Source organism: Acidovorax radicis N35 (genome assembly GCF_000204195.1).
GTDB classification, from domain to species: domain Bacteria; phylum Pseudomonadota; class Gammaproteobacteria; order Burkholderiales; family Burkholderiaceae_C; genus Acidovorax; species Acidovorax radicis.
On record NZ_AFBG01000019.1, the window covers coordinates 574341 to 630631 of the forward strand.

General features: G+C 62.2%; 57 protein-coding genes (2 of these 57 cut by a window edge). 7 read left to right on the plus strand and 50 right to left on the minus strand.

Going from position 1 to position 56291, the window contains the following annotated elements:
• The 31 genes from ARADN35_RS0112380 to ARADN35_RS0112530 all read right to left on the minus strand — a co-directional run.
• A protein-coding gene (locus ARADN35_RS0112380) for a lytic transglycosylase domain-containing protein (RefSeq protein ID WP_029413976.1) crosses the window boundary here: on the minus strand, positions 1–363 show its 5' portion. Its footprint begins 261 nt before the window's first position; the window shows 363 of its 624 coding nt (coding positions 1–363); its start codon is at positions 361–363; the stop codon falls past the left edge of the window.
• 77 nt (positions 364–440) lie between these two features.
• Positions 441–1136, minus strand: a complete 696-nt coding sequence (locus tag ARADN35_RS26280; RefSeq protein ID WP_244265895.1) for an acyltransferase — start codon at positions 1134–1136, stop codon at positions 441–443.
• Positions 1088–2125, minus strand: a complete 1038-nt coding sequence (locus ARADN35_RS0112390; protein WP_010462554.1) for a class I SAM-dependent methyltransferase — start codon at positions 2123–2125, stop codon at positions 1088–1090. The genes ARADN35_RS26280 and ARADN35_RS0112390 overlap by 49 nt, the downstream gene beginning before the upstream one ends.
• Positions 2122–3024, minus strand: coding sequence for a lysophospholipid acyltransferase family protein (locus tag ARADN35_RS0112395; RefSeq protein WP_010462555.1), 903 nt, complete (start codon positions 3022–3024; stop codon positions 2122–2124). The genes ARADN35_RS0112390 and ARADN35_RS0112395 overlap by 4 nt, the downstream gene beginning before the upstream one ends.
• Positions 3021–4244 carry an ABC transporter ATP-binding protein gene (locus ARADN35_RS0112400; protein ID WP_010462557.1) on the minus strand — a complete coding sequence of 408 codons (1224 nt, stop codon included), beginning with the start codon at positions 4242–4244 and terminating at the stop codon, positions 3021–3023. The genes ARADN35_RS0112395 and ARADN35_RS0112400 overlap by 4 nt, the downstream gene beginning before the upstream one ends.
• Positions 4245–4248: 4 nt before the next feature.
• Positions 4249–4986: an ABC transporter permease gene (locus tag ARADN35_RS0112405; protein ID WP_010462559.1), complete on the minus strand. Its 738-nt coding sequence runs from the start codon at positions 4984–4986 to the stop codon at positions 4249–4251.
• An 83-nt stretch (positions 4987–5069) separates the two neighbouring features.
• Positions 5070–5990 (minus strand): NAD-dependent epimerase/dehydratase family protein, encoded by a 921-nt coding sequence (locus tag ARADN35_RS0112410; RefSeq protein ID WP_010462561.1) that lies wholly within the window; start codon positions 5988–5990, stop codon positions 5070–5072.
• Positions 5990–7213 (minus strand): glycosyltransferase family 4 protein, encoded by a 1224-nt coding sequence (locus ARADN35_RS0112415; RefSeq protein ID WP_010462563.1) that lies wholly within the window; start codon positions 7211–7213, stop codon positions 5990–5992. Before ARADN35_RS0112415 ends, ARADN35_RS0112410 begins: the two co-directional genes overlap by 1 nt.
• A 2-nt stretch (positions 7214–7215) precedes the next feature.
• Entirely contained in the window at positions 7216–8172 is a 957-nt protein-coding gene (locus ARADN35_RS0112420) for a glycosyltransferase family 2 protein (protein WP_244265897.1), read from the minus strand.
• A 182-nt stretch (positions 8173–8354) separates the two neighbouring features.
• Positions 8355–9257, minus strand: coding sequence for a peptidylprolyl isomerase (locus ARADN35_RS26285; RefSeq protein ID WP_050812503.1), 903 nt, complete (start codon positions 9255–9257; stop codon positions 8355–8357).
• Between the two features lie 30 nt (positions 9258–9287).
• Positions 9288–10394 (minus strand): FG-GAP repeat domain-containing protein, encoded by a 1107-nt coding sequence (locus ARADN35_RS27935; RefSeq protein ID WP_139019194.1) that lies wholly within the window; start codon positions 10392–10394, stop codon positions 9288–9290.
• Positions 10395–10520: 126 nt separating this feature from the next.
• Positions 10521–11477 (minus strand): hypothetical protein, encoded by a 957-nt coding sequence (locus ARADN35_RS0112435; protein WP_010462571.1) that lies wholly within the window; start codon positions 11475–11477, stop codon positions 10521–10523.
• Positions 11478–11649: 172 nt separating this feature from the next.
• Positions 11650–12102: a hypothetical protein gene (locus ARADN35_RS0112440; RefSeq protein ID WP_010462573.1), complete on the minus strand. Its 453-nt coding sequence runs from the start codon at positions 12100–12102 to the stop codon at positions 11650–11652.
• Between the two features lie 74 nt (positions 12103–12176).
• The gene (gspD, locus tag ARADN35_RS0112445; RefSeq protein WP_010462575.1) at positions 12177–14558 is read right to left on the minus strand and encodes a type II secretion system secretin GspD; all 2382 of its coding nucleotides are present in this window, start codon (positions 14556–14558) and stop codon (positions 12177–12179) included.
• Between the two features lie 36 nt (positions 14559–14594).
• Positions 14595–15098 (minus strand): hypothetical protein, encoded by a 504-nt coding sequence (locus tag ARADN35_RS28380; protein ID WP_181147537.1) that lies wholly within the window; start codon positions 15096–15098, stop codon positions 14595–14597.
• On the minus strand, positions 15095–15649 hold the full coding sequence (locus ARADN35_RS0112455; protein ID WP_010462579.1) for a GspMb/PilO family protein: 555 nt from the start codon (positions 15647–15649) through the stop codon (positions 15095–15097). Before ARADN35_RS0112455 ends, ARADN35_RS28380 begins: the two co-directional genes overlap by 4 nt.
• Positions 15646–16479, minus strand: coding sequence for a PilN domain-containing protein (locus ARADN35_RS0112460; RefSeq protein ID WP_244265898.1), 834 nt, complete (start codon positions 16477–16479; stop codon positions 15646–15648). The genes ARADN35_RS0112455 and ARADN35_RS0112460 overlap by 4 nt, the downstream gene beginning before the upstream one ends.
• Before the next feature lie 164 nt (positions 16480–16643).
• Entirely contained in the window at positions 16644–17561 is a 918-nt protein-coding gene (locus ARADN35_RS0112465; protein ID WP_010462584.1) for a type II secretion system minor pseudopilin, read from the minus strand.
• Positions 17558–18169, minus strand: coding sequence for a prepilin-type N-terminal cleavage/methylation domain-containing protein (locus ARADN35_RS0112470; protein WP_010462586.1), 612 nt, complete (start codon positions 18167–18169; stop codon positions 17558–17560). The genes ARADN35_RS0112465 and ARADN35_RS0112470 overlap by 4 nt, the downstream gene beginning before the upstream one ends.
• Complete coding sequence (locus tag ARADN35_RS0112475; RefSeq protein WP_029413981.1) at positions 18166–18558, minus strand: type IV pilus modification PilV family protein; 393 nt, start codon at positions 18556–18558, stop codon at positions 18166–18168. Before ARADN35_RS0112475 ends, ARADN35_RS0112470 begins: the two co-directional genes overlap by 4 nt.
• A 56-nt stretch (positions 18559–18614) precedes the next feature.
• The gene (locus ARADN35_RS26290) at positions 18615–19109 is read right to left on the minus strand and encodes a pilus assembly FimT family protein (RefSeq protein ID WP_035197001.1); all 495 of its coding nucleotides are present in this window, start codon (positions 19107–19109) and stop codon (positions 18615–18617) included.
• 51 nt (positions 19110–19160) lie between these two features.
• Positions 19161–19604, minus strand: coding sequence for a type II secretion system major pseudopilin GspG (gene gspG, locus ARADN35_RS0112485; RefSeq protein WP_035196999.1), 444 nt, complete (start codon positions 19602–19604; stop codon positions 19161–19163).
• Between the two features lie 26 nt (positions 19605–19630).
• The gene (locus ARADN35_RS0112490; RefSeq protein WP_010462594.1) at positions 19631–20839 is read right to left on the minus strand and encodes a type II secretion system F family protein; all 1209 of its coding nucleotides are present in this window, start codon (positions 20837–20839) and stop codon (positions 19631–19633) included.
• Positions 20832–22550, minus strand: a complete 1719-nt coding sequence (locus tag ARADN35_RS0112495) for a GspE/PulE family protein (protein ID WP_010462596.1) — start codon at positions 22548–22550, stop codon at positions 20832–20834. Before ARADN35_RS0112495 ends, ARADN35_RS0112490 begins: the two co-directional genes overlap by 8 nt.
• A 71-nt stretch (positions 22551–22621) precedes the next feature.
• Positions 22622–23560 (minus strand): glycosyltransferase family 2 protein, encoded by a 939-nt coding sequence (locus ARADN35_RS26295; RefSeq protein ID WP_100199426.1) that lies wholly within the window; start codon positions 23558–23560, stop codon positions 22622–22624.
• Between the two features lie 68 nt (positions 23561–23628).
• Complete coding sequence (locus ARADN35_RS0112505; RefSeq protein WP_050812504.1) at positions 23629–24819, minus strand: DUF1972 domain-containing protein; 1191 nt, start codon at positions 24817–24819, stop codon at positions 23629–23631.
• Positions 24816–25361 (minus strand): dTDP-4-dehydrorhamnose 3,5-epimerase, encoded by a 546-nt coding sequence (rfbC, locus tag ARADN35_RS0112510; protein ID WP_010462603.1) that lies wholly within the window; start codon positions 25359–25361, stop codon positions 24816–24818. The genes ARADN35_RS0112505 and rfbC overlap by 4 nt, the downstream gene beginning before the upstream one ends.
• A gap of 7 nt (positions 25362–25368) precedes the next feature.
• Entirely contained in the window at positions 25369–26253 is an 885-nt protein-coding gene (gene rfbA, locus ARADN35_RS0112515) for a glucose-1-phosphate thymidylyltransferase RfbA (protein WP_010462605.1), read from the minus strand.
• A 14-nt stretch (positions 26254–26267) separates the two neighbouring features.
• Positions 26268–27158, minus strand: a complete 891-nt coding sequence (gene rfbD, locus ARADN35_RS0112520) for a dTDP-4-dehydrorhamnose reductase (protein WP_010462606.1) — start codon at positions 27156–27158, stop codon at positions 26268–26270.
• Positions 27155–28243: a dTDP-glucose 4,6-dehydratase gene (gene rfbB, locus ARADN35_RS0112525; RefSeq protein ID WP_010462608.1), complete on the minus strand. Its 1089-nt coding sequence runs from the start codon at positions 28241–28243 to the stop codon at positions 27155–27157. Before rfbB ends, rfbD begins: the two co-directional genes overlap by 4 nt.
• 111 nt (positions 28244–28354) lie before the next feature.
• On the minus strand, positions 28355–30340 hold the full coding sequence (locus ARADN35_RS0112530) for an SDR family oxidoreductase (protein WP_010462610.1): 1986 nt from the start codon (positions 30338–30340) through the stop codon (positions 28355–28357).
• Positions 30341–30567: 227 nt separating this feature from the next.
• Here ARADN35_RS0112530 and ARADN35_RS0112535 point away from each other — a divergent pair, with 227 nt between their 5' ends.
• Positions 30568–31152: a phasin family protein gene (locus tag ARADN35_RS0112535; protein ID WP_010462612.1), complete on the plus strand. Its 585-nt coding sequence runs from the start codon at positions 30568–30570 to the stop codon at positions 31150–31152.
• A 186-nt stretch (positions 31153–31338) separates the two neighbouring features.
• The gene (locus ARADN35_RS0112540; RefSeq protein ID WP_010462614.1) at positions 31339–31674 is read left to right on the plus strand and encodes a hypothetical protein; all 336 of its coding nucleotides are present in this window, start codon (positions 31339–31341) and stop codon (positions 31672–31674) included.
• Between the two features lie 20 nt (positions 31675–31694).
• Here ARADN35_RS0112540 and ARADN35_RS26300 read toward each other — a convergent pair whose 3' ends face one another.
• Both ARADN35_RS26300 and ARADN35_RS0112550 read right to left on the minus strand, forming a co-directional pair.
• Positions 31695–33611: a sensor histidine kinase gene (locus tag ARADN35_RS26300; RefSeq protein ID WP_010462616.1), complete on the minus strand. Its 1917-nt coding sequence runs from the start codon at positions 33609–33611 to the stop codon at positions 31695–31697.
• Positions 33577–34278 carry a response regulator gene (locus ARADN35_RS0112550; RefSeq protein WP_010462618.1) on the minus strand — a complete coding sequence of 234 codons (702 nt, stop codon included), beginning with the start codon at positions 34276–34278 and terminating at the stop codon, positions 33577–33579. Before ARADN35_RS0112550 ends, ARADN35_RS26300 begins: the two co-directional genes overlap by 35 nt.
• A gap of 181 nt (positions 34279–34459) precedes the next feature.
• Here ARADN35_RS0112550 and ARADN35_RS0112555 point away from each other — a divergent pair, with 181 nt between their 5' ends.
• Together ARADN35_RS0112555 and ARADN35_RS0112560 are read left to right on the plus strand one after the other, a co-directional pair.
• Complete coding sequence (locus ARADN35_RS0112555; RefSeq protein ID WP_010462619.1) at positions 34460–35122, plus strand: TetR/AcrR family transcriptional regulator; 663 nt, start codon at positions 34460–34462, stop codon at positions 35120–35122.
• Positions 35123–35182: 60 nt separating this feature from the next.
• Positions 35183–35959, plus strand: a complete 777-nt coding sequence (locus tag ARADN35_RS0112560) for a tetratricopeptide repeat protein (RefSeq protein ID WP_010462621.1) — start codon at positions 35183–35185, stop codon at positions 35957–35959.
• Between the two features lie 207 nt (positions 35960–36166).
• Here the strand turns inward: ARADN35_RS0112560 and ARADN35_RS0112565 are convergent, their stop codons facing one another.
• On the minus strand, positions 36167–36934 hold the full coding sequence (locus tag ARADN35_RS0112565) for a type III pantothenate kinase (protein ID WP_010462623.1): 768 nt from the start codon (positions 36932–36934) through the stop codon (positions 36167–36169).
• Between the two features lie 180 nt (positions 36935–37114).
• Here ARADN35_RS0112565 and lysM point away from each other — a divergent pair, with 180 nt between their 5' ends.
• The gene (lysM, locus tag ARADN35_RS0112570) at positions 37115–37600 is read left to right on the plus strand and encodes a peptidoglycan-binding protein LysM (RefSeq protein WP_010462625.1); all 486 of its coding nucleotides are present in this window, start codon (positions 37115–37117) and stop codon (positions 37598–37600) included.
• Positions 37601–37821: 221 nt separating this feature from the next.
• Here the strand turns inward: lysM and ARADN35_RS0112575 are convergent, their stop codons facing one another.
• From ARADN35_RS0112575 to ARADN35_RS0112605, 7 genes are all read right to left on the minus strand, one after another.
• On the minus strand, positions 37822–38238 hold the full coding sequence (locus ARADN35_RS0112575; protein WP_010462627.1) for a rhodanese-like domain-containing protein: 417 nt from the start codon (positions 38236–38238) through the stop codon (positions 37822–37824).
• 13 nt (positions 38239–38251) lie between these two features.
• A complete protein-coding gene (locus ARADN35_RS0112580) occupies positions 38252–39226 on the minus strand; it encodes a M48 family metallopeptidase (protein ID WP_010462629.1) in 975 nt (324 codons plus the stop codon).
• Positions 39227–39236: 10 nt separating this feature from the next.
• Positions 39237–40022 carry a lysophospholipid acyltransferase family protein gene (locus ARADN35_RS0112585; protein WP_029413983.1) on the minus strand — a complete coding sequence of 262 codons (786 nt, stop codon included), beginning with the start codon at positions 40020–40022 and terminating at the stop codon, positions 39237–39239.
• Positions 40023–40087: 65 nt separating this feature from the next.
• Positions 40088–40699, minus strand: a complete 612-nt coding sequence (gene gmhB / locus ARADN35_RS0112590) for a D-glycero-beta-D-manno-heptose 1,7-bisphosphate 7-phosphatase (RefSeq protein WP_010462633.1) — start codon at positions 40697–40699, stop codon at positions 40088–40090.
• Positions 40700–40751: 52 nt separating this feature from the next.
• Positions 40752–42893, minus strand: a complete 2142-nt coding sequence (glyS, locus tag ARADN35_RS0112595; RefSeq protein ID WP_010462635.1) for a glycine--tRNA ligase subunit beta — start codon at positions 42891–42893, stop codon at positions 40752–40754.
• 11 nt (positions 42894–42904) lie between these two features.
• A complete protein-coding gene (glyQ, locus tag ARADN35_RS0112600) occupies positions 42905–43810 on the minus strand; it encodes a glycine--tRNA ligase subunit alpha (protein WP_010462637.1) in 906 nt (301 codons plus the stop codon).
• Between the two features lie 453 nt (positions 43811–44263).
• Positions 44264–45340 carry an asparaginase gene (locus ARADN35_RS0112605; protein ID WP_010462639.1) on the minus strand — a complete coding sequence of 359 codons (1077 nt, stop codon included), beginning with the start codon at positions 45338–45340 and terminating at the stop codon, positions 44264–44266.
• A 211-nt stretch (positions 45341–45551) separates the two neighbouring features.
• Between ARADN35_RS0112605 and ARADN35_RS0112610 the strand changes: the two genes are divergently transcribed.
• Positions 45552–46469 carry a LysR family transcriptional regulator gene (locus ARADN35_RS0112610; RefSeq protein WP_010462640.1) on the plus strand — a complete coding sequence of 306 codons (918 nt, stop codon included), beginning with the start codon at positions 45552–45554 and terminating at the stop codon, positions 46467–46469.
• A 160-nt stretch (positions 46470–46629) separates the two neighbouring features.
• Here ARADN35_RS0112610 and fabB read toward each other — a convergent pair whose 3' ends face one another.
• The 9 genes from fabB to ARADN35_RS0112655 all read right to left on the minus strand — a co-directional run bounded on the left by fabB (position 46630) and on the right by ARADN35_RS0112655 (position 55744).
• Complete coding sequence (fabB, locus tag ARADN35_RS0112615; protein WP_010462642.1) at positions 46630–47853, minus strand: beta-ketoacyl-ACP synthase I; 1224 nt, start codon at positions 47851–47853, stop codon at positions 46630–46632.
• A complete protein-coding gene (gene fabA, locus ARADN35_RS0112620; protein ID WP_008907199.1) occupies positions 47850–48371 on the minus strand; it encodes a 3-hydroxyacyl-[acyl-carrier-protein] dehydratase FabA in 522 nt (173 codons plus the stop codon). The genes fabB and fabA overlap by 4 nt, the downstream gene beginning before the upstream one ends.
• A gap of 160 nt (positions 48372–48531) precedes the next feature.
• Positions 48532–50136, minus strand: coding sequence for an apolipoprotein N-acyltransferase (gene lnt / locus ARADN35_RS0112625; RefSeq protein ID WP_010462650.1), 1605 nt, complete (start codon positions 50134–50136; stop codon positions 48532–48534).
• Entirely contained in the window at positions 50136–51020 is an 885-nt protein-coding gene (locus tag ARADN35_RS0112630; protein WP_010462651.1) for an HlyC/CorC family transporter, read from the minus strand. Before ARADN35_RS0112630 ends, lnt begins: the two co-directional genes overlap by 1 nt.
• Before the next feature lie 384 nt (positions 51021–51404).
• Positions 51405–52142 carry a GNAT family N-acetyltransferase gene (locus ARADN35_RS0112635; RefSeq protein ID WP_010462653.1) on the minus strand — a complete coding sequence of 246 codons (738 nt, stop codon included), beginning with the start codon at positions 52140–52142 and terminating at the stop codon, positions 51405–51407.
• Between the two features lie 310 nt (positions 52143–52452).
• A complete protein-coding gene (locus ARADN35_RS0112640; RefSeq protein WP_010462654.1) occupies positions 52453–53325 on the minus strand; it encodes a hypothetical protein in 873 nt (290 codons plus the stop codon).
• Positions 53325–54176 (minus strand): hypothetical protein, encoded by an 852-nt coding sequence (locus ARADN35_RS0112645; protein ID WP_010462656.1) that lies wholly within the window; start codon positions 54174–54176, stop codon positions 53325–53327. The genes ARADN35_RS0112640 and ARADN35_RS0112645 overlap by 1 nt, the downstream gene beginning before the upstream one ends.
• Complete coding sequence (locus ARADN35_RS0112650; RefSeq protein ID WP_035197118.1) at positions 54173–55042, minus strand: ATP-binding cassette domain-containing protein; 870 nt, start codon at positions 55040–55042, stop codon at positions 54173–54175. The genes ARADN35_RS0112645 and ARADN35_RS0112650 overlap by 4 nt, the downstream gene beginning before the upstream one ends.
• Before the next feature lie 219 nt (positions 55043–55261).
• Positions 55262–55744 carry an Lrp/AsnC family transcriptional regulator gene (locus ARADN35_RS0112655; RefSeq protein WP_010462660.1) on the minus strand — a complete coding sequence of 161 codons (483 nt, stop codon included), beginning with the start codon at positions 55742–55744 and terminating at the stop codon, positions 55262–55264.
• A 164-nt stretch (positions 55745–55908) separates the two neighbouring features.
• On the opposite strand from ARADN35_RS0112655, the gene ARADN35_RS0112660 reads away from it, so the two are divergent.
• Positions 55909–56291, plus strand: partial view of an esterase/lipase family protein gene (locus ARADN35_RS0112660; protein WP_010462662.1) — the 5' portion only. Its footprint extends 559 nt past the window's final position; 383 of the gene's 942 nt are visible here — the first part of the coding sequence; it begins with the start codon at positions 55909–55911; its stop codon lies beyond the right edge, outside the window.

Consider the following 56291-nt stretch of genomic DNA (forward strand, 5'->3'; position numbering starts at 1 on the left):
CGTTGCGGGCATGACCTGCATCAGCCCCAGTGCACCTTTGCGCGAAACGGCCTTTACATTGAAAGCCGACTCTGCGGCGGCAACGGCAATCACAAAGGCTGGGTCTAGCGACTGCGCCACTGCCGCTGCTTCCAGGTGCTGCTTGACGTCGTCGTAGCCCGAAAACTGCAGTGCAGAAGGACCACGATCCTTGCCCTTCATCACCGAAGCAGGTTGCACACGGTTGAGCCAGATCACGCCCCGCGATGCAGCGGAAGGGGGCACATTGCCGATGTGGGTCACGCCGTCCCCATCTACAAACTCCCACACTTGGTCGGCCCAAGAGGACGACAGCAGTCCCAACAGCAAGAAAACCGAAAGCACGGCGCTGCGTAGGCTTGGCGCTTCACGAAACAGGCGCCCAGCCCCTTCAACCACCTGGTAAAACACACTTTTTGTTGTCATTTGATCTCGCGTTCTTGGCGAAAGAAACGTTTCAGTTCAGCACCGGCCCGTTGCAGCCAGGGGGTGGGTGTCTCCGCTACGGGCCATGCATCCCCCTTCCTGGAACGGATCAGCCGAGCGGGCATGCCTGCTGCCACCATCCCTGCTGGCACGTTCTGCCGCACCAGCGCCCCCGCTGCCACCACGGCCCCCCGGCCAATGGTGACACCCTCCAGGACAATGGCACCCGCACCTATCCATGCACCATCTTCTACAACGATTTTTGCCCGGGTGATACGGTTGCGCGCAATGACAGAATCACCTTCATCGATGGCGTGGCCTGCAGACAGCAGCTTGGCATGGGGACCAATCAGAACATCATCGCCAATCTCCAGACCACCCTCACCAGACAGATACCCACCCACGTTGACGATGGTGCGGGCGCCAATGTGGATCCCCACGCAGGGGTCTGCCTCCACATCCCCCAGCACCAGCCGTGTCTGGGCATAGATGCTGACGCCGTCGGCCAGGCACAACACATCGGCACGTTGCCCAAACCGCATGATGGAAACGGACGGGTCGATCCGGCAATCAACACCCATTCGGTCCACACCTGCGTGTGACGTAGCGAAATCTGGAATTCCCAGCAGCATGTCCGTCGCGCTCAATGGCTGTAATGCGAACCCATGAGCCTGCGCCAACGGCTGCGCCAAGCACGATCAGTCAGCTCAACCGTCCTGGCCTGCAACTCTATTCGCGTCTTTGCTAGCTCCGACTCCACCGCGGCCTTTTCGGAACGCAGCGAGCCCACATCTGTTCGCAATTCATTAATTTCTTCCTGGAGTTTTGTAATGTCTTGCTGGAGTTTAGAAATGATGTCCTTGGCTTCCGCAAAGGCCTTTTGATGCTCCAGTAACGAAGCTCGTTCGCGTTGGTGCAGCACCGTGAGGGCCTGCAACTCACCGCGCAAGCTGTCCGCCATGCCCCGAGCCTCTTTCAGCTCCCACGTTGGGGTAGCCACAGAAGGCGTGACCACCACCATCCACTGGTAGACGTCAAAGTCCTGCCACCCAGCCAGCAACGCCTGACGCTGATCGCCCGACAGGGCGCTCCAGTACCCGGCGAATTCGCTGCACTCAACGGGTACCCTGTTGGCCTCCCATACCCGGGGAGCCCATCCGCAGTCCAGCAACACCTTTTCGATGCTGCGTTTGGTAAAAAACCGGACATGGGTCCTGTCCAGTTGACCCTTGTCAGAATAGTCAAAGATGCCGCTACGCATTGAAGCCAGCACCCCAGCATAGGCGATGTTGGGAACGGAAATCAGCAGACAACCCATGGGAGCGACAAATTCGCTCAACCGTTGCAATACGTCTTCCGGTTTTCTGAGGTGCTCCAGCACATCACAGGCCATCACCGTATCAAACTGCCGACCCTTGACCGCATCCAGCCAGTCCGCCCCATCCAGGTTTCCGGAGATGATCTCCACATCCAATGTCTTGAGCACTTCCAGTGCCTCGGGGTCGTTTTCCACCACCGTGACCCGATGGCCTCGCGCCAGCAAAACCCGGGTCATGGCGCCAGGCCCCGGCCCAAGCTCGAGCACCGAGCCTCCGCCGGAAGGTACGCGGCGCAGCAAGCGGGCAGCCCATTCCTCGCCGTCCGGGTCGAATGCGTAGTCGTATCGCTCAATATTGGTCATGGATTTCCCTCCGCCTTTGGCCCCGGTTCCGGTTGCCACATCTGATCCCACAGCCCCCACTGCCACCAAGCCCAGGGTCGGGCCTGCACATCCTGTTCAAGCCGCTGAATGACTTTATCCATCGCCTCCCTGGGATCTTCAGGCAATGGTTCCACGGCAACCTCCAGGTGGTCAGGGCGCCGCGAATAAGTCACAGCATGCAGCAACGGCACGCCCGTGGATTGCGCCAAGCGCTCAATGCCAGTGGGCAGGTTCAGTCGCCCGCCCAGAAAAGGACTACCGCGCAGACGGCCAAACTCAGGCCGCCATGCATCCGCCAGAATGACCCACCCTTGTCCCGCCCGCAGGCTTTCATGCACCGGGCGTAGCCCTTCACTGGTGGTATGCCATTTCCCGCCGGTCACCTCGGTATAGCCCTGAATTTTCCGCAGCAAAAACCGGCGCTGCGCCACCGCAAGCTCCGGGTTGTCCAACACCGGCATGGTCAAGACATTGGTGGCAATCCCCTCTCTTGCCAAGGCAACCGGAGCAGTCAAAAGCCGGTCATAGTGATTCAGAATCAGGATAAACCCCTTGCCTTGGCGGACCAACTCCTTGGCGAATTCCGCACCCTGCAGGTCAATGGCTGGTCCCCCGGGACGGCCCAGGCGACTGAACGCCATGGCATCCACCATCTCCTGCGCCAACATCGCCAGATGGGCGCGCGCCCATTGCACATGCTGCTCTGCCGTCGCTTGGGGGAACACCCGCGCGAACAGATTTTCAAGCCAACGCAGCAGGTGATCGCGCTCGGTCGCCGACTCGCCACGCCCAATCCGCCCCGCCAGCCTCCAGGGCAAGGTTGTAGGCAGTCGGGCAATGCAGGGGAAAAGCAGGTCCAGGGACCAGGCACGAGTCATTCCGCTAGCACCCACTCGTGCTCCAACCAAGCGACACCAAACTCGCGATGCTTCTGATTCAGGACGGTAAAGGGCTGGATCAGCTCGGCCATGTCCAGCACCTGGATGCCCGAATCATCCAGGACATACACACTCCACAGGTATTCACCCGATAGCAGCGGCAATCGTGGAAATCTGGCACGAATACGGTGGCTGCCGATGCCCTGCAGCGGCGTGCCATCAGCACGGAACTGCGTGCTGGTGCCAAACACGTTGTCCTTGTCTGGGCGAACGATCGCAAACAGTACATGAAACGGCGCATCCCCATAGGACTCGATCTCAATCTCCACCGACAGATCCTGGAACGAATCCACCTGTGCCGGATTGATGCCGTCCCCGGTCTCGATCGTCAGTCCCGCGATTTTTACCAGAGGGGCGCCCGATGATGCGACGGCTGTGGGCTGTGCAGCGGCGTCCTTCTTTTCAGCCTCATGGGCCTCAACCCGCAGATGGGCATACCTGCGCCGCTCATGGGATTCGTAGGCAGTCACCACATCCTCGGTGGCACCAATCGCCTGCACGTGGCCGCCATGAATCCAGGCGGCCCGCTGGCATAGGCTTCTCACTTGGTACAGGTTGTGGGAGCAGAAAAGCACCGTTGCGCCCCGCTCGCGCAGCTCCAGAATGCGGTTTAGGCTTTTCTTCTGAAAGTGCAGGTCGCCCACTGACAGGGCCTCGTCCACGATCAATACATCCGGGTCAATGGCGGTTGCGGCGGCAAAAGCCAAGCGCATGAACATACCCGAGGAGTAGGTCTTCACCGGCCGTTCAAGCGTTTCTCTGGTCAGCTCCGAGAATGCCGTAGCTCGGACAATGAAGTCCTCCATGGCCAAACCCTCCAGGCCATGCAGCGCGGCCATGAAGCGGATGTTGTCGTAGCCCGACTCCTCGGGATGAAAGCCCGCGCCCAGCTCCAGCAACGCGGCAACGCGACCTTCTTGTGACACCTGCCCACGGGTGGGGCGGATAGTGCCTGCGGCAATCTTCAACAAGGTGCTTTTGCCAGCACCGTTCTCGCCGATGAGGCCAAACGTTTCACCCGCCTGTACTTCAAAATCCACACCCGTCAAAGCTACGTGAACGCGGTGGCGCTGCTTGCGTGTCACCCACTCCCACAGCCGGTCCTGCGGACGGCTGTAAACCATGTAGGTCTTTTCAATGCCCTCAAAGCGTATCGTCATGGCTTTACAAGGCCTCGCCCAATGCAGACTTCATCGAGCGAAAGAACCACCATCCGCCGCCACCGAGCAAGACCACCCACACAACCAGAGCGAGGGGTGTTCCCGATGGCACCGGCATGTGCAATACAGTGCTCTGCACCATAAGCACCAAGCACGCCACCGGATTGAGGAGAAACCAATTGTGGAACTTCTCTGGCACCTGGGACAACGGGTAGACAACAGGCGTCAGGTAGAACCAAAGCTGCAGCGCAAAGGCCACCATGGAGCCCACATCCCGCCACAGGAAATGGGCCATGCTCAGCAACAGCGTGAGGCCAAAGGTCAGGGCAATCTGGGCCAGCACTAGCACCGGCAACCAAGCCAGCGACGCATACGGCCCCACGCCCTGCGAAACGGACAGAATGAGCAACAACCCATACCCAATGCCCAGGACCAATAGACTGCCCCCCACCGACACGGCGGGCAGAATCTCCGCAGGCATGGGCTGTTTGCGCAAAAAGTCCTCATATGCGGCCAAAGACCCCACGCCTCGCCCGATGGCATCTGTAAAGGGCAACCACACGGCCAGCCCTGCCAAAAGGTGCAGCAGATAGCCGTTGCTGACATCCAGCCCAGGCACACGCACCGCCAAGACCAGACCGAAAAGAACGTAAAAAATTGCCAACGTGGCGAGAGGCTGGACAAAAGCCCAAGCAAAACCCAACACCGAACCGGCGTAGCGGGTCTTGAACTCGCGCACCATCCAATATCGCCAAAGCACCCACAACTGGCGCGGGTTGCGTGGCGCTGCCGATGACACCGCTGTGGAGTGGGAAGCTGGGCGCGTCATGCTACCGTCCGTAGCCATTCGACCGACTTGGCCACCCCATCCTCGAAAGCCATCGTTGGTTTCCAGAGCAGTTCTTTCTGGGCACGCTGAATATCCAGCACGTTGACCGGTGGATCAAAGGGTCGCGCCGAAAACACGCGCCGCTCTACTGTACGCCCCAGTAATTGTTCCAGGGTACGGACAATGTCATTCACACTGTGCCCGGCTCCGCCACCAATGTTGAAAATACGGGTCTCGCCCTCATGGCGCGCCGCAGCTGCAAATGCATGCCCCACATCAGCGGCATAGACGAAATCTCGTACCACGGACCCGTCCCCCCATACATCCAGCGGCTGTGAACGGAGCGCACGGTGTGCAAAAACAGCAATCACACCCTGGACACCATGGGGCTGTTGCCACTCGCCGTAAGGATTGCTCAAACGCAGAATCCTGCATGGCAGACCATGCTGAGCCTCCTCTATGCGCAAGTGGTGCTCAATCGCCAATTTGGTTGCCCCGTAGGCGCCCATCGGCATCGTAGGGTGAGACTCGCACAAAGGCACAGATTGCGGCCGTCCGTACACAGCCCCGCCGGATGACGCGAACAGCAGCTTGGGCCGCGCAGCCTTTTTGCGCAGTGCTTGAAGTAGGCGCAACGTACCTACCAAATTGGTCTGCACGTCCTGGATAGGATCCTCACTGGCCGTGGCCGGCACGGTGGAAGATGCCAGATGAACAATCACATCCGCACCACCCACCACATCCCACCAAGACGAGAGGTCAAAGCAGTCGGCCTGTACTTCACCGGCTAGCCAAGGCGCACTACCCGCGGCCGGCAATGAACGGTCTACCGACCACACCTCAGCGCCTTCCGACGCCATGGCACGTCCAATATGGCGGCCTAGAAACCCAGCACCTCCCAGAATCGCGCAACGCATCAAAAAGCCTCCCGCGAATCCTGGGCGCGCGCGTGCAGCAGGGCTGCTTCAAAGTCCTTTGCAACCATTTCCCACGTCTGCGCCCGCGCGAACTTCTCGGCACGTTCGCTCAGTGCGTGGCGCCGTTCGTCATCCCGCAGCAGGTCACAAACAGCATCCGCGAGCCCCTCAGGGGAAGACTCTGCCAAAACGGCCACCTCCTCATTGAGCAGCCACTCCACATTGGGGCCTCGGTTGGAAACCACGGCGCAACCGGAGGCCATCAGCTCCAGGGGCAACAGGGATGCGTTCGTGAGCGATAGAACCAGCGCCACGTCACACTGGCTGTAAAGATCCGGCAGGTCATCCAGCGCCACCGTGCCACAGCCCAGGTGCGGAAACGGAATGTGATAGCCGGCAGTGTCCCAGCCAGCCAGCACAAACTGCACCTCAGGCATGCACTCCCACACCGCGTTCAGCACCAGGAGGCCTATTTCAAACGCCCTGCGGGGCGTGGGGGGTCGCGCGTAGAAAAATACCCGGCGAATCTCCGGTTCCCTGCGCGGCAGGCGTCGATAGCGCTCGAGCTCCACGCCAAAACCTACAGAGTGAGTGGCCATGCCATAGTCGTTCGCCAGCTTGCTGGCCAGCCAGCCACCCGCCGTGATACCGAAAAATCCGAAGTGGTAAGTGTTCTGTGCCAGCACCGACTCGGACCCCACGGGATAGAAATGTGGCTCGTAATCCTGCACAAAATACAGCTTGTGCATGGCGCCCGTGAAGGCACGTACTGCATATGCCGTGTCCCAGCCAGTGGCAAGAGCAAACTCACACGGCGGCAGATCGTCCAGACCCAACAGAACCTGCGCCTGCAGCGGGAAAAAATTCTTTCGGATGGACTCTCGAGCCTCCTGCGCATCGTGGTGCATGACGGGCTTGCCAATCACGATGCTTGAGGCGTAGCCCATCTGCTCCAGATGCCAGATGGTGCGAAAGATGTTCAGATGTCCACCGGACCCGACGTTGAAGTCAGGAATGAACCACAGCAGAGTTCCCCGCTTGGCCTCACCGGGCTGAGCAGGCAGAACATAGGGGAGGGCAAAGTCGTAGTGTCGAAAGACATCCACATACCGCCCTGGCCCTTGGCGGAGGCGACGTACCACCGCGCGGAGGGCGGCAAAGACGCCTTCTTTGCGCGCCATTTCTTTCACACGCCATATCTTTTTTGACAGATTCAGCGCCATGGTCACACGGCTCCTGCGCGCTGCAATTGCTCATCGCGCGACACAGAGCGCAATAGCCATGTGGGCAGACGGTCGTGCCGCGTACCCAGATATTGGCCTGCAACCCGGGCCATTTCAATAAAGCCCATGTAGACGGCATTCTTGAAGAGGCACCAGCCGTGCAAACCACCGTTGCGCAACCAGCCGAGGTCTCGCTTCGCCAAGTACATACCAGACCTCAAAGCCTGCAAGAGACTGTCTTGGATGCGGTAGCCAAAATAGAGATTAAACGAACGCGCTTCGTCGAAATTGCGCTGCAGCGTTTCCCAGACACCAAAATCATGTGAGTGATAGACCACCGCGTCTGGCACAAAGGCCTTCGCGTGCCCAGCCTCAATGGCGCGCAGCGCCCATGTCTGGTCCTCGGCAAACGCGACCTCGGGCAACGGCAGTTGCTCCCACACGGAGCGGCGGATACAGGAGTTGTTGCTGGAAAAAAAATGCAGCCACTGGCGATAGCCAGGGTCGTTGGCAAATCGGGTGCGGTCTTCGAGACGGACCACTGAAAGCTTGTCCCCGAAACCTGCAAAATGTTGGCTCAGTTCGCAATGGGTGACGTGCCGAGCCTGGGGATGCGCCCGATGAGGGCCAAAAGCCCCCGCCACACTTGGATCAATATCGCAGCCTTGCACCATGTTGGCAAGCCATTGCGGGCTGGCCGGCCGCGCGTCTTGCGTGATGAACACAAGAAACTGTCCCTTTGCCATGGAAGCCATCAAATTGCGGGTACGCCCATGGCCAAACTCTGAGGCTGGAATGCTTTCCACATGGATGCCACGCCCCCTGGCACATTCCACAGAGCCATCAGATGAACCGGAATCCACTACGATGACCTCAAACGGCCATGGTGTTTGCTGGGCCAGCACGGCATCCAGCACCTCGCCCAGCAAAGGCCCCCCATTTTTGACGGGGATCAACACAGAGGCGCGTATTTGAGTCATTGTCTAAGTGCTGCAAGGATCTTGGTCGGAATACGGCGCCATATGCCCCGCGCCCAACAGCGACTCAGATGGCAAGCCTAGCAATCCGCAAAGCCGTGCATTGTACCGTGCACCGTTTTGGAGACGGCAACCCCAGAGTGCCAGGGCATGCCAAGTGCAGATTATTTTGCTGCAGACTGTTTCGAGAACAACGCCCGTATCGCGCCGTTGTCCAGTTCCACGCCGTATCTCTTGAAAAGATCCTCCCGAATCTTTTTACCCGCCTCCTGGCGGCAGAAAGTGACTGCTCGGGCAGGCACCGACACCGCTACATCCCCCCAGGCCAATTGACGCCCTTCGCGCTTTTCATTGACCTTAAAGAGGTAGGCAAAGTCGCCTTCACGGATAGGCCCCACCATTTCCCCTTGACTGGTGGTCGCCAGCACGCGCAAGACGCTGGAATCCTCTTCAAAGAGAGTAACCCAGCCCAGATCACCCTGAGCATCTAGCTTGTACACGGATTCCGCATGCTTGGCCAAATCGTCAAACGATTTCGCACCAGAGGCCACCGCCTGGGCTTGCTTCATGAGCCAGGCAGCTGCTAGCTCACCTTCCAGTGTTTCGGTAGCAGGGAGAATCACGCGGCTCAACCTCGCCATGGGAGGCACCCTGAATGCCTGGGGATGGTCCTTGAAAAACTGACGGGAAGCCGCCTCGTCGGCTGGCGGTTTGCATTCTGGCGCCAGCTTGGTGTATATGGCCTGGGCATACACATCATCAAAGCGCTGTCCGTCCTTCCCCTCCTGGCGGGGCTCACCCATGCGCGCGCCCTCCAACGCCAGCACGCGGACCATGGCCATTTCGCGCAGCGTGGTTTGTACACCCCAGACATTGCGGCTAGAGGAACGCAGATCGACCCGACGATCCAGATACACCGAAAGATCGTCTTGCGTGATGGTTTCACCATTGGCGAATCGCACCAGGGTTTCGGTCGCCCCAGCTGCCGATGCAGCCGACAGCGCAACCGTCAGAACAACTGCAACAAGAGCGCGAGGCCAATTCAAATGAAGCGAAGAATGACTCATAGCTATATTTTTAAGAAACACATCTCACATTCAAAGACGCTCAGCAGCACGATCCCAAAGCGGGCCATAGATAACATCCACCATGGAATCCACTGAATTGAGCACCACCAGGTCACGCGCACCATCACCATCCAGATCGATCAACTGCAAACCAGTAGAGAATCCACTGGTCTTCAACCACCGTGTTTCAAGCACCTTGCCGTCGGCATCAAGACGCTGCAAATAAAGCTTTGCATCTTCACCCCAAACCACCAGATCATCGGACAACGGCGCCACCGCGACACTGCCGGTCAGAGGGGACTGGATCCATTGGAGTTCCCCGCTTTGCATATTGATGCGGGCGTTGCGCGAACCCGTCTCCAGCGATACGTAGAGCCAATGCCCAGAGGGTGAAGGCCGTGCCTGGCGCGCGACGCTTCCAAACGTCGCCAGAATCCGTGGCGGCGCCAGCAGATCCGCATCCGAAACAGCCACCACCTTACGGTCGTCAAGGCACGCCACAGCAAAGCCGCCCCCTTGAGTTCCGGGAATTTTGCTCACACGCACAGGGTGCCATGGTGCCTCACACCATCGAACCTTTTTCGACGTTGCTGCTTGGCGATTGTCCTCATGCCAATCGATCCACGCTACCTCTTTGCCACTGTACGGCGTCGCCAGAAATTTGTACCGCCCTTGTGAGGCACTGGCCACGATGACATCGCGTGGTGCAAAACCTACCTGTGCCTGATGTATACGCACCAGACGCTCCCCCTCTACACGAAAGATATCAAGACTGCCTGTGTTTTCCACTGCCGCAGCCACCAGAGTATCCGACAACCATATTGCAGCGTCAGGATGGTAGGCTACAGGCTGGCGATCAAGCAATCGCGAGGTTCTGCCATCAATTCGATGCAGAGCCACTTTGCCCTCTTCATGCTCAATGAGCACGAGGCGGCAGCCTTCTTTTGCAGCGCAGCGCGCCTCCCCTCCCCAAACCATGTGCGCTCCAATGGTGATACGGGCAGCCCCCTGGGCCATTGGCGCTGCAGCGGGCGCAACACCCTCCGCAACGGAAACTGGTTGCATCTGACAACCCGCCATCACGAGGACTACAGCCACACCCAACCAGCGAAAGCGAACAGGACGAGACAATTTCATGAAAACTCCACAAACAAAAAAAATGGCGCCTAATTGGCGCCATTTTTTAGCAACACCCACAAGTGGGTATTGCCAAGTTTTTTCTTTTTACATACAGCACCGAAGCACCGTATGCATCAAGAAAAATTAGTTGTGCGAACCGAGAACGGATTGCACAGCACCGAAAGCAGGTGCGCTGATCAGGCTGTAGGTGAACACGGAACCACCCAGGTTAAACAGTGCGCCAGGAGCTGCTGCTGCAGGCAGATCTGCAGGCAGAGCAGCCACGGGGCTCCATTCGATGAAACCATCGGTGAAGTTAGCAGGACGGCCAGGGATGGTTTCTGGGTTGAAGAACGACAGTTCGGCTTCAGCCAGAGCGAAGTTCACAGACTTACGGTTTTGTGCCGAGTCGTACATGTTGACCGTGTGGGTACCACGGTGATCACCCGTCGACCACACCACAATGCGGGTTTCCAGACCAGCATTCAGAGCAGCGTCAACAGCATAGCGCATGCTGAAAGCAGGAACAACCGAAGGACCAACTGGCACTGCACGAGCACCAGCAACAGACAGCAGATTCAGCGGGCCCAGGGTGGTCAGATCAGAACCCGAAGCGAACGTCAGCGTACCGTCGATCACTGGAACGAAAGCCACGTCTTGAGCGGTAGTGTTCACTTGGAAAGCGTTAGCGCCAATGCCGCCGGTGAAACCGCCAACAGGAACAACAGCATTACCCACAGCGCAAGCACCAGCAGCCGTGGTGGATGCAGTATTAGCACCCACTGCGAACACCAGGTAACCACGCGTACCAGCCAAGCCAGTACCGGATTGTTGCGACCAGATGAAGGGCTCGTAGTCCTTGTTGGTCAGGGGGAAGCAACCGTCGGTCACGTGGTTGGAGTTCGAATCAAAGAACGTCCAGAACACAGGCACAACGTTGCCGGTTTGGTTGATGATACCCACAGCAGTAGTATCGGTGTCACCGTTGTGGATCACATTAGGAACCACGAAACCATTGCTGAACGTACCCACGGTGTACGCCTGCGCCACACCAGCACTCAGCGCAGCGGCTGCAACGGCTGCCATTGCAAATTTTTTCATCTTCTCAGTCCTTAGATAATTGAAGGAAGCTTTCCCACCCTGTGCGGGATCTGCAACCCATCCGTACTCCGTTTGGGTTGATGCAATCTTATACTGATACCTTTGATTTTTTCAACCTATTTCCACGAGAAACCCACTGCATGCGCGTTTGTTGCACTCAAACAACGAAGTATCACTGAGCTGTTGGAAACATGACACTGCGGCGCTGCACATGGTGCCACACGCCATCAATGCGACGCCACTCATCTTCGGCGACCGCCTCCTGTTTTTTCACACGTAGCAATGGCAACGAGTAGCGCATCCACACATTCACCACTGCGCGATCGCCCTCAATGCTGCGCACTCCGCGAACCTCCACGCCGTCGAACGCAATGCCTCCACGCTTGAGATAGGCCTCTAGCGTGGCGTTCGGGTCTTTGGACAGTTCCTCATAAGCCCAGGCGCCTACACGGTCATTTTTCTGAATGAGCGCCCAATACGCTTTTGCGCGCGTTAGAAGTGCCGCCTGGTCATCCTCGGCCGACACCACTGCCCCCCCAGTGGCGGCGCAGCCCACCAGCACCGCTAGAACCACAGGCGCTGCCAGGGCCACGACGAGATGACGACGGGTAACAGGTTTTGTCATGTAAAGAATCTCCTGATTAACTATCTATATATGGGATGCGTGACGCTGGCTAGGGCCATAGCAGCCAGGCGCAGTCAGCGCGGGGGTTGCAAAGGGGTATCTGGCGGGCGGAAACTCATTGGTTGGGCCTGCAAGGATAAGGAACGCATACGTTCGCGCATCTCTGCACTGGCCGAACGCAATTGGTCATCGTCCTCCAGGGCGCGGGGCGTCATCAGCACCAGCAGCTCCGTGCGGTTACGCTGGTTTGACGTATTGGAGAACAGGGCTCCCAACAATGGGACGTCTGCAAGCCCCGGCAAACCGCTACGAGTGTTGCTGTCATTTTCACGGATCAACCCCCCGAGAACAATGGACTCGCCGGAACGCACTGCGACACGCGTTTGTATTTGCCGGGTCTGAAAGGACCGCTGTTTTGTCACATCGTCCTCCTCACCCACATCGGTGACTTGCTGCGAAATATCCATGGAAATCAATCCCCCCGCATTGACGGATGGCGTGACGGAGAGCAGCACCCCAGTGTCTTTGTATGTAATGGACTGAGTGATGAAATTACCGCCAGTAGCGGCCGCAGTTGAACTCAGAATGGGTTGTTGCTGTCCGACCTGAATGTTGGCAGTGTGGTTGTTCAGAACCAAGATCGACGGACTGGACAACAACCGCACTTGTGATTTGGTGGCAACGGCGTTCAGCGTGGCGCGAACCACATCCGCCTTGCTGATGGAGTACGAAAAACCAGGAACTTTAGGGCCTATACCGCTGGTGCCGAGGTCCAACAACGCCTCGCCTTGGCGGCCCCTGCTCAGACCGTTCTGCAGATACCATTCCACGCCGTATTCGAGGTTGCCCGTGAGGCTCACCTCCACAATGCTGGCCTCGATCAACACCTGCATTGGAGCCCTGTCCAATTCGCGCAGCGCCTGCTCGATGCGGCGGTATTCGGTGCGCGGCGCGCGAATCAGCAAGGCGTTGCGCTTCTCGTCTGCGACCACACGTACGTTGCCATCCAATTGACTCGTCGATGTGAGGGACGTGTTGTTGGAAGATGCCCTGTTTCCACCAGCCCCGAGTGCAGCGCCCATGGGACTGCCGCCCGTCCCAGCACTGCCGGTATTGCCATAGAGACTGCTGGAACTACCCGTATTGCCCGTACCCAAGCCGGAGCCCCCCATCCCAGCCCCCTGGGAGAACTGCGTGGGCGCCGACCCTGCTGCCACGCCTCCCGACTTGGCTTGCCCGGACTGGCCACCGAACAAACCATTGAGCATCTCCGCCAACTGCAAAGCTGAACCGTTTTGCACCGGATACACAAACAGGCTGGCTTCCAGAGTGTCGGTAGGGCGGTCCAGGCGGCGAATCCAGGTTTCCACCTGTGCCAACAGGTGGCTGCGCGGCGTGACCACGACCAGAGCATTCAGGCGTTCAACTGGAAAGACGCGAATCAAGCCACCCAGTGGGGTCGCCATCTGGGCGCCCGCACCGCTGGCATTGCCACCTGCGGCCGCGCCACCTGCGGCGTTGGGCGCGGCGCCCCCTGCAGGAGCGGCACTACCACCACCGTAGGGATCGGAGGATTTGTCGGAGCCTAGCATCGCCTGCAGGGCATCACGCACCACATTGACGTTGGCGTTTTCCAGTACGAACACCCCGAGCGACATGCCTGAGAGAAAGTCCACGTCGAACGCTTCTACCATTTCCAGCCAGCCACCCAACTGGGCCTTGCTGCCCTGCAGCACCAGCAAGTTGCGCATGGAGTCCACGTAGACGATGGCCTCACGCGGTGCGATGGGCGCCAGAATCTTGGCCATTTCGGCCGCTGCAATGTGGTTCAAGGGAACGATGACCGTTCCGGCACCCGAGAGGTCCTTGAATTTAGATGCCCCGACCACCGGACGCGCGCCCAGTGTGACAGTGCGTTTGGTCACGTGGTAGACCCCCGCGTTGTCGCGAACGATGGCAAGGTCGTGGGGCAACAGCACTGCATCCAACACATCCAGCACCTGATTGCGCGCCAGCGGTTGGCGCGTATGCAGGCTTACCACCGTGTCTCCGCCTGCATCGATGGTGTAGTTGAGTTTGAGCAGATCGCCCAGCAACGCCACCGCCAGGTTGCTGACAGAGACATTCTCGAAATTGAGAGCTACCTTGTCGCCCTTGGCAAGGACTGGATCAACCACAGGCGCCTTGTCGCGCTTGAAGAACTGGTCGTTGCCGGGATAAAGCTTCGTACTGGAAGATGCACTCTTTTGCGCCTGCTCCCCGGCCGATGATGCTGCCTGTACGGCGTTTGGCGCCACCGGCGTAGGCGCCACAGTAGCGGCAGCTTGCGATGGGCCCGAGGCCCCTGCAACCGTGACCTTGGACTCTGCCGCGCTGGACGCCGCAGGACCACCCTGCGTACTGGCACAGCCTGCCGCCAGCAACGCGAGCAAAAGTATGGAAGGCCGAATGTTCATAGAGATAGCTCCAATATTGGGGTATGCCACAGGGGCTTACTGATTTGTTGCAGGCCTGCGCAGGCGATCACCGATCGGCCCGGCCTTCACGGTCGCAGCACTTCCGGCTTCCAGTGGGCGATCCACGCGTTGGTCATCTGCAGACACAAAGAATGCCTTGCGGCCATCAAAGGATTCAACTCGCCAGGGTTTGGTTTCCCCGGTGATCTTGAGGGTGCTGCCATCTGGGCGCTGCAAGATGGCGACCCGGTCGCCGCCAGACTCCAGCACGGCGGTGAGGCGTGACTGCATCAACTCTGTGACCAGACTGCTCTTTTTCACATCCACCGCCACCGGACGCCGAGACATCCACAACAAAGGCTGCTCGACAGCCTGCTTCGCACGGACCTTTATCGCTTGCGGCATAGGCTCGACCTTCGGCAGATCAGGCCTACGTGCCGGTGGAGGGACCCAGCGTTCTTTTTCGGCATGCCACCAGTAGACGCTCGCAGCCAAAGCTACGGCACCCAAAACGGGGCCAAGGTACCAAGGTTTGATCATGGCTTGGCCTTCTCTGGCGCCAAGGGGGCTTCGAGTTGCAAAGACAGGCGTGCATTTTGCGGCCCAGCGCCGGTACTGGCCCCCTCACGCGTGATGTTGGCAGTGCGCACCCAGAAAGGAGGGCGGTGCGTCTGGAGATTTTCCATGAAACTCACCAGCTTGATCCATTCGCCGCTGACGGTCGCAGTAAGTCGTATGCGCGCCAGCTTGCCATCCACCCCAGGCTCCAGCGCAACCTGGGATGAAACCAGCGTGCTGCCAGAAGCCATGATCATTTGGCGAAGCTTTTGCTGGATATCGTTTTGCGAAGTTTCACCCGCAGGGTGCAACAAGGGCGCCACAGTGCTGCTCGCAGAACCAAGCAGCGTTTCGATTTCGGAACCGGCATTCACAACCCCTTCGAGACGTTCGCTGCGAGGCTCCAACTGCTGCAAGGCGTTGTCGTAACGGACCCAGAGGGTTCTATAGACCAATGCGGCGCAAGCCAACGCACCAACAAACAGCAGCAGCAGAAAAACTACCGAACGGCGACGCCACACATTCATTTTCATGGCTTTGCTCCCTCACCTCGCCAGCGCATCTCAAAGGTAAAGCGCTCCTTGTTCAGGGTGCCGTCGCGCACGTTGGCCCCCGTAGCACGCACATCGACCAAACCAGACTGGCGCCCCAGGTGCCCAATGAGTTCCGTGGCGTTCGCCGTCAAACCCGTAATCTTGATCTCGCTGCCATTGACTTCAATGCGGTCCAGCCACGTGTCGGCAGGAATGGCTACCGACAGCGCGTCAATGACACTGGCGAGAGGTAGATCCGTACTAATGTTCTTGCGAAGTTCGTCCGCCAGTTCAGCCTGGCGACGCAACTCATCCATCTTCTGGCGCAAAGGCGCCGCCTTGGGCTCCAGCATGCTGACATGCTCAACGGCACGCACCACCGCCTGGCGCTTCAAGACCAGTGGCATGAGCGCGGGCAGCGACAGCACTGCGAGCAATACCAGCAGCAATATGCCCCCCCCCCAATCCATCCAACGCTGGTGGCGGTCCTGCTTGCGCCATGCAGCGCTGCGGACCGGGAGGGCTCGCCCCTGGCGCATCAGATAGACAGGCGCATTCTCTGCAAAACCGTGGTTCGCCATTTGTTGGGTCAAGGTGGTGCGCCGGCACATACCCCACTCCACCACCCATCCACCTTGGGCTTGGGGCTCGGCCCGCCAGGCAGCCACAATCTGCTCCGGAGGCATCGGAGAAACCCGCCAAAGGGCTTCTTCAACCCCCCCCGCCAAAGAGCGCCTCGGCATGTTCGGCAACTGCACCGTGCCCCACAGGCAATCCGACTCCGGCACCAGCAAGCTGGAAGCCTTTCGGTTGTTGGATCGCTTGCGCACGTGTGTTGCTGTGACAGTCCACCTCCCACCATCGGACGCCATCGCCGCACTCGCAACCGCGGGCCAGGCGCGATGCTCCATGAGGACGCGTTTGAGATCGCCGAAACCCCAGGCCATTCGGTCCAGCGCTGTTTGCGCACGAAGAGATAGCTGCCCCCAACCTGTCATGGCTTGAATTCCTGTTCCAGCTTGTTTAAGCGGCGTGTTGGCTCCAACGAGAGCGTTGTCCAGGGGGTCAATCCGCCAGGGCGCTCGCTGAGATCGACCCATGCTTCACGCTGCCACCAGCGATCGCCTTCGGCTCGCACCAACGCCTTGAGGCGCACCGTTAGCCCCCCCCCCGCCCGGGCAGGCGCGAAGAAATCTGCGGCGGCTCCGGTCAAGAGCACGCCAGCCCGCGTTTCCGGTGGGGAGTTGTGAATGCGCGCCCCTAAACCTGGCTGTCCCGTCAGGACATCGATCAGGGCAGGGGGGGCTGAATCGATTTCGATGCGTTGCTGCCCGTTGATACCCAAGTGGGGCGCGATTATCTCATAGAGCTCAGACGTCATTCCCAGAACCGACCTCAGCTCGGAAAGATCGTCCAGGGCTCCGTTTCGGGGCATGGAGGGCCAGCCAGCCGCGCGGTACTGAGCAGACTCAGCCCCACCCACGCCGCCTGGCGTATCGTCAGGGTCGAGAAAGTCCCGCACACGTGACGTCAGAATGGCTGCCTCCCCCGACGAAAGACGCCCGGCTCTCTGAAACAACGCCTGCATCAAGGCTTCGCTGGCGACATTGACATCCACCAGCCCTCCAGATGGCGTGATCTCCACCCAGATGTCATTCGACCCCATGGGTAAGCGCTGAATACGGTACCAGCTGTCTGCTGTCTTCTCGACCATCATTCGCTGCGCTGTTAGCTGGATGGCCGCATCCAGCACGGACTCTACGCGCAAACGCTCCAGATCCAGGGCCGCGCGCTGCGTCTGCTGGCGAACCCCACGCGCGCTCGCCATCACCACCAATGACAGGGATGCCACCAACCACAGCACAAGAATCAGCGCAGCGCCCCGGCTGCCCCGTGCCCACCTGACCATCATCTTGCCCTCACCAGAGGGAACACCAGTGAAGGCCAATCGCCCCGCGCATCGGCAATTTCAACCCGAATCCGGGCTGGGTAATAAGCTTTGGCGGAGTCCCATTGCTGAGTCCACTGGCCCGTTTGACCGTCTTGGTAATGCCATTGAAGGGTCCGCACGTCTGTCAAAAGCGTCTCGCGCAAGGCCCGACTCCAATCTAGCGCCATCAGCGCGCCGTCATAAGGAACGGCCTCTACCGACAGATCGACTCGCCCATCCCCATGGCGCAGGGGGGTCGTACGGAATACATAGAGCCCCCCCGCATCCCCACGCTCCGGCAAAGGCGCCACCCAGATCGCACCTGCCGCATTGCCGCTGAAAAAATTCACAAAGATATTTTCGTCGCGCCGGCTCAACAAGCGGAGGGTATCGAACTTGCGACCGAGCCACTGACTGACCACCAGCATGCGTTCAGAGCGCTCAATGACACGTTGGTTGCGCTCTTGAGAACGCCCGATCACCCCCACGCCCGCGAACATCAATGCAACCACGGCAGACGTGACGGCCAATGCAATCAGCAACTCCAACAAGGTAAAACCCCGGGAGGATTTTCGAAAGCCGTGGATCATGGTGCAGACCTGTAGGGCTTCCACGTGGTCCACGTGACCGCTGTCACTCCGTCTTTGCTGACCTCCACGGTGACCCTCGCGGCACGCAAAGGCGCCCCCTGCGCCGGACGGCCACTCTCTTCCATCAGCGGAACCTGTTCAGGCGTCACCTGAATGCGCCAATGCCAAACGCCCGACTGACCGGAGTCCTGCCGCATCAAATCTTCGGCAAAGGTTCCAGCGGCCAACGCCGACCGGGCCACCAGGGATGCCTCCACGCGAGCCTCTACGTCCACCACATTCTTGGAGCCTTGCCCCACGCTTCGATAAAGGCTTGCCAGCGCGATGGAAGCGATTGCCATGGCCACCAGGGCCTCCAACAAACTAAAACCCCACTGCTTCCGAGGCACTCGCCTGAATGATGGGAGAGGCAGATCAAACAGAGGCGTCAAACGGCACGTCACGGTCATGACTGGGGCACGGCCATGCCTTGCTCCACGGTTCCAAGCAGCCAGTTCACACGAAAGGTGACACCCTGCCCACCTCGCAGCACTGCAAGCCGCCCACCGCGAGCTCCACCGTCAGAATTGAACACAAAAATTGGCTCTCCGGCTGCCACCGCGCCCTTGCCAGACCGAGGGTTGCGCTCGATGGCCTCCCACTGGACCACCAGTGATTCCGGCACCCCCAGAGACTCCCGACCATCCACCACCAACTTGCGAATTTCTGGCTGGTAGGTCACGGTCACCGACCGCCCCTCCTGGACGCTGAGTGCGCGCGCCTTGTTGAGCTGGCTGGACACATCCCGTACCGTCTGGTTGTAGCGCGACCGCTCCATGAATGCCTGTCCTCCAGCTCCCACCACCGAAACGGTAATAGCAGCCAGCACCAGTACAACCAGCAGCTCCAGCAGGGTGAAACCACGGGAGCGGAAGGCTAGCGCCGACGAACGGCGTCTCATGCGAGGCAAGTTACTGGACAGCACTGCAAGGTGACAAACGCGAGAGGACGGTCAGTTGAAAACGTCCGCGCTCTCACCATCACCACCCGGCTTGGCATCTGCCCCCAAAGAGAACACGTCCGGCCCACCATTACGCCCCGGGTTCTTGTACAGGTAGGCAGCGCCCCAAGGATCGGAAGGCAGGCCCTTCTTCAGGTATGGGCCATTCCATCCCTGGGCCGTCGCGGGCCGGTCCGCCAGAGCGCGCAACCCTTCGGCGTCATTGGGATAACGGCCCACATCCAATTTAAAAAGGTCCAGGCTCTGCTCAATTTCCGAGATTTGAATACGGGCTGTCTTGGACTTGGCGCCGCCGAGCTGATCGAGCACTTTGGGCCCCACCAGCCCTGCAAGCAGCGTCAAGATCACCAGAACCACCAGCAGTTCAATCAGCGTGAAGCCCGAAGAGCGCTGCGCTCGTGCCATTACTTTGCGGCCAGAATTCTCTACATTCATATCAAAATCTCTCAAACAATTCACAATCAAATCGTGTCGTTAATCGACAAGACACCGCCCAAAATTGCAATAATGATGAATGCAACCAAGGCCCCCAAAACAATAATGATCAAGGGTTCCATGGCCGCCAAAACACGCCCCATGGTGCGCCGACCTTCATCCTCGTAACGATCAGCCAGCCCCAGCAGGGTGATATCGAGTTGGCCGGTTTCCTCCGCAACACGAATAAGCTGCGGAGTGCTGGATTTAGCGAAGTATTGCGACACAAACCCCGTGGAAAGCCGCTTTCCGGTTTTCACAATACCGACCAGGGGTTCAATATCCTTGCGCAATGCGGTATTGGTCAACGTGTCCACCGCAATTCGCAAGGCATCCACCATCGGTACACCCCGCTGCAGCAGGATACCGAACGTCCGGAAATAGATAGCGAACTGCAGATTTCGCAACACCTTTCCGAACAGCGGAAGGTCCAACAGCACGCTATCCACACGCAAACGCCCTGTGGGCGTAGCACTCCAACGCGAGCCCAAGAACAGGACAACCGTTAAGCCTAACAGGATTGCCATCCAATGCGAGCGGATCAGATCACTGAGATCGACCACCAACCGAGTGGAGTAAGGCAGCTTGTCACCCATGGAGTCAAAAATCTCTCGAAACTGGGGAACCACAAACGCCAGCAGAAGCACGACAGACATCACAGCAACCACCAACAGGATCACTGGGTACGTCATGGAAGAAATGACGTAGTTGCGCAACTTGTCTTCCGCCTCCAGCTGCACCGTGAGTTCTTTGAGGACCACCGCCAACGAACCAGAGGTTTCCCCCGCCCGGATCAGGACGAGGTATTGGCGCCCCAGATCCCGCTCAAACGGTAGCAGCGACTGGTACAAGGACTTGCCGCCCCGCACCCCTTCCTCCACCTTGGCAATGAAGGCTTTGAGCCGCTCCGTGTTTGCGGTCTCTTTAAGCATGACCAGCGCCTTGTCGAGCGGCATGTTGGCCTGCTTGAGGTGCGCCATTTCGCGGCTGAACAAAAGTATCTCGCCGCGCTTGAGCTTGCCGCCCCGGCTTTGCTGTTCATCTTGGGCGACGGCAGCCGACTCGTCCGCAATACGAACCGGCGTCACGCCCTGCCCGATGAGCCGCAGCCGCGCAGCCTCCACGTTCAGCGCGCGAATCGTCCCTTGGCAAGCCTTGCCATCGGACGTGATTCCATCGTATTGAAATTCAATCATTTTGACGCGCGACGCGCAGGACTTCTTCTGCCGTTGTCAAACCCTTGAAGACCTTGGTGGCGCCATCCTGCAACAAGTTCCCCCCGGCATAGGCGCCGTCTCCGCTCCCCAGCGAAGAACCTCTTTCAAGAACCACCTTCTTCACGTCTTCCGTCATGACCAGCAACTCATGAACGGCCAAACGCCCCCGGTAGCCGGTGCCCCGACAGGCAGGACAGCCGACGGACCGATAAATGGTCTGGCCCTCTTCCATGGCCACACCCAGGGACGCTGCGGCGGCTTGTGCCTGGTCTGGCAACAGAGGCGCCTTGCATTCCTCGCACAGCTTGCGCACCAGGCGCTGGGCCAACACGCCGATCACAGACGCCGTGATCAGATAGGGCTCCACGCCCATGTTGATGAGCCGAACAATGGCCCCGAGCGCGCTATTGGTATGCAGCGTGGACATGACCAAATGACCCGTCAACGCCGCCTGGACCGCAATCTCAGCGGTTTCACCATCGCGCATTTCGCCGATCATGATGACATCAGGATCCTGGCGGAGAAAGGAGCGAAGCACCTTGGCAAAGGTAAGTCCGATCTGAGGCTGAACCTGCACCTGATTGAGCCACTGCAGCCGGTATTCGACCGGATCTTCCACCGTCAGGATCTTGAGGTTCTCACCCTCCAGCTCTTGCATCGAGGCATACAGCGTAGTGGATTTCCCGGAACCCGTGGGGCCTGTCACCAGAAAGATGCCGTGGGGCACACTGAGCAACTGGCGCATGGTTTTGAGCGTGGGCGGCGTGAAGTGCAGGCTTTCCAGCGAGAGCAGGTCAAAGTTTTTTTCCAGCAAGCGCATGACGACCGATTCGCCAAACATGGTGGGAATGGTGGACACGCGAGAGTCCATTTCCTTGCCATGCACACGCAGCTTGGTCCGCCCATCCTGAGGCATGCGGCGTTCCGCGATATCGAGCTGCGAAAGTATCTTGATACGGGACACGACGGCTGGCGCATCCTTGTTGTCAATCTCGTCTATGGGATACAACTCCCCATCCACCCGTATGCGCACCACCGATTTTTCTTCGTAGGTTTCGATGTGAATGTCAGAGGCCTGCGCCGCCACGGCCTGGGACAGAATATGGCTCACGCGCTGGATAATGGGCGCCTCCGAGGCCATATCCCTCAGGTGCTCAATGAACTCCGAAGCCTCGAACTGGTCAGCAACGACCTCTCCGTCTGGCTCCGACTCCTGGACGTACCAGGCGTTGAGCTGATTGGATATTTCGGACTCAAGACCAAAAAAGACCCTGGGAGCAGCCCCAAAGACCAGGCGCAATGCATCGCGCAATGCGGCGCTTTTCGGATCTACCGACGCAAAATCAGGCGTGGACTCGGCATCCTCCGCGTTTCCCAAGGGAAGCAGATTGTTGGCCAGCAAAAAACTGGTATTCAACCGCGATGTATCCGGTTTTTCCTTCGGGAAGGCGTCCTGGCGCACCAAGGGCAACCCTGCCTGCCGGGACAATGCAGAGTACACGTCAATCTCAGACACCAGCCCCAAGCTGATAAGCAGACGCCCCAGACGCCCGCCCATGGAACGCTGAACCTCAAGCGCCCTCTCCAGGTCATTGCGTGACAATTTCTGGTCCGCAAGGAGCATCTCCCCGAGCCTGGGCGCAGCGAGGTCAACGCTTTCCACTTCACCAACTTCAGCCGAGAGCTTCATTACTAACGCCTTTGAACATTCTTCCAACCACCAAATAGCCGGGGACGATGCATATCACCCAAAGAATCGAACTACTTGAACCACAACAAACAGCGGCTTATTCGATCCAGTTCGGGGCCCACATAATATTGTCGATATCCCACCATCCTCACCCAGAAGGGCCGGCCTCTCCACGCAAGGTATTCTGACACGTAGCCCCCATCCAACCCCACGGCTCGCAATCGCAGTTGCAGTGCCTGCGCCTGCAAGTAGGTAGCGCCTCCGAGCACCCTGACGCGCCCAACGATCCCTGCGCCATTCGTCAATAGACGCAGCAAGCGTGTCTTCAGGCTGCGGTCTTTGGCGCCCACCTGGTTGGCACCATGCTGACGGTACAGGATCAGTGGCGCTGGCACGAAACGGCGACGGCCACTCCCGCTCACCAAGCCGCACCACCAGTCATGCATGATGGTCTCGCGCGGCAAGGGCAAGGCCATTTGCAACAGGGTGCGATTCACCATCATCGTGCATCCCGTCACCTGATTCACACTGAGAAGTGAAAGCGGCGAACACTGCCGAGGATCCATGCGCTGGTATCTGGCGAAGGAGTCCGAGATGACATTCAGACTCTCATCGACGACCGTCAGGTCGGTATGCACCAGGCAGGGCAACCCTTCACCCCCCTCTTCCTCCATCCGCACCATTTCGTTCAAGCATCGCTCAATTTTTTGAGGAAGCCAGACATCGTCCTGGTCCGAGAAAGCAACCCATCCCGCCTGCCCGTCTTGCAGGCTGGCCACCATGAGGTTCTCAAAGTTCCGGACCACTCCTTGCCCGGAATGGGGATTGGGCACCACTACCAAACGCCCCTCGAAGCGCGCCCGATAGTTCTCCAAAATCTCAAGCGTCGCATCCGAAGATCCATCATCACTGACCAAGACGCGAAAATTCTGGTGCGTCTGGGCCAGTAGGGAATCGAGCTGGGCATGGAGATATTTCGACCCGTTGTATGTCGCCAGCAGCACATCCACCAGGGGCTGTGCGGACGGGACAGCCCCGGCCAACCCGCTGTGCAAGGCTGATCCATCCCTCGGGGCAATCACACTACGCCTGTACCTGTTGTCGCCGTGCGATGGGGTTGGCATTCCGAATGCATCAGTGCTTCATAGGCATCTGTGATTCCATCCCATGTGTAGTGCTCTGCCACGATGTCGCGGGCACGCTGGCTTCGCTGCGGCAGCATGGCTTCCGACTGATCCACCACAAGGTCCAAGCAGCGAGCGAGTTGCTCGGGGGTCTCGAAGTAGTCGGCCGCATCGCGTGCCACTTCGCGATTGAACGGGTTGTCATGCGCAATGACCCAGTTTCCACAGGCCAGCGCCTCCAGAAGCGAAGGGTTCGTCCCGCCCACCGAGTGGCCGTGCAGGTAGCAGGCCGCATGCACACGCAGGCTCGCGAGCTGCCCTGCATCGTAGATGCCGCCAACAAAACGCACACGCTCACTGGCCTGCTGCCGCAATTGTTGCTGATAGGCCGTGGCACCAGACACGTCTCCCACGATGACCAGCGGCCAATCACCGCCATGCATCCCATAACCCTGGATGATTTCAAGGATATGGTTTTCTGGCTCTGGCCGCGCCACGACCAGCATGTACCGATGGGCCTGAAGCCCCCACACAGACAGCAAGGAAGGGTCTGCATCCTGGTCTTGCACCAATTCAGCACCATAGGCAATGAAACTTGACGGCGCTCCCTTGGGATAGGTCTGGCGGAACCTCTGTGCAATGGCCTCGGCATCTGCGATGAGGCGTGTGGCAACCCGGCTGGCCACCCACTCCATGCAACGCAGGTAAATGCGCGCGCCCCGCCCCCATTTGCTGCGGGCCCATTCCAGTCCGTCTACGTTGATCCAGACCGGAACCCCAAAAACCCGGGGCCACCAGCAGGCCCACGCAGCGCCGTAACCCAGCATGTAAACCAGATCGTATCCCCGGCGGGCGTCCCACAGGCAGGCACAATCGTAGGCCAGGACCGAGGCAGCCCCCCACTGGGGTCGGCGCTTGTGGCACACGCGAACACCTTGGTAGAAGGTGTCTGCGACGGACGACTCGCTGGATTCTGCATACACAGTGACCTCGTGGCCACGCGCCACCAGGCGTGTCGAAAGCTGTTCGGCGAATGTCTCGAAACCACCATAACTTGCGGGAATGCCCCTGGCGCCCAACAGGGCGATCCGCAGCTTGGCAGGACCGCCCGAAGGACCGGTCACAGGCCCCAACGCCGTCGTCAAAGGTCTGCCTCAGCGAACCAGCGCCCCGCCTGATCTTTTGCCGAAAGCTGAATGGAGGCCTCCACAGCAGGCCAGGCGATGGCAAGCTGTGGATCGTCCCAGCGAATGCAGCGCTCGTGCTCCGGGCTGTAGTAGTCGGTGGTCTTGTAGAGGAAGTCTGCCGATTCGGACAACACCAAAAAACCATGGGCAAGCCCCGGCGGCACCCAAAGCTGCCGGTGGTTGTCTTCGGTCAGTAGCGCCCCTACCCACTGACCAAAGGTAGGCGAACCCTTGCGGATATCGACCGCCACGTCAAACGCAGCGCCGCGCACCACCCGCACGAGCTTGCCCTGCGCCCTGGGGGGCAACTGGTAGTGCAGGCCGCGCAGCACGCCCTGGCTGCTGCGGCTGTGGTTGTCCTGCACAAATTCGCACTCGACACCCGTGGCCTCACGAAAGGCCTGCTGGTTGAAGCTTTCGTAGAAAAAGCCACGGCTGTCGCCGAACACCTTGGGTTCGATGAGGACAACGTCTGGAATGGATTGCCGGATGGAGTGCATGGGGTGATCAATAGACTTTGTCGTTCAGCAGGCGCTGGAGGTACTGGCCGTAACCGTTCTTGGCAAGAGGCTGTGCCAGGCGCTCCAGCTGGGCGCTGTCAATCCAGCCGGAACGCCACGCAATTTCCTCGGGGCAGGCGATCTTGAGGCCCTGGCGATGCTCCAGCGTCGCAATGAACTGGCTGGCCTCCAGCAGGCTTTCGTGGGTGCCGGTATCCAGCCAGGCATAGCCACGGCCCATGATCTCGACGTTCAGTTGCCCCTGCTCCAGGTACAGCCGGTTCAGGTCGGTGATTTCGAGCTCGCCGCGTGGCGATGGCTTAAGGCTCCTGGCCATCTTTGCGACCTGGTTGTCGTAGAAGTACAGCCCGGTGACGGCATAGCTGCTCTTGGGTTGTGCAGGTTTTTCCTCCAGCGACAACACTTTGCCCTGGGCATCGAATTCGGCGACACCGTAGCGCTCCGGATCGTGCACATGGTAGGCAAACACGCTGGCACCCGCCGTGCGCTGCTGGGCACTGCCCAGCAATTCATGGAAATCGTGCCCATAGAAAATGTTGTCTCCAAGCACCAAGGCACTGGGTGCTCCATCCAGAAAAGACTCTCCGATCACAAACGCCTGCGCCAACCCGTCCGGGCTGGGCTGCACGGCGTATTGCAGGTTCAAGCCCCATTGGCTGCCGTCACCCAGCAGCTGTGCAAAACGCGGCGTGTCCTGCGGAGTGCTGATGACGAGGATGTCCCGGATGCCGGCGAGCATCAGCGTGCTCAGTGGGTAATAGATCATGGGCTTGTCGTAGACCGGCAGCAGCTGCTTGCTGATGGCCAACGTAGCCGGGTGCAGCCGAGTGCCGGAGCCTCCTGCGAGGATGATGCCTTTGCGTTGCGTCATGGTCTGGGGTCCGTTCAGAGAATTTCCGTGAGCATGCGCGCCACACCGGTCTGCCAATGGGGCATCTGCAAGCCAAAAGTGGACTGCAGCTTGTGGGTGTTCAAGCGCGAATTTTGGGGGCGCACGGCAGGTGTCGGGAACGCGCTCGTAGGAACAGGCGCCACCTCTTTTGCTTTTATTTCGATAGCATGCTGCGCTTTCTGCGCCTGCGCCAACACGTATTTTGCGTACTCATTCCAGTTGGTCTCACCACCGGCCACGCAGTGGTACAGCCCGGCATCCTGCGGGCGCTGCTGCAGGTGGCGCAGCGCGTGGGCGGTCACATCGGCCAGCAGGTCGGCGCCGGTGGGTGCACCCCATTGGTCATCAATCACCGTCAGGCGCTCACGCTCTTGCGCCAACCGCAGCATGGTCTTGGCGAAATTACCGCCGCGCGCGGCATAGACCCAACTGGTGCGCAGGATGAGGTGCTTGACGCCCGACTGGACAATGAGCTGCTCGCCTTCGAGCTTGGTGCGGCCATACACACTCAGGGGCGCGGGCGCATCGGTTTCCACCCAGGGGCGGTTGCCGCTGCCGTCGAACACATAGTCGGTGCTGTAGTGCACCAGCCAGGCACCCAGCTTCGCAGCCTCCTGCGCAATCGCGCCGGGGGTGGTGGCGTTCAACGTACGGGCGAAGTCACTCTCGCTCTCGGCCTTGTCCACGGCAGTATGGGCTGAGGCATTGACGATGACGTCGGGACGGAGCGCACGCACCGTCTCGGCCACGCCGGCCGGATTGGAAAAGTCACCGCAGTGTTCCGTAGTGTCGAAGTCCAGTGCCGTGACTGTGCCCAGCACCGACAGGCTGCGTTGCAGCTCCCATCCCACCTGACCACCCTTGCCAAAGAGCAGGATGTTCATGCGCTGGCGCCCACCACGGCTGCGGGCTCCTGCGCATACTGGGCTTGCACCCAGTCGCGGTAGGCGCCGGTCTGCACGCTGGCCACCCAGTCGGCATGCTCCAGGTACCACTGCACGGTCTTGCGGATTCCCGTATCGAAGGTCTCGGCGGGCTTCCAACCCAGCTCGCGCTCAATCTTGCGCGCGTCGATCGCATAGCGGCGGTCGTGGCCCGGGCGGTCTTTCACGTAGGTGATCTGGGTGCGGTAGCTCTGGCCGTCGGCGCGGGGACGCAGCTCGTCGAGCAGGCTGCAGACCATGTTCACGATCTCGATGTTGGGCTTCTCGTTCCAGCCGCCCACGTTGTAGGTCTCACCCGGAGCCCCGGCCTCCAGCACTCGGCGGATGGCGCTGCAGTGGTCCTTCACGTACAGCCAGTCGCGCACCTGCATGCCGTCGCCATACACCGGCAGCGGCTTGCCGGCCAGTGCGTTGACGATCATCAGCGGGATCAACTTCTCAGGGAAGTGGTACGGCCCGTAGTTGTTGCTGCAGTTGGTGGTCAGCACCGGCAGGCCGTAGGTGTGGTGCCAGGCGCGCACCAGGTGGTCGCTGGCGGCCTTGCTGGCGCTGTAGGGGCTGTTGGGCTCGAAACCGCGCGTTTCGGCGAAGGCCGGGTCCGTGGGTGCGAGCGACCCGTACACCTCGTCGGTAGAGACGTGCAGGAACCGGAATGCCTCGCGCTCACCCCCGGGCAGTGCGCCCCAGTAGGCGCGCACGGCTTCCAGCAGTCGGAAGGAACCGACGATGTTGGTCTGGATGAAATCCTCAGGGCCATGGATGGAACGGTCCACATGCGATTCGGCCGCAAAGTTGACCACCGCGCGGGGCTTGTGCTCGGCGAGCAGGCGTGCGATCAAGGCGGTATCGCCGATATCGCCCTGCACGAAGAGGTGCCGCGCATCCCCCTGGATGCTGTCCAGGTTGTGCAGGTTGCCCGCGTAGGTGAGCTTGTCGAGGTTGACCACAGGCTCGCTGGAGGCAGCAAGCCAGTCAAGAACGAAGTTGGCGCCAATGAAACCCGCGCCGCCAGTAACCAGAATCATAGGGAGGGCTGTGTGAAATGCCAGCTCGGCAGAACCCACGATTATCCCACCCCGCCCGGCCCCCGGGTAACAGAGTTCAACGCGGGGGTTTCTGCGCGGGCCGGACAGTCATTAGAAGTGGATGCCCCGCATCATCTGCTGCAGCGCCACAGCCTCGGCCGACAGCTGCGGCTTGGCGTCCTTGCTGCCCTTGGCGGCGGTGGAATCCGGGAACATGCGAAAGCTGGTGTTCATGGTGATCTGCGCCACGCGCGGCACCAGCGCATGCAGGATCTGGCCGGTGATGCCCAGGCGCGTGGCGATGCGCACCGGCTTGAAGATACAGGCCTGGGCGATCATGTCGGCCGCCTCCTCGGGGCTCAGCGTGGGCACGTTGTTGTAGATCTTGGTCGGCGCGATCATGGGCGTGCGCACCAGCGGCATGTTGATGGTGGTGAAAGTGATCCCCTGGTCGGCGAACTCGCTCGAGGCACAGCGCGTCCAGGCATCCAGGGCCGCCTTGCTGGCCACATAGGCCGAAAAGCGCGGCGCATTGGTCAGCACGCCGATGGAGCTGATGTTGACCACATGGCCCTTGCGCTTGGCCACCATGCCGGGCAGAAAGCCCATGGTCACGCGCAGGCAGCCGAAGTAGTTGAGCTGCATGGTGCGCTCGTAGTCGTGGAAGCGGTCGTAGCTCGACTCGATGGCGCGGCGGATGGAACGGCCCGCGTTGTTGATCAGGAAGTCCACGCCGCCGTGCTTGTCGATCAGCAGCTGCACGAAGCGGTCGCAATCGGCCATGTCGGCGATGTCGGCGGCATAGGCGATGAACTCGTAGCCCTTGGCCCGGGCTTCGGCGCAGGCCTCGTCGAGCTTGTCCTGGTCGCGGCCGCAGATGATGGTGGTGGCGCCCGCCTCGGCAAACTTGTGCGCGGCCGCCAGGCCGATGCCCGAGGAGCCTCCCGTGACCAGCACCACCTTGCCACCCGCCGTGCCCTTGAGGCTGCGGTCGATGAACAGCTCGGGGTCGAGGTTGCGCTCCCAGTAGTCCCACAGGCGCCAGGCATAGTCCTTGAGGTTGGGGCAGCTCACGCCCGAGCCCTTGAGCGCCGCCAGGGTCTCGCGGCAATCGAAGCGCGTGGGGTAGTTCACGAAGGTCAGCATGTCCTCGGGCAGGCCCAGGTCCTTCAAGACGGCATTGCGCACGCGGCGCACGGGCGCCATCGCCATCAGGCTCTTCTTGATGCCCTTGGGGATGAAGCCCAGCAGCGCGGCGTTGATGAACAGGTTCATGCGTGGTGCATGCGCGGCGCGGCTGAAGATGTCGAGCACGTCGCCCACGCGGTAGCCCACCGGGTCCACCAGGTGGTAGCACTTCTTGCCGATGTCCTTCTGGTGGCTGATGACGTTGAGCGCGTTGACCACGAAGTCCACCGGCACGATGTTCACGCGCCCGCCCTCCAGGCCCACGGTGGGCATCCAGGGCGGCAGCAGCTGGCGCAGGCGCTGGATCAGCTTGAAGAAGTAGTAGGGGCCGTCGATCTTGTCCATCTCGCCGGTCGTGCTGTCGCCCACCACCATGGCCGGGCGGTACACCGTCCAGGGCACCTTGCAGTCCTCGCGCACGATCTTCTCGCTCTCGTGCTTGGTCTGGAAGTACGGGTGGTCCAGGCCCTCGGCCTCCTCGAACATGTCCTCACGGAACACACCTTCGTACAGGCCGGCCGCGGCGATGGACGAGACGTGGTGGAAGTGCCCGGCGTCGATGGCCTTGGCCAGGTCGACCGTATTGCGCGTGCCCTCGATGTTCACGGCCACCTGGGTTTCCTCATCCGCCCCAAGGTCGTAGACCGCGGCCAGGTGGTAGAAGTGGTCGATCTGGCCCTTGAGCTTCTTCACGTCCTCGGAGGCCACGCCGAGCTTCTTGGCCGTGAGGTCGCCGAACACCGGCACCGCCCGCGCGGCCGACACGCCCCAGTAGCTGCGCAGGTCGGCCACCTTGTCCGCGCTCTCCTTGCGGATCAGGAAGTGCACCACGGCCCCCTTGCGCTCCAGCAGCTTCTTGACCAGCCGCTTGCCAATGAACCCCGTTGCCCCCGTCACGAAATACTGCATGGAAAACTCCTGTGAGATATCTTCATTCTTGCCCAAGGCCTGGGCGCCCCAATTCAGCAGAAACCCGCGCCGATGCTAGGCCCCCAGGCCACGTGCGGGCTAGATGGCGCGCTCTACATTTTTAGGAGCGCACGCCTACACCTTGTGCGCCGTGCGGCGTACAGTGCGGCCATGCGTCAGAGGCAACCCGCCCTGGCAAACCCAACCAACCGCACAACGGAGGCCCCATGGTCAAGAAACTGCAGAAACTCAGCGCCGACAAAAAGAAGAGCAACGCCCAACTGTCCAGCACCGTCAAGGACTCCGCCCAGCAGATCTGGCTTGCCGGCCTGGGCGCCTTCTCCAAGGCGCAGGAAGAAGGCGGCAAGGTGTTTGAAGCCCTGGTCAAGGAAGGCTTGACCATCCAGCGCAAGACCCAGGCCGTGGCCGAAGAAAAAATCACCGAAGCCACCAGCCGCGTGACCACCATGGCCAGCGATATCGGCTCCAAGGCCCAAGGCCAGTGGGACAAGCTCGAAAACATCTTCGAAGACCGCGTGGCCAAGGCCTTGTCCAAGCTGGGCGTGCCATCGGCCCGCGACCTCGAAGCCCTGAGCGCCCGTGTGGACGCACTGGCCAAGGGCAAGTCCGCAACGGCCAAGGCCCCCGCGAAGCCAACCGCCAAAGCGCCCGCCAAGAAGGCTCCGGCTAAGAAGGCAGCGCCAGCGAAGACCTCCGCAAAGCCCGCCGCCAAGCCTGCTCCAGTGAAAAAAGCCGTTGCTCCGAAGTCGGCACCCCGCACAACCACAGGCACCGCGACTACGACGAACTGAGACTGACTGGCACGTACGGGCGGCAATCCGCCCGTACGCTGGAGGCCCGTGGCTCAGCGCCATAGCCCTTCAGTGGTCAGGCCAACGGCTTGCAGAGGTGTCATGTGGCGCTGTCGCTATGGATAGCTACAGACCATTCACGGGGTGAATCGAATAATCAGCGGACCCATCCCCAAGGAGTCCGCCATGTCCACGCCCACCCCCACCTTTCTTCGCCAAGCTCTCTACGCCAGCGCCGCTGCGTGGGGCCTGGTGGCTTGCCTGCCAGCGTCTGCCTCCGAGCTGGATGATGGCAGCGTCTTTTACTGTCCCCCAGTCAGCATGGCGGCAGACGGTGCGCCCACCAAGGGCATCATGTGCAACGCACAGCATTGCTTCAACAGCCAGACCCCCGGCCTCAGCAAAGCGCAAACGAACTTCCTGCTGACCACACAGGGCCAGTGCCGCACCCTGTCGGCCCAAGAGATCACCGATTTCTGGCCCAAGGACTTGGCCAGCGGCACGCAACACGCCGTCAAATAGGGTAGCGACCGGGGGCAGACTCAGACAAGCGCTTCGAGCCGCCGCAACGGCAGCCATAACTTGAAGCGAGTGCCACCCGGCAACCTGTCCCAGGCCACCCAACCGCCAATCGCATGCGCTCGACGCGCCATATTGGACAGTCCCCGCCCCACGTCATTGAGGGGATGGTGATTGAAGCCCCGGCCGTTGTCCTCCAGCAGCACGTACACCCCGCCATCCGCCTCGCCCGTGGCCACCCTGAGCTCCGAGGCGTTCGCATGTTGAAGGATGTTGGAGATACCTTCCTGGAGGATGCGCAGCACATGGAGGGCGCAGCGTGGGTCCAGCCAATTGAGGGCAGGCACATCTTCGACCTCCCAGCGCAGTTGCAGGCCTGAGCCATGCAGCCTGGGCGCCAGCCGGTAGCGCAAGGTGGCCAGCAACAGCAGCAAATCAGCCTCCACGGATTCCAGCGAGTCAACCGTGAGCTTCAGGTCGTCGATGCATTCCCGCAGCACCTGCGCCATCTGCGCCTCGTTGAGGCCACCCGACTCCGCCACCTTGAGTGCGCTCATCAGCTGAGAACCCATGCCGTCATGGATATCCTGCATCAGCCGGTTCCGTTCCTGGCTGAGCAACTGGCGTTGCTGCACGCTGCGCAGTTGTTCGTAGCTCACAGCCAGCTCGGACTCCCGCGCACGCAGGCGCTGTGCCAGCACGAGGTTCGATTGCTCGGCCGTGAGCAGCGCCCCCACATAACGGTTCAAGATCACATAAAGGAACATACCGATGCGCGCCATGGTGGAAAACGGCCACGCGTAAATATGCTCTGGACTTACCAGGTAGCTCTGCATCATCCAGTCGTGCACCGCGACCGGCAGATGCAATAGCCCGATGGACGCCGCCACAAGCCCCTCTCGCCCGCCATGGCGCCAGGCGGCCCAGGCCATCAGAAGCGTGGCGGGGATGCCTGCCAGATTTGTCATCAGGTACGGAAGGGGTGCCAACGCGTGAATCCAGGTCGGGTGCGTGATGAGTGGCAATGTCAGGGCGCTGGACACCAGCAGGAAGCCCAGCAACACCCGCACCGGCCAGCGCGGTGCGGTGGGGACCAGGGTGCACATGAAGGCATACCAGGTCACCAGCAGCGCATTGCCGGAGTTGATGGTCATCCAGCCAAACCAGGCACTTGAGATCGGCAGCGGCTCCAGCCCCACATGGAAGCGCTGGCTGCGCAGCGCCCAGAGCAGCGTGAACAGCGCAAACAACAAATAGGTGCGCTCGCGGCGCAAGAGCCAGACCGCCAGTGCAAATCCGCCCAGGCCCAGGAAGGACATTCCCATGACCTCGGCCACGCCGGTCTGAAACATACGCCGCAGGCGGTAGCGCAGCTGCAGGTCGGCCCCTTGGCCCACCCACAGGCTGGATACCGCGCCGCCAGCATTGGCCAGACTGTCAATGCGCAGGCGCAGCATTTGCGGTCGGGGCGCCAGGCCGTCACCGTCCAGTGGTATCCACAGTGGGTGGTTAAAGCCATTCCAGAGCACATCCCCGCCTGAGCGATACAGCAGGCGGTCGTCGCCATACACCGCGATGCGGCCCACCGTCTGCCAGCGCGGCAGGTACAAGACCAGCCCGCCCTGTGTAGGCGGCAAGCCATCGAGCCGGATCTGCAGCCAGGTGACGCGAGGCGGCGCACCAGTCTGCAGGTCGAGGGACTGGGGCCAGGTGTGGGGCAGCGCTACGCTCTCCCACTGAGAGGGCAACGCCACGTCCAAAACAGGGGGCAGCGGCGCGAAGGTACCGTCTGCACCACGAATCAGTTGGGCGTCCTGCACATGCAAGGTGGTGGGCGCCAGCCGCCCGACCTCCAGCGACAACGCCAAGCCGCCAGCGATGCTGGCCAGCGCGCCAAACACCAGACTAAGAATGAAGTAGGCCTTGGACCCGGGCTTCATAGATGGCTTCCAGCTGCGACCGGACCTTGAGCTTGGCGTAGATGCGGCGCACAAAACTGAGCACCGTGTTGCGCGACACGCCCATCAGGCCGCCAATCTCTTCGTAGCTGAAACCCTTGGTGATGTAGTCCAGCACCTGGCGCTCGCGCGGCGACAACCGGGCCTGTTCTTCCTGGGGACCACCGGCTTGCAGAGGCGGCACTGGGGCCGCTTCCGTCGCCATGGCCTGGCGAAAACGGGTCAGCAGCTGGCGCGCGATCAAGGGGCTGATGGGGCTGCCGCCAGCGTGCACATTGCGGATTTCTTCCACGATCTGCATCGGCGTACTGTCTTTCAGCAGGTAGCCGGTGGCGCCCGCCTCCAGGCTCTGGATCACATGGGCCTCATCGCCAAACACACTGCTGACCATCACCGCGCAGCGCGGCCATTGGCGCTGGGCGGCACGAATAATGTCCATGCCGGGTCCGTCTGGCAGACCCAGATCGACCAGCAACACATCGGCGGCGGGCTGGGTGAGCATCTGGAAGGCCTGGCGACAGTTGGCGGCCAAGCCTTGGAGGCGCATGTCCGGTGCCACCCGGATGCTGTCCGCCAGCGCACGGGCAAAGAACACATCGTCTTCGACCAGGGCGACCTGGATTGGCGGCGAAGAGGAGGGCTCAGACATGCAACCCATTGTCAGGCCGCAGAGTGAATTCTGCGCGCGTGTCACTACGAATAGCGACAGACAGATCCTCCCTGGCACTTCCTTCGGCAATTTGCCGCAATGCAGCATTTCAGTGTCGGTTAGAGTAGCCGCTGGAGACAACGAAACAACAACGTCCAACGACGCGAAGGGGCCCGCACACATGGTGAAGAAAGCGCCACGCCGCACCGCAGAACGCATTCTGGAAGTGACGCTGGACCTGTTCAATCGGTTCGGCGAACCCAACGTCTCCACCACCCTGATCTCGGCCGAGCTGCGCATCAGCCCCGGCAACCTGTACTACCACTACCCGGCCAAGGACGAGCTGATCAACGCGCTGTTTGATCGCTACGAAAGCTCGCTCACCGAACTGCTGGCCGCCGCCGATGGCGTGCGCAATGTGGAGGATGCCTGGTTCTTCATGCACTCGCTGTTCGAGCTGATCTGGCAATACCGTTTTCTGTACCGCGATCTCAACGACCTGCTGTCCAAGAACCGGCGCCTGGAAACCCACTTCCAGGCCATCCTCAAGAACAAGACCCGCGCCGTGCGTGCCATGCTCGATGGCATGGGCCGCGCGGATACCCTGCACATCGACTCACGCGAGCTGGAAGCCACCGCCACCAGCATGGTCGTCGTGCTCACCTACTGGCTCAGCTTCGAGTACGTGCGCGACCCACGCCGCGCGCTGGAGCCCGAAAGCGCACAGGCGGCGCTGCTGCGTGGCGCGCACCACGTGCTCAACCTGCTCATGCCCTACCTCGAAAGCGGCCAGCGGGCCCACCTGCTGGAGCTGGTGGGCGCCTACGCCACCACGCCAAGCTGACGGCGTGCGCAGCTGCGCCCCCAAGCCACTCGCCAACAAAAACTTCCGGAGACATACACCATGGCCAAATGGACCCCCTTCCCCCACGCAGGTGATTACACCTTCGACGCTGCGAGCGTCAAGAAGCACTGGGCACGGCTGCATGGCGGTGATGCCGAACCCTGCCCCAAGGACGCTGCCGTGCTGGAAGCCTGGGCGCTGTTCCACAACGGTGATTTTGAAAAAGCCGCCGCAGCGGGCCTGGCGGCCGGAGGCGCAGGCATCACCGCGGCCAACAAGGCCACCTCCATCTACGCCAACTACCTGGAGCCCAAGGAAAAAACCCGTCTCGATTTCTTCACCCAGGTGGCCGAGCGTGCCGAGGCCCAGGCGTCCAAAGAGCCCGACAACGCCAATGCCTGGTACTGGCACGCCTATGCACTGGGCCGCTATAGCCAGGGCATCAGCGTCGCCAAGGCCCTGGCCCAGGGCCTGGGCGGCAAAGTGAAGGAATCCCTGGAAAAGGCCATTGCCCTGTCACCCAAACATGCCGATGCGCGCATTGCGCTGGGCGCGTTCCATGCCGAAGTGATCGACAAGGTGGGCTCGCTGATTGGCGGCATGACCTATGGCGCCAAGAAGGACACCGGCCTCAAGCTGTTCCAGGAGGCGCTCAAGCTCAACCCGGGTTCGGCCATTGCGATGATCGAGTACGCCAATGCCCTCGTCATGCTGGAAGGCGACAAGAAAATGAAGGAAGCCACCGCGCTGTATGAAAAGGCCGCCGCCGCCGAACCCATGGACGCCATGGAACGGCTGGATGTGGAGATGGCACGGGCTGAGCTGGAAGAAGAGTAAATTCGGTACATCCCCCTGAGGCGCTTCGCGCCTTCCCCCTTCTCTCGCCTCGCTGGCGCGATGCGGGAAGGGGGACACCGCCAGCGCGGCGGGGCGGCCCTTGCGCGGCGGTCGCTGGCTTGGGCCGCGCCAGTTTATGCAGCAGCGCCAAGAGCAACCACTGAATCAGCGGTAGTCACAACACTGCATTGGCGCTGACCTGAGCCCTCAACCCCCAAACCGCTGCGAGGCAATCTCCAGCAGCCCATCAAAAATCAGGTTGTCCACCAGCTCGAACGGGCGCGTCATGCTGGGCGCCATCTTCCAGCCCGCGCCGCCGGTCATCAGGCAAGCAGGCTCCTCGCCGCAGTGCTGGATCACGTGCTGCACCATGCGCTCCACGGCCCCCGCGATGGCGTAGGTGCCACCGCTGGTCAACGCATCGCTGGTATTGGTGGGGAACATGCGCACCTCGCCCGTGGGTACATGCAGGCCAGCAGTGCCGGATTCGAGCGCACGCAGCATGATGCCGTGGCCCGGCAGGATGAGCCCGCCCATGAAGCGTCCCTCGGCGTCGATGCACTCCACCGTGACCGCTGTGCCCACCATCACCACCACCAGAGGCCGCGCAGGCCCCTGGGCCAGCACACGGTGGCGTGCGCCGATCATGGCCACCCAGCGGTCCGAGCCCAGTCGCGAGGGGTGGTCGTAGCCATTGGTCAGTCCCGCCTCCTGCGCCGACGACACCACCCACGAAGGTGCGACGTCCCAGAGTTCCATCTGCTCTTGCACACGGCGCTTGACGGCATCCCCCGCCACCACACAGCCCAGCATGCGTTCGGGGTGGGGCAGCGCCGCCCAGCTGCCTTCGGCCAGGCGGTCGATGTGGTCCAAGAACTCGGCGCCATGCGCAATGAGCGCAGCCCCGGGGCGGGGAGCGTCGTACAACGCCCATTTGAGACGGGTGTTACCGACGTCGATGGCCAGAAAAGTCATGCGGCGGATTATCCCGAGTTTTGCGATGCGCCCCTGCCCGAGGGCGACAGCCCACCGCCGCATTACTCCTCGCCGTCCACAAATTGTGAAAAATCGTGTCGCGTCCCCGTCCGACACGTTGCAGCCGCCCATTGCCGCTACAGTGGTCCTTCCTGTTTCTGCAACATTAGGAGGTACGACATGGGTCTTTTCAGTTTCATCAAGGAAGCCGGCGAAAAGCTGTTCGGCGGCAAAGAAGCACAGGCCGCCACCGCAGCCGCCCCCACGCAGGATGAACTCAACGCCAAGGCGTCCAAGGCCATCGAGACCTACATCGCTTCCCAGAACCTGGGCGCCAGCAATGTGCAGGTGGCCTTTGAAGGCCCCGAAGGCAAAGTCACCGTGAAGGGCACAGCCCCCACGCAGGCCGCCAAGGAAAAAGTCACCCTGTGCTGCGGCAACGTGGCCAGCGTGACCAGCGTCGAGAACCTGATGGAGGTGACCAATCCTGAGCCCGAAGCCCAGTACCACGACGTGGTGCGCGGCGACACGCTCAGCGCCATTGCCAAGAAGTTCTACGGCGACGCCAACAAATACCCTGCGATCTTCGAGGCCAACAAGCCCATGCTGAGCCACCCCGACAAGATCTATCCCGGCCAGAAGCTGCGCATCCCCGCACTTAAGTGATCCCCCTGAGTCGCCTTCGGCGCCTTCCCCCGAGGGGGACGCACCCGGTGGCCCGGCGTAGCCGGTTCCACGGGTGCACTGGCGGGGACGGGGGTGACGTGAAAGCCTGTGGGAAAGGGACTGCAACGAATGCGGTTCCCATGCCGTCGCAAGGCAAAATTCGAATCAAAATAGCTGCTACCGCTTGATACACAAGCGCTAGCAGCTATTTTTTAGGAGCATCAGCCCTGCTTCCACGGCAGGCCGTGGAAGCGCCAGCCGCCGCGTTGGCCGCGGTGGCCCTGGGCATCCGCATCGCCTTCGAAGCCTTCGAGAATGTTGTAGGCGGTCAGGCCCAGTTCCGTGGCGCGGCGTGCGGCGGCGATGGAGCGCACGCCGCTGCGGCACAGCAGCACGGCGGGGGTGCCGGCAGGGACGGCGGCGCGCATCTGCGCATCAAAGTCGGCGTTCATCGCCATGCCCGGCCATTGTTTCCAGGCCACGGCGGCGGCGCCGGGCACCTGGCCCACCCATTCGCGCTCTGCGTCGCTGCGCACATCGACCAGCACGGCCTGGCCGTTTTGCACCCATTGCCAGGCCTGCTGGGGCGTGATGTCGCCTGCATAGCCATCAGCCGGGGAAATCGTTGGTTCGGTCATCGTCATGGTCCTTTCAATCCCACAAAGGGGCCGATTCGTCACGCAAGCGGCTGCGCAGCTGCGCATAGTCGGGCACGACGGTGGCCACGGTGTCCCAAAAGCGCGGGCTGTGGTCCATCACGCGCAGGTGGGCCAGCTCGTGCGCCACCACGTAGTCGATGACAGCCGGGCGGTAGTGCAACAGGCGCCAGTTCAGGCGGATGGAGCCATCGGCCTTGGCGCTGCCCCAGCGGGTCTGCGCGCTCGACAGCCGCAGGCTGGCCCAGCGCACGCCCAGCAGCGGCGCAAAGTGGTCCAGCCGGGCCGTGAAGTGGCGCCGAGCATCGCGCATCAGCCAAGCCTGCACGGCGTCGCGGATCTGCACCGGATTGGCACTGTGGGGCAGGCCGATCTGCAGGGTGGGCATGGCGGCACCACCCGGCTCGGCAGCCACCACCAGCGCCCCGCCCTTGCCCGCAAAGCCGTGGCTGGGGTCCAGCACCACCGTCAGCGGTTCACCCAAATAAGGCAGCACGGCTCCGTTGGCCCAGACGATGCGCCCGCCCTCCAGGCGCTGCTGGCGCTCGCGCGCGTCCGACAGCTTGCGCAAGATCCAGTCGGACTTCTCGCGCAGCGCAGCATCCACCGCACCCAGCGTGACCCAGCTGGGCGCACGCACCGCCAAGCCATCGGCCCCCACGGTGAAGCCGATGGTGCGGCGGCGTGCCCGCGTCAGTGCATAGGCCACCACGGCGTCGCCCAGCAGCACTTCGCGGCTGGCCTGCGGGTGGCGGAATTCGGCGGGGGACAGCAGTGAGGGCAGAGGCACTGCGGGCGCCGCCGGCCGATTCACTATCGTTTTAGGAGCTACCAGCGCTTGCTCATCCAGCGCTGGTGGCATTTTTTGCTTGAAATCTGCAGCATTCACGACCGGTGCCGCGGCCGGAGCCACAACCGGTGAGAGGGGCGGGTCGAAAAGGTCGAGCGCCAACTGCACAAGCCGCTGCATCACGGAGGGCTTACTTTCCGTTGGCCGCGTCGGTGGCCCGGGCGGGCGGGATGACCACGGCGGGGTATGCATCAGGGTCCAGGCGGCGCATCTCGGCCTCGATCCAGGCCTCCACCTCGCGCATCAGCTCGTCGGGCTTGCGGCCTGCACTGGGAATGGGCTTGCCGATGGACACATCCACCACGCCCGGGCGCTTGATGAAGGCCTTGCGCGGCCAGACCTTGGCCGAAGTAACGGCAATCGGCACCACGGGTGCGCCGGTGTCGATGGCCAGGCGGGTGCCGCCGGTCTTGTAGTTGCCCTTTTGGCCGCGCTCGATGCGCGTGCCTTCAGGGAACATGATGATCCAGATGCCCTGGGCCAGCAGGTCCTTGCCCTGCTGCACCACCTTGTGGAAAGCCTGCGTGCGCTGGTCGCGGTCGATGTGGATCATGTCCAGCCGACCGATGGCCCAGCCGAAGAACGGTACACGCAGCAGCTCCTTCTTGAACACGTAGGCCAGGGGGTGGGGCATGATCGCGGGCATCAGAAAGGTCTCGTACGTGGACTGGTGCTTGACCAGCAGCACCGCCCCCGCGTTCTCGCCCTGCGGCAGGTTCTCCATGCCCATCACGTTGGTGCGGATGCCGAGGATCACGCGGGCACCGCTGATGCACAGCGAAAGCCACGCGCGCGCGATGCGGTACAGCGGCTTGCCGCGCACCCCCAGCAGCGTGCCCAGCATGATGGTCAGCGCGTAGGGCACCACGGTGATGCCCATCCAGAGAAGGTGAATGACAGAACGGATAAAGGCCATTTTTATGGTTATTTTGGCCGCCAGCGCTTTTCTACCAAGCGCCAACAGCTATTAAATGAATAGCATCAAGAAGTGGCGCCACCCGGCGTGGGCAGGGGCGTCGCAGCCAGCGGTGGCGCGGCGAACTGCACGGCGGGCAAAAGCTGGTCCACAAAATCCCCCAGGCTGGCATACACCCGCGTGCCCGGCGGGCCCCCCGCAGGCAGGGGTCCGCCCGGGTGCACCTGCGCCGACTGCCCCGTGCACACCAGGTGCAGTTGTGCGCCCAGTGCGGCGCCTGCCTGCAAGTGCGCGACGCAGCTACCCACCACCTGCACATCGTCACGTTCGACCCCATAGCGATCACTGATCTGCTCAAGCAGGCCGGGGGCGGGCTTGCGGCACGCACATTCTTCATCGGCCGCGTGGGGGCAATAGAAGACGGCGTCGATGCGCCCGCCCACCGCAGCCACCTGCCGGTGCATCTTGGCGTGGATGGCATTGAGCGCCACCACATCAAACAAGCCCCGGCCCAGGCCCGGCTGGTTGGTGGCCACCACCACATGCCAGCCCGCATGGTTGAGCCGCGCAATGGCTTCAAGCGCACCCGGCACGGCGGTCCACTCGTCGGCAGCGGTGACATAGTCGTCCGCCAGCGGGTTGAGGGTGCCGTCGCGGTCGAGAATGGCGAGTTTCATAGGAGGGGTTTGCCTTGTGAGAACCGCCAGCCTAGCAGCTTGTGCAAACCGGTCAAACCGCCAGGCGAGAAAGGTCGGCCACGCGGTTCATGGCCTCGTGCAGGCTCTTGAGCAGGCCCTGGCGGTTCAGGCGCAGGTCCATCTGCTCGGCGTTGACCATCACGTCGTCGAAGAACGCGTCCACCGGCGCGCGCAGCACGGCCAGGGTCTGCAGGCTGGCGGTGTAGTCGCCCGCGTCGAACTGGGCATTGGCCTCGGGCACGAAGCGCTGCAGCGCGGCGTACAGGTCCTGCTCGGCCTTTTCCTGCAGCAGGTCGGGGTTGACGTGGGCATCCACCGGGCCTTCGACCTCGGCCTTCTTCAGGATGTTGCCCACGCGCTTGTTGGCCGCTGCCAGGGCCGGGCTTTCGGGCAGCGCGGCAAAGGCGCGCACGGCCGCGAGCTGCTTTTCGACCAGGGCGAGGCGCTGCGGGCGCAGGGCCATGACGGCGTCGACCTCCTGTGCACGGTAGCCCTGCTCGCGCAGGCTGCCGGCGAGGCGGTCGTAGATGAAGTCGGCCAGGGGCGCCGATGCATCGGTGATCTTGTCGCCAAAGGCGGGCACGGCACCGGCCAGCAGGTCGTTGAGCTGGAGCGGCAGGTCTTTTTCGACCAGCATGCGAATCACGCCCAGAGCATGGCGGCGCAGTGCGAACGGGTCGCGGTCACCCGTGGGCAGGTTGCCGATGCCGAACATGCCCACCAGGGTTTCCAGCTTATCGGCCAGCGCCACCACCACGCCGGCGGTGTTGCGCGGCAGCGTGTCGCCCGCGAAGCGAGGCTTGTAATGGTCTTCGATGGCGTGCGCCACGGTCTCGCCCAGGCCGTCGTTCAGGGCATAGTAGCCGCCCATGATGCCCTGCAGCTCGGGGAACTCGCCCACCATGTCGGTGACGAGGTCGGTCTTGGCCAGTTGTGCCGCTTTGTCGGCATCAGCGACGAGAGCAGCATCGCCCAATTGCGTGGCAATGGCTTTGGCTATGGACCTCACGCGCTCCACGCGTTCACCCTGCGTGCCCAGCTTGTTGTGATAGACCACCTTGGAGAGGCCCTCGACGCGTGAGGCTAGGGTCTTCTTGCGGTCCTGGTCGAAGAAGAACTTCGCGTCGGCCAGGCGCGGGCGCACCACGCGCTCGTTGCCACCAGTCACAAAGCTCGTGTCTTCGGGGCTGATGTTGCTGACCACCAGGAACTTGTTGGTGAGCTTGCCCGCGGCGTCCAGCAGCGGAAAGTACTTCTGGTTGGCCTTCATCGTGAGGATGAGGCACTCCTGCGGCACGTCGAGGAACTCGGTCTCGAACGAGCAGGTGACCACGTTGGGACGTTCGACCAGCGCGGTCACTTCGTCGAGCAGCGCCTCGTCTTCGATGGGGCGCGCGCCGTTGCCCACCTGGGCGGCGGCCGCGGCCAGCTGGCGGGCGATCTCGGCCTTGCGCTCGGCAAAGGAGGCGATCACGGCGCCGTCCTTCTTGAGCGTGGCGGCGTAGCTGTCGGCGTCTGCCAGCACCACGGGCGACACGGCGGCTTCAAAACGATGGCCCTGCGTGCTGTTGCCCGCCGACAGGCCCAGGGCCTTCACCGGCACCACGGTGCTGCCGTGCAGCGCGACCAGGCCGTGCGCGGGGCGCACGAAGTTCACGCTGCTCCAGCCGGGCAGTTCGCAGTCGGTCTCGAGCTGGTAGCTCATGACCTTGGGAATGGGCAGCTTGGCCAGGGCTTCGAGCAAGCCCTTTTGCAGGCCTTCCTGCAGCGTGGCACCGGGCACCACGCTGTCGTAGAACAGGGCCTCGGCCTTGCCGTCTTGCGCGCGCTTGAGCGCCGCCACGGCGGCTGCCGGGTCGGACACATCCGCGCCCAGGGCCTGCAGCTTTTTCAACAGCGCCGGGCTGGCATTGCCGCTGGCGTCGAGCCCCACGGTCACGGGCATGAGCTTTTGCTGCACGGCCTTGTCGGCGGCCTTGTCGGCCACAGCCGTCACATGCGCGGCCAGGCGGCGGGGCGAGGCAAAGGGCGTGACCACGGACGCTGCCGTGGCCAGGCCCTGCGCCTTGAGCTGGTCGCCCAGCACGGCGGCAAAGGCATCGCCCAGCTTTTGCAGCGCCTTGGGCGGCAGCTCTTCGACAAACAGTTCTACGAGAAGGTTTTGGGTTGTCATCGTCATTTCTCTCACGCAGCCTTCTTCGTCATCTGTTCCACCCACTCGCGCGGCGCCATGGGGAAGCCCAGGCGCTCGCGGCTCTCGTAGTAGCTTTGCGCCACGGCACGGGCCAGGTTGCGGATGCGGCCGATGTACGCGGCGCGTTCGGTCACGCTGATGGCACCGCGGGCGTCCAGCAGGTTGAAGCTGTGCGCGGCCTTGAGCACCTGCTCGTAGGCGGGCAGCGCCAGCTGCTGCTCCATCAGGTACTTGGCCTGCTTTTCGTGCGCATTGAAGGCGGTGAACAGGAAGTCCGCGTCGCTGTGCTCGAAGTTGTAGGTGGACTGCTCCACCTCGTTTTGCTTGTACACGTCGCCATAGCTCAGCGTGTCGGTCCACTTGAGGTTGTAGACGTTGTCCACGCCCTGCAGGTACATCGCCAGACGCTCCAGGCCGTAGGTGATCTCGCCCGTGGCGGGCTTGCAGTCGATACCGCCGACCTGCTGGAAGTAGGTGAACTGCGTCACTTCCATGCCGTTGAGCCACACCTCCCAGCCCAGGCCCCAGGCGCCGAGCGTGGGGTTTTCCCAGTCATCTTCGACAAAGCGGATGTCGTTCTTCTTGAGATCGAAACCGAGGGCTTCGAGCGAACCCAGGTACAGCTCCAGGATGTTGGCCGGCGCGGGCTTCAGGACCACCTGGTACTGGTAGTAGTGCTGCAGGCGGTTGGGGTTCTCGCCATAGCGGCCGTCCTTGGGGCGGCGGCTCGGCTGCACGTAGGCAGCCTTCCAGGGCTCGGGGCCGATGGCGCGCAGGAAGGTGGCGGTGTGCGAGGTGCCGGCACCCACTTCCATGTCGTAGGGCTGCAAGAGGGCGCAACCCTGCGCGTCCCAGTAGGACTGCAGCTTCAGAATGATTTGCTGGAATGTCAACATGGCGTCTGTGGCGCTGGCAAGCCAGGGCCGGGCAAGTAAGGGGGAAAGAAAAGGCGGTGCGTGTGCCAGGCCCACTGCCTGCAGCCAACAACGGTTGCAAGCGCGGGCGTCGCGCGCGCAACCGGTCATTTTACGGCGCTGCGGCTGGGGCTCGACAAACAAGCAGCATCCGCCCTCCCATGAAAAAAGGCCGGAGCCCTTTTGGAGCCCCAGCCTTCCCAACCAGTCACGCGGGCTATAAGCCGGTGCGTACCGGTGACCACCTTTGCGGGTAGCCCGTCGGCGCACGTGTCGTGCGCCAAGTCTCGTTTCAAATATTCGCTGCGCGGTTCATCACCTATGGCGCTTCCAGAGGGCATGCCTTCAAGCCGGTGCACCCGTGGAACTGGCTCTGCCAGGCCACCGGGTGCGTCCCCCCTCGGGGGGAAGGCGCCGAAGGCGACTCAGGGGGGCTCAATACTCCCAGAAGATCCGCTGCAATTCCTTGCTGTCGTTGGTCTTGGTAAGGGCCACCATGGCCAGGATGCGCGCCTTTTGGGGGCGCAGGTCGTGGGCAACCACCCAGTCGTACTTGTCGTCAGGCTGCTCAGCATTGCGCAGCACAAAACCGTCGGGCACGCGGGCCGAGCGCACGATCTGCACACCAGCCGCACGCAGCGCCTTGAGCGAATCCACCGCCTGCGCAGCCACCGAGCCGTTGCCCGTGCCGGCGTGGATCAGCGCCTTCACGCCCGCCTTGCCATAGGCTTCGATGCCCGTGGTGTTCATGTTGCCGTAGCCATAGACAATGTCCACCGCAGGCAGGGCCTTGATGTCGTCGATGTTGAACTCGGACTGGGCGGTATGGCGCTTGACGGGCGCGCGGAACCAGTAGTTCTTGCCTTCCACCACCATGCCCAGCGGGCCCCATTGGCTCTTGAAGGCCTCGGTCTTGATGTTGATGGTCTTGCTCACGTCGCGGCCGCTCTGGATCTCGTCGTTCATCGTGACGAGCACACCCTTGCCGACAGCGTCCTTGCTGGCGGCCACGCTCACGGCGTCGTACAGGTTCAGCGCGCCGTCGGCCGACAAGGCCGTGCCAGGGCGCATGGAGCCCACAACCACGATGGGCTTGGTCGTGCGCACGACGAGGTTCAGGAAATAGGCGGTTTCTTCGAGCGTGTCGGTGCCGTGGGTGATCACGATGCCGTCCACATCGGCCTGCTTGGCCAGGGCCGAGACACGCTGGCCAAGGCGCAGCAGGTGCTCGTTGGTGAAGCTCTCGGAGGCGATCTGGAACACTTGCTCGCCGGACACCTTGGCCACACTGGCCAGCTCCGGCAGGCCTGCCAGCAGCTTGTCCACCGGCACCTTGGCGGCGGCATAGGTGGCGCTGTTGGCGGCCGAGGCGCCCGCACCGGCAATGGTGCCGCCGGTGGCCAGCACGACCACATTGGGCTTGGCAGCCTGGGCCATGGCCACGGCCGACGCAGCCGACAGCAGCAGGCCCGCGAGCCAGCGGCTGGCGGTGGGGGAAGAGGAAATGCGCATGAAGATGTCTCCTGATTTTTGGGTTGGCAGCGCGCGTTGCGCCGCTCTGTGCAAACCCCGCCGTCGAAGCGGTGCCGCATCCTATGAGAAAGCAGAACACAGTCATGCGGAATAATTGACCCACCCTTATGAATTTCACTCACACCCCAGACGCCTCCGCCCGGCCCCAGTTTTTAGGCCACACAGGCAAGCACCCCGGAGCAGCGCCGAAATGAACCTGCGGCAACTGGAAGTTTTTCAGGCCGTGCTGCAGACCGGCAACATGAGTGCAGCGGCGCGCCTGCTGTGCATCACGCCTTCGGCGGTCAGCAAGGCGATTGCGCACACCGAGCTGCAGCTGGGCTACCGGCTGTTCAACCGCACGCCTTCGGGCCTAACACCCACACCCGAGGCCCAGGTGCTGGCGGCCGAATCCACCGGCATCTACCGGCAGCTGGACGCGCTCAAACGCACTGCCCGCAACCTGGCCACCAGCGATTCGGGCGATGTGCGCCTGGGCGCCATCCCGTCGATCACCCACGAATTTCTGCCGCGCCTGCTGCAGCACCACGCCGAGCAGCACCCGCAGGTGGGCGTGGAAGTGCGCACCATCCACCAGGACCAGATGACACAGGCACTGCTCACGCGCAGCGTGGACTTCTGCCTGGGCTTCTACAAACACCCCCACCCCCAGATTGCCAGCGACCTGCTGGTCAGCGGCAGGCTGTATCTGGCGGTGGCGACCAGCGTGTGGGCCCGCGCGCCCCGCGCCGCCACCCCGGGGGCGCGGCTGGCGCAAGTGCCCGTGATCCGCCTGGTGGGCGACGACCCCATGCGCCAGGCCATTGATGAGATTGCGCAACGGCTGGGATCGCCCGCCGGACCAGGGATTCAGGTGCAGACCTCGCGCCTGGCGCTGGAGCTGGTACGCCGGGGCATGGGCTGGACGGTCGTGGACTTCCTCACTGCCAAGGGACTCGACCCCGCGCAAATGGTGGCGCAGGAGCTGCACGAGCTGGCGCCCATGTCGCTGTACAGCTACCACGCACGGGCCTTGCCGCCGGGCCTGCAGGCCACGCGCATGCTGGCCATGCTGCCCACCCTGCTGCACGAAGCCCTGCAACCCAACCCCAAGCCCGCACGGCGCTGACGGCCCGGTAGCCCATGACATGACTGGTGCAAAACAGGGCTCAGGCCAGCGGTTCGCCCCAGGGCGAGGCTGGTGCCACATCCCAATTTGCGCAAGTCCCACGTGAAAACGGCCTGCCTGTCCGGAGACAGGCAGGCCGTTTGGTGTGGGAAGGCTGCGGTCAGTCGTTCCAGCGGCGCAGCACCAGGCTGGCGTTGGTGCCACCAAAACCGAAGCTGTTGGACAGCACGGTGGTCAGCTGCGCGTCGCGCGTCTGGGTGACCAGGGGCATATCGCCCAGTGCCGGGTCGGGCGTCTCCACATTGGCAGAACCGGCGATGAAGCCCTTGTTGAGCATGATCACGCAGTAGATCGCCTCTTGCACACCCGTTGCACCCAGCGAGTGGCCAGTGAGCGACTTGGTGGACGAGAAAGGAGGCACCTTGTCGCCAAACAGGGCACGCATGGCGCGCACTTCCTGCATGTCGCCCACCGGCGTGGAGGTGCCGTGGGTGTTGATGTAGTCGATGGGGGCGTCGAGCCCTTCCATGGCCTGCTGCATGCACGCAATGGCACCGTCGCCCGAAGGGGCCACCATGTCCTCGCCATCGCTGGTGGCGCCAAAGCCCACCACTTCGGCCAGGATGGTGGCGCCGCGCGCCTGGGCGTGTTCGAGGCTTTCCAGCACCACGGCGCCGCCGCCGCCCGCGATCACAAAACCGTCGCGGTTCGCGTCGTAGGCGCGCGAGGCCTTCTCGGGCGTGGCGTTGTATTTGCTGGACATGGCGCCCATGCCGTCAAACAGCAGCGACATACCCCAGCTCAATTCTTCGCCACCACCCGCAAACATCACATCCTGCATGCCCCAGGCAATCTGCTGTGCGGCCACACCGATGCAGTGGGCCGAGGTGGAGCAGGCCGAGGTGATGGAGTAATTGATCCCCTTGACCTTGAAGTTGGTGGCCAGGCACGCGGACACGGTGGAGCTCATGCAGCGCGTGACCTGGTAGGGGCCGACGCGGCGAATGCCCTTTTCGCGCAGGGTGTCGGCTGCTTCGATCTGGTTGGCGGGAGAGCCCCCACCCGAGCCCATGATGAGGCCGGTGCGCGGATGGCTCACCTGTTCGGGCGCAAGGCCTGCCTGGGCAATGGCGTCTTCGAGCGCGATCTGCGCATACGCGGCCGCATCGCCCATGAAGCGCAGTTGCTTGCGGTCGATGCGCGTCTCGATGTCGATCTCGGGCGCGCCACCCACCTGGCTGCGCAGGCCCAGCTCGGCGAATTTTTCGACGGCCTTGATGCCGCTTTTGCCTTCACGCAGTGAGGCTTCCACGGTGGCCAGGTCGTTGCCAATGCACGAGACGATGCCCGCGCCGGTGATGACTACGCGCTTCTTGGTGCTCATGCTGCGTCCTTGCCGTCTTCCTCGCGCTTGAACAAGCCCACGCGCAAGTCATTGGCTACATAGATTTCCTTGCCATCGGCCAGCAGGCGGGCATCGCCAATGGCCATGACCAGCTTGCGCTTGATGACACGCTTGATGTCGATTTCGTAGGTGACCAGTTTCACATCGGGGCCCACTTCGCCCGTGAACTTGACCTCACCCGCACCCAGCGCCCGGCCACGCCCTGGCAGCTGCAGCCAGGTCAGGTAAAAGCCGATCAGCTGCCACATGGCGTCCAGCCCCAGGCAACCGGGCATGACCGGGTCGCCCTGGAAGTGGCAGGCAAAGAACCAGAGATCGGGCTTGACGTCCAGCTCGGCGCGGATCTTTCCCAGCCCGTGCGCGCCACCATCGCTGTCGATGTGCGTGATGCGGTCAAACATCAGCATGGGCGGCAGCGGCAGGCGCCCGCTGTCAGCGCCGAACAGCCGGCCCTCGCCCGAGGCGATCAGTTGTTCGTAGGAAAAGGAATCAGCCATCTTCAGTCGTGCTCCAGAACAGCGGTGGGCCCGCTTCAAATCATCGTTGTATGTCAACACAAGCCCCCGCTTGTGGGGCTCCATTATCAAGGCAGAGAAAGACACATCCCGGTTTTGGCCCGGCAAGGCGCCAGGACACCCCGGCGGCGCATGACCTGGATCAATTGCCGCGCAGTGTCTGCAGCCTCCTTGCCACCAGGGCAAAAAACAGGGCCACCCCCCCGAAAATCCACAGGGGCACCAGCCCCCAGCGCGACACCCACCACGCATACGGCGTGATGTGCCAGCCACTTTGCGCATCCAGCCCCCGGCCCTGCACCTCGCCCTTGAGCACGCCCCGCGTGTAGCGGGCCAGTTGCTGCGTCACCACACCCCGGTGGTCGATGATGGCCGTGGCGCCGGTATTGGTCGCGCGCACCATGGGGCGCTCAAACTCCAGGGTACGCATGCGGCTGATGTGCAGGTGCTGGTCAATGGCCACGGTGTCGCCAAACCAGCCGATGTTGCTGAAGTTGACAAACACCGTGGGCGCCTGCGCCGGGTCGATGAAACGCGCCCCCAGCTCTTCCCCAAAAAGGTCTTCGTAACAAATATTGGGCGCAATGCGCTGGCCCGCCCAGGCAAAGGAGGGTTGCCCCACCAGGCCCCGGTTGAAGTCCCCCAGCGGGATGTTCATCATGGCCGTGAACCACTTGAAGAACGGCGGAATGAACTCGCCAAACGGCACCAGGTGGTGCTTGTCGTAGCGGTAGGGGGTGGCCTGGGTGGCGGGGCTCAGGCCGAGCACCGAGTTGGTGTAGCCCAGCGCTTCGTTGCCCAGCGGAATGCCCAGCAGCGCGGCCTGCGGGCCCTGTGCATAACGCTGCTGGATGCCCTCCAGGTAGCCCGGAATGAGCTGCTGGGGCAGCAGCGGGATGGCGGTTTCGGGCGCCACCACCAGGTCGGCCTTGGCGTCGCGCAGCGCTTCGGCATACCACTTCAGTGCCAGTGGCACGCCGCTGCCCGACTGGAATTTCTCGTCCTGCGGGATATTGCCTTGCAGCAGTTCCAGGGTCATCGGGGGCACCTTGCTGCGGACAGTTGAACTGCATGCACAAAGTAGCTGCGGACTTAACCCAGCGGAGACCACAACCAATACCAATACCCAGGTGCGCCAGCGACCAAGATCCGCGCCACGCAACTGCACCCCATACATCGCCAGCACCGCAGCCACGGCCCCGATGCCGTAAACGCCGACGTAGCGCGCCAGCGCCGCCAGCGGCCCGTCAACATGGGCGTAGCCACCAGCCCCCCAGGGGAACCCCGTCCACCAGATGCCGCGCGCCAGCTCGGCCAGGAGCCAGAACGCTCCAAAAATGATAGCTGTTAGCGCCCTATTGGTAAGCGTCAGGCGGCAAAAAATCCCCACCATCGCCGCGTAGTAGCTGGCGAGGAACGCGGCCAGCCCCAGCACCGCGGCCACAGCCAAGGGAGCGGCCAGCCCGCCGTAGGAGTGCATGGAGATGAACAGCCACCAGAAGGTCCCAACGAGCCAGGCCGTGGCAAACAAGCCCCCGATGACCACGCCGCGCTGCCAAGGGACCGACACCGTGGCACGTGGGCGCACCAGCCAGGCCAGCACCGCCATCGATGCGATCTGCAGCCACCACAGGGGTTCGCCGCCCCAGGGCCAGGCCAGCGAGGCTGCCTGCGCAACGCCGGCAGCCACGGCCAGCAGCGCCTGCAGGGCCAGTGGCAGCCCCGGCGTCGAGGAAGCGCGGGCCATCAGTCGCTGGCGCTGGCTTCTTCGATCCGCGACACCTTGAACCAGCGCACAGCGCCGCCCTTGGTGTGCAGCACGACGAAGTGCAGGCCGCCCAACTGCAGGTGCTCGCCGCGCTTGGGCACATGGCCCATTTCGTGGGCAATCAGGCCGCCGATGGTTTCGAAGGTTTCGTCGGGGTCGCTGCCCTGAACCAGCACATCAAATGCCTCGCAAACCCGCTCCACCGAGGTGTCGCCGCTCACGCGGTAGGTGCGGTCGGCCAAGCCAAAGATGTCGCCGTCGTCCTCGGGGATGTCGAACTCGTCCTCGATCTCGCCCACGATCTGTTCGAGCACATCTTCAATGGTGATGAGCCCCGCCACGCGGCCAAACTCGTCGATCACGATGGCCAGGTGGTTGCGGTTGCCGCGGAATTCGCGCAACAGGTCGTTCAGGCCCTTGCTTTCGGGCACGAAGACGGCGGGGCGCAGCAGGGCGCGGATGTTCAGCTCGGGCGCCCGCTGCAGCTTGAGCAGGTCCTTGGCCATGAGGATGCCGATGATGTTCTCGCGCTCGCCCTGGTACACCGGAAACCGCGAGTGCGCGGTGTTGATGACAAGGTGCAGCATCTCGTCAAACGGTGCATCGATGTTGACGAGGTCCATGCGGGGTGCAGCCACCATCACGTCGCCCGCCGTCATGTCGGCCATGCGGATGACGCGCTCGAGCATCACGCGCGACTCGGCCCCAATGACCTGGTTGTCTTCGGCTTCGGCCAGGGTTTCGATGAGTTCTTCCGTGGAGTCCGGCCCCGGATGGATGAACTCGGCCACTTTCTGCAGGAAGGTGCGCTTGTCTTCCCTCTCGGGCAAGCGCCCGGGGTGCGCAGGGTGCGGGTCAGACACTGTTTGAGAGCGTGTTATGCACTTTTTCGTGCCCACGAAAGCCGGGGAAAGGCCCGGCAACTAGGCGCAGTACGTGCAGCGGTATGGATACCGCAAGCGTGCTGCAACAACGTGGCCGGGCCTTTCCCCGGCTTTCCCAAAGGGTTGGGCCCTGAGGCCAGCGCTCGCATCGTTGCTGACCTTGCCAAGGCGCCCGGCCTTGGCAGCGGCCCGCGCCTCGCGATCACTGGCCTCAGGGCCCAACGTGGGTACGAAAAAGTGCATAACACGCTCTTTGGTGCAGGACGTGCGGTAGTGAATCAAGCCCCTAGGATAGCGGATAGTTGTGACGGCCCGCTACGCAATCCCCGCAGCCCGCACACCGCGAGCGTGGGGATGGATGGATTATTCGGCCGACTGGTGGCGCGCGTGCTGCACGCCACTGCGCACTTCCTGCACACCGGCCAGGAAGTCCCAGAACTGCTTGGCCTGCTTCTTGAGCTGGTAGTCCACCTCGGCAAACTGCTGTTCCACGATCTCGGCCATGCGTGTGTCCAGGCTGGCTGGCTCGATCTGGAGGTAGGCCTCGGACTCCGAGCCATCACGGCGCACGGTGGCTCCGGCCTTGCGGGCAATTTTGAGCATCGCGGTGTTTTCGGAGAGCGCATGGATAAAGACCATGTTCACGCCTTCATTGCGCGCATGCATCACTGCCCGCTCGAAAAGGCGTGCCCCGAAGCCTCGCCCGCGCGCCTGCTTGAGCACGGACACACCGAATTCGGCGCAATGTTTGTACTCTGGGTGCTCCGAGAAAGCCAGGTGCGCCATCGCGATGAGTTCGAGGCGGCGGTTGTAGATGCCAAAGATCTCGTCTCGATTGAAGTCGAGCTGCTCGGCATAGCGGCGGATCTGCTCATCATTGGCGGCATAGCCAAAACGCAGGTAACGGTCTGCGGGCTCCAGTTGGAGCAAATGCTGGGTGATCCGCTCCCGGTAGGAAGGGCCCAAAGCGCGAATGGGGACCATCACGGGCACCTCCTTCTTGACGCGAATTTCATGGCCAGACGGGCCACCTGTGACGGGGCGCAGCAGATCCCTGCCTGCATACCAGGAAGCCTTGAGCCAGTCTTTCGTTGCGATCATGGCTACAAATATAAGGGTTTTCCCTCATTATTTCCAGTCCAATTTGCTGCGTTGCAGCAAAATAAGAGAGTGGCATCCAATATGAAAGAAAACAGCTTCCAGCGCTTATCCGAAAACGATTTTTAGCTACCATTTTGATAACAAAACCCGCCATTCCCCGAGGAACGGGGTCGCTTGCGCGACTTTTTTGCGGGGCACCCGGGGCATGGCCCAGACCTATCCGGGAAGATGCGCCCCCATCCCCACCCTCTGTGCCCAGGGTATAGCGATGGCGCCTTGGCAACAAGCTGAAAAACGAGGCAATCGGGCGTTAGGGGGCGGCAATCAGCTCCAGCGGGCGGGACGCGCCCGGTGCGCTGGCAATGGCTGCCGTGTCTGCACAAGCCTTTGCGTCCGTGGCACCCACCAAGGCCGCACGCCCGGGAGGCAGATCGAGCGCTGCCACGCGGTCCAGCGACAGTGCCACGGTGTCGCCCAGCCGCAGTTCCAGGCGCAGCAACCCTTCGGACCGTTGCAGGCGCACCCGGCCGGTGTGCGCCTGCACGCGCACGGCCCGCATGTTCTCGGCTTGAACCTCCAGGCCATCCTCGCGCGGCCCGTTCCGGTGCTCGCTGGGGCCGCACAGGGACGAGCGCAGATCCAGTTCCCTCACAAAGCCTGCCACCGTAATCTGTTCGCCCAGAATTGCCAGACTCTCCACAGGCTCCCGGACCTCGATGGAGGCCCGCTCGATCTGCAGGTGCCGGAAATGCGCGGGCAATTCGATTTTTTGAATCCATGCCAGGGCCCGATGGCCCTGCCTGGCCTCTGTGCGCGGCGCACGGGCCCGCAGCACCAGCGTCTCTCCTTCGCGCAAGGCGGTGATCCATCGGGCGGGCTCGGGGGCATCAGGCGCTGTATCCCGGTCGGATACGCGGGGGTGGATGCTGACGTCCGAGGCGAACCCCACCCGCACTAAAACGTCAGGCCGGTAGCCCCCGGCCTCCCCGTCTTCCTCCAGGCGCAAGCGCGTCACCCCCACCAGGTCTGCCGCACGAATCAACTGCACCCGCTCGGCGGTCGAGGAGGGCTTGAGCCGGCTCCAGCCGCTCAAGGCCACCAGCGCCCAGAATCCCACAAGCACCAGCGCGAAAAGCCACACACCTTTTTGGCGCTGCACATGGATTTGCAACCAATAGCCCATCAGTGCAGCTCCTTGTCACGGAGGTGGAGATAGGCTTGTAGCCACAGCAGCGTGGGCAAACCCAGCCACAGCACGCCGTTGAGGATCTGCACGCTCGCGGGCGAGGTCACCGGCCTGCGAAGCCACCACGCAAAAAGCACCGCATCGCTGGCTCCTGCCAGGGCGGCGATCAGGAGCGTTGCCAGGAAAAGCACAAAGCCCAGGGCCAATGTCTTGAGCATGGCCGCACGCTGAAAGTACAACGAGCCCGCGACTGCCAGGGCCTGCAAGGCCCACAGACCAATGAACCAGCCCATCTGCTGGCGCGCCAGCAGCGCAGCCGAAGCCCCGTCGGAGGGCCACAGCGGCAGAAACAGCGCGTGGTCCGCGGCGCTAAAGCCCCCTGTCGGCGGGTACAGCGCGCCAATGGCCAGCACGATGTGCTGGACGGGCCACGAGATCGCCAGATACAGCACGCTGTAGCCCAGCGGGTACAGCACGCCCACCACCAGCACGCACAGCAGCCATTTCTCGAACACGGATGCGGGGCGCATGAGCATCAGCAGTGCGGACTCACGCCGCGTCATCGCGTCGAAATAGCGGGCAGCAAACACAAAACCCGTGAGAAGCAGGCCCCAAAAATAGAACAGCTGCTGTGTCCAGGTCTGAAACTCGCGCCCCGACGAGAGCGCGAGCATGAACAACAAGACCACCACATAAAGAATGCCCACGACCAGCAGATGGCCCAGATACTGCCTGCGCTGCTCGGCCCAATGTGCCCGCGCCAGCCGCAAGAAACGCGGTGCGCTGAAGAAGGCGGAGGTGCCCTGGTCCGGGGCTTTTCCGACCGCCGATTTTGCGGACGCTGTCATGCAGCCTCCTTCACATCCGCAGGAAGCACTGCGAGCAAAGCGTCGCGGCCCAGGCTGAGCGCCTTGTACAAAAGCTCCAGCTGCACGGCGCCTTGAGGGCCCGGGCTTTCTGCCCCGCGTGCCGCCACGTAGGCCGTGTGGGCCCCAATGGACTCCTGGAAAACGATGCCACGAATGGAATCCAGCTCCTGGGCACTGCGGGCAACCCCCATGTGCAACCACTGCGCCAGATCCTCCATGCGAGCCGACAAGGCCAGCCTGCCCTGGTCGATGAACCAGATGTGGCTCAGGATGCTCTCCAGGTCGTGCGCTTGGTGGGTGCTGATGAGCACCACCCGATCGGCATGCTCGGGCCGCTGCATCAGCTGCCGAAACTGGCCCCGCCCCACGATGTCCAGCCCGTTGGTGGGCTCGTCCATCAGCAGCAGCGGCGTGCCGGTGGCCAGCGCGAAGGCAATGGCGGCCTTCTTTTTCTGGCCCAGGCTCATGGCCTCGAAGCGGCTCGCGCTAGGGACCTCCAGCTCTGCCAGGTATTCGCCAAACCGCTGTGCAGAAAACCGAGGGTAAAACACCCCTTGTGTGGCGGCCAGTTGACCGGGGGTCAGATTGGGCAGGTGGAACTCTTCCGGCACGATGCAGATGGACGCCAGCAGCTGCGGCGCACGTTGGCGCGGAACCTGCCCCAACACCTGCACCTGCCCGGCCCAGGGAGTGAGCAGGCCACAGATCAGCTTGAGCAAGGTGGACTTGCCACTGCCATTGCGCCCGAAAAGACCGTAGATGCCGGGCTGATCGATCCGCGCACCAAAGCCTTGGTAAAGCGCATGGCGGCCATAGCCGAATTGCAGGTTATCGATGGCGATCATGAACAATCCGTAAGAACCTGTTCAAGGTCTTTTCGGGGTCGCACAAGTACCTTGCCCGAAGGGTTGGCGTGAAATCGGGCGATTGGACGCCCCGCTGCTTGCATGGGCATGAGCCCATGCGGCGCATCCGAAACATCCACTCATCCCGATTGCACTCCAATGCGATCCCCGAAAAGACCTTGAACAGGTTCTCCCCCACCATCGAGGGCGCGCGGATTGTCACACAGGCACCGCCGTGGTCGCCTTCACACGGTCCAGCACAAAACTGGTCTTGCAGTCCTGCACGCTGGGGTGCTTGAGCAGCGTGTCCATGATGAACCGGCTGTAGTGCGCCATGTCGGCCACCACCACACGCAGGAGGTAGTCCATTTCGCCCGTGAGCGATGCGCACTCCACCACTTCAGGCCAGGTTTGCACGCTGGCACGGAACAGGTCCATGGGGTTGCGCTTGTGGCTTTCGGTGTGTTTTTCGAGGCGAACGTTGAGGTAGGCGGTCAGCCCCAGGCCCACGGCCTCGGGGGGCACCAATGCAACGTACCGGTCGATCACGCCGCTCTCTTCCAGGCGCTTGACGCGGCGCAACACCGCACTGGGCGACAGGCCCACCTGCTCGCCGATGACGTCGTACGTCTCACGGCCATTTTCTTGCAGGCGGCGCAGGATGGCCCTGTCCAGCTTGTCGAGTGCGTTTAAGGCTTGCATGACGCAATATTCTATGAAGTTTTTACTTTTTGCGCTTTTTGAATTGCAGGCTGGGGTATGTCCCGATAGTGACTCCGCACGAAGAAAAGAAGAATAAATCCTGCAAAAACGAACGGTCGTTCTTTTTTGTAGGCACAAAAAAACATATTTATGGAGACAACTGCATGACCGGATTTCTCAGCCGCTTGTCGAGGCGATTTTTTCTGGCCGCGACGGCCGCATTGCTGCTCATCGGCGCCAGCGCGCAGGCCCAGACGGGCACCACCCAGACCCGCTACCCCATCGTGCTCGTACATGGACTCTTCGGGTTTGATTCGGCCCTGGGCGTCGACTACTTCTACGGCATCCCCGACGCCCTGCGCCAGGGCGGCGCGAAGGTCTACGTGGCCCAGGTGTCGGCCGCCAACAGCACCGAGGTCCGGGGCGAACAACTGCTCGCGCAGGTGAACACCATCCTGGCCATCACGGGCGCGGCCAAGGTGAACCTGGTGGGCCACTCGCACGGTGGGCCCACGGCGCGCTATGTCGCCGGGGTGGCACCGGGCAA

Coding starts and splice junctions, on each gene's coding strand:
- ARADN35_RS26290 (WP_035197001.1), bottom strand. CDS start 19,109: ATGAGACGCCGTTCGTCGGCGCTAGCCTTCCGCTCCCGTGGTTTCACC.
- ARADN35_RS0112610 (WP_010462640.1), top strand. CDS start 45,552: ATGAACCTGCGGCAACTGGAAGTTTTTCAGGCCGTGCTGCAGACCGGC.
- ARADN35_RS0112580 (WP_010462629.1), bottom strand. CDS start 39,226: ATGCAGCGGCTTGTGCAGTTGGCGCTCGACCTTTTCGACCCGCCCCTC.
- ARADN35_RS26285 (WP_050812503.1), bottom strand. CDS start 9,257: ATGAGTCATTCTTCGCTTCATTTGAATTGGCCTCGCGCTCTTGTTGCA.
- gmhB (WP_010462633.1), bottom strand. CDS start 40,699: ATGAAACTCGCCATTCTCGACCGCGACGGCACCCTCAACCCGCTGGCG.
- ARADN35_RS0112640 (WP_010462654.1), bottom strand. CDS start 53,325: ATGGGCTATTGGTTGCAAATCCATGTGCAGCGCCAAAAAGGTGTGTGG.
- ARADN35_RS0112635 (WP_010462653.1), bottom strand. CDS start 52,142: ATGATCGCAACGAAAGACTGGCTCAAGGCTTCCTGGTATGCAGGCAGG.
- ARADN35_RS0112530 (WP_010462610.1), bottom strand. CDS start 30,340: ATGCAGTATTTCGTGACGGGGGCAACGGGGTTCATTGGCAAGCGGCTG.
- fabB (WP_010462642.1), bottom strand. CDS start 47,853: ATGAGCACCAAGAAGCGCGTAGTCATCACCGGCGCGGGCATCGTCTCG.
- ARADN35_RS0112435 (WP_010462571.1), bottom strand. CDS start 11,477: ATGAAAAAATTTGCAATGGCAGCCGTTGCAGCCGCTGCGCTGAGTGCT.
- ARADN35_RS0112540 (WP_010462614.1), top strand. CDS start 31,339: ATGTCCACGCCCACCCCCACCTTTCTTCGCCAAGCTCTCTACGCCAGC.
- ARADN35_RS0112455 (WP_010462579.1), bottom strand. CDS start 15,649: ATGAAAATGAATGTGTGGCGTCGCCGTTCGGTAGTTTTTCTGCTGCTG.
- ARADN35_RS0112410 (WP_010462561.1), bottom strand. CDS start 5,990: ATGCGTTGCGCGATTCTGGGAGGTGCTGGGTTTCTAGGCCGCCATATT.
- ARADN35_RS0112575 (WP_010462627.1), bottom strand. CDS start 38,238: ATGACCGAACCAACGATTTCCCCGGCTGATGGCTATGCAGGCGACATC.
- rfbB (WP_010462608.1), bottom strand. CDS start 28,243: ATGATTCTGGTTACTGGCGGCGCGGGTTTCATTGGCGCCAACTTCGTT.
- ARADN35_RS0112550 (WP_010462618.1), bottom strand. CDS start 34,278: ATGTCTGAGCCCTCCTCTTCGCCGCCAATCCAGGTCGCCCTGGTCGAA.
- ARADN35_RS0112605 (WP_010462639.1), bottom strand. CDS start 45,340: ATGCGCATTTCCTCTTCCCCCACCGCCAGCCGCTGGCTCGCGGGCCTG.
- ARADN35_RS0112395 (WP_010462555.1), bottom strand. CDS start 3,024: ATGACTCGTGCCTGGTCCCTGGACCTGCTTTTCCCCTGCATTGCCCGA.
- gspD (WP_010462575.1), bottom strand. CDS start 14,558: ATGAACATTCGGCCTTCCATACTTTTGCTCGCGTTGCTGGCGGCAGGC.
- glyQ (WP_010462637.1), bottom strand. CDS start 43,810: ATGTTGACATTCCAGCAAATCATTCTGAAGCTGCAGTCCTACTGGGAC.
- rfbD (WP_010462606.1), bottom strand. CDS start 27,158: ATGAACATCCTGCTCTTTGGCAAGGGTGGTCAGGTGGGATGGGAGCTG.
- ARADN35_RS0112650 (WP_035197118.1), bottom strand. CDS start 55,042: ATGATCGCCATCGATAACCTGCAATTCGGCTATGGCCGCCATGCGCTT.
- ARADN35_RS0112440 (WP_010462573.1), bottom strand. CDS start 12,102: ATGACAAAACCTGTTACCCGTCGTCATCTCGTCGTGGCCCTGGCAGCG.
- glyS (WP_010462635.1), bottom strand. CDS start 42,893: ATGACAACCCAAAACCTTCTCGTAGAACTGTTTGTCGAAGAGCTGCCG.
- fabA (WP_008907199.1), bottom strand. CDS start 48,371: ATGGCTGATTCCTTTTCCTACGAACAACTGATCGCCTCGGGCGAGGGC.
- ARADN35_RS0112390 (WP_010462554.1), bottom strand. CDS start 2,125: ATGACCAATATTGAGCGATACGACTACGCATTCGACCCGGACGGCGAG.
- gspG (WP_035196999.1), bottom strand. CDS start 19,604: ATGAATGTAGAGAATTCTGGCCGCAAAGTAATGGCACGAGCGCAGCGC.
- lysM (WP_010462625.1), top strand. CDS start 37,115: ATGGGTCTTTTCAGTTTCATCAAGGAAGCCGGCGAAAAGCTGTTCGGC.
- ARADN35_RS0112565 (WP_010462623.1), bottom strand. CDS start 36,934: ATGACTTTTCTGGCCATCGACGTCGGTAACACCCGTCTCAAATGGGCG.
- ARADN35_RS0112555 (WP_010462619.1), top strand. CDS start 34,460: ATGGTGAAGAAAGCGCCACGCCGCACCGCAGAACGCATTCTGGAAGTG.
- ARADN35_RS0112585 (WP_029413983.1), bottom strand. CDS start 40,022: ATGGCCTTTATCCGTTCTGTCATTCACCTTCTCTGGATGGGCATCACC.
- ARADN35_RS0112490 (WP_010462594.1), bottom strand. CDS start 20,839: ATGATTGAATTTCAATACGATGGAATCACGTCCGATGGCAAGGCTTGC.
- ARADN35_RS0112415 (WP_010462563.1), bottom strand. CDS start 7,213: ATGGCGCTGAATCTGTCAAAAAAGATATGGCGTGTGAAAGAAATGGCG.
- ARADN35_RS0112560 (WP_010462621.1), top strand. CDS start 35,183: ATGGCCAAATGGACCCCCTTCCCCCACGCAGGTGATTACACCTTCGAC.
- ARADN35_RS0112495 (WP_010462596.1), bottom strand. CDS start 22,550: ATGAAGCTCTCGGCTGAAGTTGGTGAAGTGGAAAGCGTTGACCTCGCT.
- ARADN35_RS0112465 (WP_010462584.1), bottom strand. CDS start 17,561: ATGATGGTCAGGTGGGCACGGGGCAGCCGGGGCGCTGCGCTGATTCTT.
- ARADN35_RS0112655 (WP_010462660.1), bottom strand. CDS start 55,744: ATGCAAGCCTTAAACGCACTCGACAAGCTGGACAGGGCCATCCTGCGC.
- ARADN35_RS27935 (WP_139019194.1), bottom strand. CDS start 10,394: ATGAAATTGTCTCGTCCTGTTCGCTTTCGCTGGTTGGGTGTGGCTGTA.
- ARADN35_RS0112400 (WP_010462557.1), bottom strand. CDS start 4,244: ATGACGATACGCTTTGAGGGCATTGAAAAGACCTACATGGTTTACAGC.
- lnt (WP_010462650.1), bottom strand. CDS start 50,136: ATGGCCCGCGCTTCCTCGACGCCGGGGCTGCCACTGGCCCTGCAGGCG.
- ARADN35_RS0112470 (WP_010462586.1), bottom strand. CDS start 18,169: ATGATCCACGGCTTTCGAAAATCCTCCCGGGGTTTTACCTTGTTGGAG.
- ARADN35_RS0112535 (WP_010462612.1), top strand. CDS start 30,568: ATGGTCAAGAAACTGCAGAAACTCAGCGCCGACAAAAAGAAGAGCAAC.
- rfbC (WP_010462603.1), bottom strand. CDS start 25,361: ATGCACTCCATCCGGCAATCCATTCCAGACGTTGTCCTCATCGAACCC.
- ARADN35_RS0112645 (WP_010462656.1), bottom strand. CDS start 54,176: ATGACAGCGTCCGCAAAATCGGCGGTCGGAAAAGCCCCGGACCAGGGC.
- ARADN35_RS28380 (WP_181147537.1), bottom strand. CDS start 15,098: ATGATCAAACCTTGGTACCTTGGCCCCGTTTTGGGTGCCGTAGCTTTG.
- ARADN35_RS26300 (WP_010462616.1), bottom strand. CDS start 33,611: ATGAAGCCCGGGTCCAAGGCCTACTTCATTCTTAGTCTGGTGTTTGGC.
- rfbA (WP_010462605.1), bottom strand. CDS start 26,253: ATGACGCAACGCAAAGGCATCATCCTCGCAGGAGGCTCCGGCACTCGG.
- ARADN35_RS0112405 (WP_010462559.1), bottom strand. CDS start 4,986: ATGGTGCGCGAGTTCAAGACCCGCTACGCCGGTTCGGTGTTGGGTTTT.